Raw genomic sequence first — 57,671 nt, forward strand, 5'->3', positions numbered from 1 at the left:
AACGCCTACAAGCTGACGCTCGCCGAGCGGACCCTGTCCGCGGCGCTCAACCAAGCGAGGGCCTGAAGCCATGAAGTTCGACCAGCCCGCCGGCCAAAACCCGATCGACCAGCTCAAGGTCGTCGGAAAGCCGACCGACCGCATCGATGGCAAGTACAAGACCACCGGCACCGCGCCCTACGCCTACGAGCGCCACGACGTCGTGCCGAACCAGGCCTACGGCTACGTGCTCGGGTCCAGCATCGCCAAGGGCCGCATCCGCGCCATCGACACGGCGGCCGCCAAGGCGGCGCCCAGGGTCGTGGGCGTCGTGACGACCCTGGAGCATCCCCGGCTGGAGCGGGGCATGATGAACGCCGCCTACCTGTTCGGCGGCGACGAGATCCAGCACTACCACCAGGCCGTCGCGGTCGTCGTCGCCGAGACGTTCGAGCAGGCCCGCGCCGCGGCGTTTCTCGTGACGGTCGACTACGCGCCCGAGGCCGGCAAGTTCGATCTCGCGGCCGAGGCGAAGGGCGCGCCGCCCGTGCCCGGCGACAGCAGCGAGGGCAGCGGCGGCGACGGCGAGGAACGCGTCGGCGATTTCGAGGGGGCGTTCGCGCAGGCGCCGGTGACGCTCGACGAGCGCTACACCACAGCCGACGAGAGCCACGCGATGATGGAGCCGCACGCGACCATCGCCGCCTGGGACGGCGACAAGGTCACGCTCTGGACCTCGAACCAGATGATCGGCTGGGGCCATGGCAGCCTCGCCAAGATCCTCGGCGTGCCGAAGGAGAACGTCCGCCTCGATTCACCCTTCGTCGGCGGCGGCTTCGGCGGCAAGCTGTTCGTGCGGGCCGACGCGGTGCTCGCAGCCCTCGCCGCCAAGGCGTTCCAGCGCCCGGTGAAGGTGGCGCTGACCCGCCCGCTCATCGCCAACAACACCACGCATCGCCCGGCCACGATCCAGCGCGTGCGCATCGGCGCGACCAAGGACGGCACGATCACCGCCATCGCCCACGAGAGCACGTCGGGCAACCTGCCCGACGGCGATCCCGAGACGGCGGTGAGCCAGACCAAGCTGCTCTACGCCGGTGCCAATCGGCTCACCGCGATGAAGCTCGCTCATCTCGACCTGCCAGAGGGCAACGCCATGCGGGCGCCGGGCGAGGCGCCCGGCCTGATGGTCCTGGAGGTCGCCATGGACGAGATGGCGGAGAAGCTCGGGATCGACCCTGTGGAATTCCGCATCCGCAACGACACCCAGGTCGACCCGCAGGACCCGAAGCGCCCGTTCTCCCACCGCGACCTCGTCGGCTGCCTCAAGCTGGGGGCCGAAACCTTCGGCTGGTCCAAGCGCAATGCACGGCCGGGCCAGGTGCGGGACGGGCAGTGGCTCGTCGGCGTCGGCATGGCCGCGGCGTTCCGCAACAACATGGTCCTGAAGTCGGGCGCGCGGGTCAGGCTGGACGGAGCCGGCACCGTCACGGTCGAGACCGACATGACCGACATCGGCACCGGCAGCTATACCATCATCGCGCAGACCGCCGCCGAGATGATGGGCGTGACCCTCGACAAGGTGGCGGTCAGGCTCGGTGATTCCGCCTTCCCGGTCTCGTCGGGATCGGGCGGTCAGTTCGGCGGAAACTCGTCGACGGCCGGCGTCTACGCGGCCTGCGTCAAGCTTCGCGAGGCGGTGGCGCAGCGTCTCGGCATCAACTCCGACGACGCGGTCTTCGCCGACGGGCAGGTGCGGGCCGGCAACCGTGCGGTTCCGCTCGGCGAGGCCGCGAGCCGGGGCGAGCTGACGGCCGAGGATACCATCGAGTTCGGCGACCTCTCCAAGAAGCAGCAGCAATCGACCTTCGGCGCCCATTTCGTCGAGGTCGGGGTCGATGCCGACACGGCGGAGATCCGGGTCCGGCGCATGCTCGCAGTGTGCGCGGCGGGGCGCATCCTCAACCCGAAATCGGCCCGCAGCCAGGTCATCGGCGGCATGACGATGGGCACCGGCTCGGCGCTGATGGAGGAACTGGCGGTCGACACCAAGCGCGGCTTCTTCGCCAACCACGACCTCGCCGGCTACGAGGTGCCGGTGCACGCCGACATCCCGCATCAGGAGGTGATCTTCCTCGACGAGGTCGATCCGATGTCCTCGCCGATGAAGGCCAAGGGCGTCGGCGAGCTCGGGATCTGCGGCGTGGGCGCCGCGGTGGCGAATGCCGTCTACAACGCCACCGGCATCCGCGTGCGGGACTATCCGCTCACCCTGGACAAGTTCCTCGACCGCATGCCCGAGGCGGCCTGACGCGCGATCGCGCCATGCTCGACACTGGATACACCCCGGCGGCCTCCGCCGGGGTTCGGGGAATCGGTCGCATCCAAGCCGGCGCGCCGCCGCGCTAGCTCGACGGCATGGATCGCAGCTTTCCCATGACCCGTGCCGCCGGGCTCGACCGCCTGTCGGCCTTCCTCGCGGACGCCGCCGTCGACTATGCCGGTGCCCGCAACACCGACCGCGGACCGGACGCGCGGCCGACCACGTCGGTGCTCTCGCCCTACCTTCGGCGCCGCCTGATCACGGAAGCCGAGGTGGTGGCCGCCGCCCAGGCCGCGTTCGGCGACGGCGGCACCGAGAAGTTCGTCTCCGAGGTCTTCTGGCGGACCTATTTCAAGGGCCATCTCGAGACCCACCCGACCGCCTGGACCGACGCCCTCGCGCTGGCCACGGCGGATCGGGCGCGGCTCGCCGCGGAGCCCGGCCTGCGCCGGACCTACGAGGCCGCGGTCGCGGGCCGGACCGGCATCGACGGTTTCGACGACTGGGCGCGGGACCTCGTCGAGACCGGCTGGCTGCACAATCACGCCCGGATGTGGTTCGCCTCGATCTGGATCTTCACCCTGCGCCTGCCCTGGGCGCTGGGTGCGGATTTCTTCATGCGCCATCTCGTCGACGGCGATCCGGCGAGCAACACGCTGTCCTGGCGCTGGGTGGCGGGGCTGCACACCCGGGGCAAGCACTACGTCGCGCGCGCCGAGAACATCCGGCGCTACACCGAGAACCGCTTCGATCCCGAAGGGCTCGACGAGTACCCGGACGCCCTCGACGAGGCGATGCCACCGCGCGAGGTCCCTCTGCCGGCTGCCGCCATGCCGCCGACCGGCGACGTCGCGCTGCTGCTGCATCTCGACGACCTGCACCCGGAGAGCCTTCCGCTCGGGGAGGCGCGCATCGTGCGGATCGGTGGCATGCTCGCTCATGCCGAGGGGGCGTCCGAGCGCGTCCGGTCGGCGGATCACGCCGCGATGCAGGATGCGCTGGACCGGGCGGCCGCTCATTTCGGCTGCGAGGCGGCACCGGCCGACGCCGGCTGGTCGGCCGGGCTACCCGTCGTCACGGCCTGGGCGCCCGTCGGCCCGTCGGCGGCGATGCTGCCCAAGGCGGTCGTGCGCGTGCGGCGCCCCTGGGACGAGGCGGCGTGGCCGCTCTCCAATCGCGGATATTCCCGGCTGCGCTCCGCGATCCCGCGCCTGACCGCGGCGTGACGGTCCGGCGCCCTCATGCAGGCCCGGCCTGGCTGGTGCCGCGACGACCCAGCCTGCACCGAAGCCGGCATTTCCCCGCATCGGCTCTGGCCCGGACCCCGGCTTTCAGCGTAGCCGGAACGCCATGTTCCATCTGATCTTCAGCCTGCCCTGCCTGTACGTCGTGACCCGGGTGCTCTGGCCGCTGCCGGGCCCGCCTGCCGCGAAGGCCGGGATCGCCGTGCTGCTGCTCGTCGCCTCCCAGTATCACCTGTGGTGCCGCCTCTCGTCCGGCTCGGTGTTCGCGCCCGAGTTTCCGCAGTGGCTGGTGGTTCTGTTCAACTGGGCCTTCGGCGCCATCCTGCTGCTGGCGGTGATGCAGCTCGCGCTCGACGTGATCGCGCTGGTCTCGCTGCCCCTGGGCGGCTGGGCGATTCCGGCCGGATGGCGCTACGCGGCCGCGACGGCGGCGATGCTCTTGTCGGCGCTCGGCGTCCAGCAGGCCGTGCGCGTGCCGGCGCTCAAGGACGTCGACATCGCGATCGAGAACCTGCCGGACGCCTTCGAGGGCTACACGATCCTGCAGCTCACCGACCTGCACATCAGCCGGCTCTTCCCGGCATCCTGGACCCGGGAGGTCGTCGCGCGGTCCAACCGGCTCGGCGTGGACCTCATCGTCATCACCGGCGACCTGATCGACGGCGCCCCGGCTTCGCGGCGCGCCGACGTCGAGCCCCTGGGCCGGCTCGGTGCACCGGACGGCGTCTGGTTCGTGCCCGGCAACCACGAATACTTCTTCGACTACCCCGCTTGAATGCGGCGGTACTCGGAACTCGGCCTGACGGCGCTCGCGAACCGGCATACGGTGCTGAGGCGGGGCGACGCCGCCCTGGTGCTCGCCGGCGTGACCGATCGGTCTGCGCCGCATACGGGACACCCCGGTCCGGACCTCGACGCCGCGCTCGCAGGGGCACCGCGGGACGCACCCGTCCTCCTGCTCGATCATCAGCCGAAGGGGGCGCGGGCGGCGGCCGCGCACGGCGTCGCGCTGCAGCTGTCGGGACATACCCATGGCGGGACGATGCGCGGGTTCGACCGCCTGTTCGCCCGCGCCAACGACGGTTTCGTCTCGGGCCGCTACCGGGTCGGCGGCATGACGCTCTACGTCAACAACGGCACGGCGTTGTGGCCGGGCTTCGCCCTCAGGCTCGGCCGACCTTCCGAGCTGACGCGCATCACGCTGCGCCGCGCCGACGCGTCCATCGATCCCGCTCGGCTCCTGGCGCCGGGATAGGCGAACGTCGGATCACCCCCATCGACGATCATCCTCGGGATGCACCCAGCAGCCGGCTTGGATCGTCGCCCGATCACGCGGCCGATCTATCGGCCGGCCGTCGAGTCCTCTCTGAGCGCTCGTCTGGATAGAGTAGAGATTACTTACGACCTACCGAACGCCCCGAGACTCGGCGATGTCGAACCCGGGTCGAACCACAGTCGTCGTTCCCGGACGCTCGAACGGGCTCCACCGTTCACTCAGCATTTACTACGGAACCGGGATTATGCAACCGATGGTTGCAGATCGGGTTGCATCGAAAACCTGGAGGTTTTCATGTCCGCATCCCCCCTTTCCGTGCTCGGCTCGTCCACCCGCTCGCTCGAATGGCTCGCCGGCCCCGGCGCGTTGCTGTCCTCGACCGCCCTGTCGACGGGCCAGCTCGGAAGCCTCGGCCCGATCGCCTCGTTGATCGAGGGCGCGGTCGACGGCGGCTCGACGGAGACCGGAGCCTCGCTGCTTCCCGACGCGATCGAGGCCACCGCCAACCAGGTCGTCCTCCAGACGCACGCCCAGATCGAGGAGGTCGGCCACGAGGTCGCTCCGGCGAACGGACCGCTCCACGGGCTGACCAACCTCGGCGAGACCCTCGGGCTCGGCCATCTCGGGGAGACCGGAAACCTTCTGACCGATCTCGGCGGCGTCGCCGCGAACCCGACCGGCACCGAGGCGGTCGATCCGCTGCTGACGGATGCCGGCGGCGTCGCCGCTGCCGCCGGAACGCTGGCGGAGACGGTCGGCGCGGTGCCGGCATCCGGCAACGGCCTCGTCGGCAGCGGCAGCATCCTCGGCCCCGCGACCAGCATCCTGAACCAGGCCGTCCTCGACGTGCACGCCACGCTCGAGACCGTCGGCCACCAGATCCCGGTTCTCAATGGGCCGATCCACGCCGTCACCGGCCTCGGCGAAACCCTCGGGCTCGGCCATCTCGACACCGCGGGCAACCTGCTGACCGACGTCACCACCCTGCCCGGTTCCCTCCTCGGCGGCGGCGGCCTCCAATCCGCGACGCCGGTCCTCGGCGATCTCGGCCACGTTCTCGGGTCGGTCGATACGCTGGTCGGCTCGCTGACCGGTGCGGCGAGCGCCGGCGGCCTGCTGTCCGGGGACGGGCTGCTCGCGCCGGTAACGAACCTCGCCAACGGCGCGGTCCTCAACATTCACGCGACGCTGGAGAACATCGGCCACGAGATCCCGCTCCTGAACGATGCGCTGCACGGCCTGACCAACCTCGGCGAGACGATCGGCCTCGGCCATCTCGGCGAGAGCGGAAACCTCGTGACCGACGTCGTGGCCCTGCCCGGCAATCTCCTCGGCGGCGAGGGTCTGGCGGCGCTGTTGCCGATCCTCGGCGATGTCGGCGCGGTGACGAACGCGGCCGGAGGTCTTCTCGGAGGCGTCACCGGTCTCGTGGGCGGACTGGGCGGACTGGGCGGCCTGACCGGCGGCGGCACGAGCGCCACGGGCACGCTTCTCGGCGCCGGCGCTCCGCTGCAGCCGGTGGGCGACCTCGCCAACGGGGTCATCGACGGCATCCATGCCGGCCTCGAGCAGATCGGCCACGACGTGCCGATCCTCAACGACACGCTGCATTCGGTGATCGGGCTCGGAAATACCGTCGGGCTGGGCGAGCTCGGCGACACCAGCAACCTTCTGACGGACACGGTCAACCTACCGGGCGCGATCCTGAGCGGAAACGCACCGGCGGCGATCGGGCAGATCGTCGGCGATGTCGGGCACGTGGTCGACGCCGCGGGCGGTGTCGTCGGCTCCGCCACCGGGATCCTCGGCGGCCTCGATGGTCTCGGTGCCGGAGGGATCGCGACCGGCACGCCCGTCGACGGGCTCCTGACTCCCGTCACGTCGGTCGTCGGCGGGCTGACCGGCGGCGCCGGCACGAGCGCCACGGGTGCGCTCCTCGGCGCCGGCGCTCCGCTGCAGCCGGTGGGCGACCTCGCCAACGGGGTCATCGACGGCATCCATGCCGGCCTCGAGCAGATCGGCCACGACGTGCCGGTCCTGAACGATCCCATCCATTCGGTGATCGGGCTCGGCAACACCGTCGGGCTGGGCGAGCTGGGCGACACCAGCAACCTGCTGACGGACGTCGCCAACCTGCCGGGTGCCGTTCTGACCGGCAGCGGACCGGCGGCGGTCGGGCAGGTCGCGGGCGATCTCGGGCACGTCGCGGACGCCGCGAACGGCGTCCTCGGCTCCGTGACGGGGGCCCTCGGCGGTGTCGGCGGGGCCGGCGCGGGCACGCCGCTCGACGGCGTTCTCTCGCCGGTGACCGGCATCCTGGGCAGCGCCGGCGGCGCATCCAATCCCGTCGGCGGCCTCCTCGGCGGTCTCACCAGCGGTGCGGCGGACGATGCCGGGACCCATCCCCTGATCGACGTGGCGGCCGGCCCGGCGACGCCGACGCCGGCGGCGAATCTCGCGGTGCTGACCCCGAGCGCGGACCCGGCCCACACCGTCCAGGCGAGCGCGATCGCGGTGCCAGCCGATCAGCCCGGCCTGCTCCATGCCGGCCTGCTCTCGGGCGACGGCATCGTCTTCCCGCAGGCCGGCGGCGGGGGCGGAGATGCGCTCGTCGGCCACCTCCTCGACGTCGCCCCCACGGCGACCGCAGCGGCGGATGCGGGGGCCTCGCACGGGCTGCCCCTCGATCTCGGGATCGCGGCGATCGATCTCGGCGGCCACGTCGACGCCGCGCATGTCGACCCGACGCCGCACACCGCGACGACCGGGATCCACCTCCTCGGCCTCTGACCCATCCGAGCCCTCGCCGCCCGACGCGGCGGGGGCTTCCTCTTCCGCCGACTTGCCCTGCCGAATCGTCTCTGCCTGATCCTGCAAGCCGGGGAACCGTCTCGTGATCGACGAACGTGTGCTGCGTATCGCCAAGCGCCGGGAGTTCTGGGCTGCCGCCAGAGCCGGGCGCGCCTCGCTGGCGACCGTGATGATCGTCAGCGGCCTCATCAACCTGCTGATGCTGACCGCGCCGATCTTCATGCTGCAGGTCTACGACCGGGTGCTGCCGAGCCGCAGCATCGCGACGCTGGTCGGGCTGGCCGGCATCGCGCTGATGCTGTTCCTGATCCAGAGCGTGCTGGAGGTGTTCCGCGCCCGGATCCTGTCGCGGTTCGGGCGCCTCGTCGACGAGCGCCTCGGCGCGCGGATCTTCCGGACCCTGCTGGTTCGCGGGTCGGAGACGCCGCGGGGCGACGACGGCCCGCAGGCGCTGCGCGACCTCGACACGGTGCGCGGCTTCCTGTCGAGCATGGCGTTCACCGCCTTCTTCGACCTGCCGTGGGTGCCGCTCTACATCGCGGTCTGCTTCCTGTTCCATCCCTGGCTCGGCACCGCGATCGCCGGCGGCGCGGTGGTCCTGTGCCTGCTGACGATCCTGACCGACTGGGCCTCGGCCGGCCCAACCCGCGAGGGCGTCCGGGTGGCCGGCGAGCAACGCGCCTTCACCGACATGGCGCACCGCACGGCGCCGCTGCTCTCGGCGCTCGGCATGCGCGCGCGGATCGCGACGCTGTGGCAGGCCCGGGCGCGCCGGAACCTCGACGTGGCGACCGACGGCAACGACCTCGCCATCGGCTTCGGCGCGACGGCGCGCCTGATGCGCACCGTGCTGCAATCGGGCATCCTCGGCCTCGGCGCCTACCTCGTGGTGCGCGAGGAAGCGACCGCCGGCGTGATGCTGGCCGCGACCATCCTCTCGGCCCGGGCGCTGGCGCCGGTCGATCTCGCCATCGCGAACTGGAAGTCGTTCTCGGCGTCGCGCCAGGCCTGGACCCGGATCGTCGCCTTCCTGCCGCCGCGGGAGCCGGCCGCCCTCACGCCGCTGCCGGCGCCGCGGGAGAGCGTGCGCGTCACCGCCCTGTCGATCGCCGTGCCGGGGACCGACACGCTGGTGCTGCACGACGTCAACGTGGCGCTCGCCCCCGGAAGCGCGCTCGGCGTGATCGGCCCGAGCGGATCGGGCAAGTCCACCTTCGCCCGCGCGCTCGCCGGCCTGGCGCGGCCGAGCCGCGGCGTGATCCGCCTCGACGGCGCCGCCATCGACCAGTGGGACCCCGACGCCCTCGGCCGTTCGATCGGCTACCTGCCGCAGGACATCGAGATGTTCGACGGCACCATCGCCGAGAACATCACCCGGTTCGATCCCGAGCCGGACCCGGAGGCGCTGCTCTCGGCCGCGAAGGCGGCCGGCGTCCACGAGGTCGTGCTGCGCCTGCCCGGCGGCTACGATGCCCGCGTCGGCGCCGGCGGCCTCGGCCTCTCGAGCGGCCAGCGCCAGCGGATCGCCCTGGCGCGCGCGCTCTACGGCGACCCGTTCCTCGTCGTCCTCGACGAGCCGAACTCCAACCTCGACGTCGAGGGCGACCGCGCCCTGTCGGCCGCCGTCCAGGCGGTACGCGCCCGCGGCGGCATCGCCGTGGTGATCGCCCACCGCCCGAGCGCGCTGACCGCGGTCGACCGCATCCTCGTCCTCGGCGACGGCCGCGTGCAGCTGCACGGGCCCCGCGACGACGTCCTGGCGCAGCTGAGCGCGCTCACCCGGCAGACACCGACGAGGGTCGCATGACGAAGGCCGACACGCCGAACCGGCCCGAGCCGGATCCGACGCGCGACACCCGGCGCTCCCTGCGCCGGCACATCGCCGGCGTCGCCACGATCATCGCGGTCGCGACCGGCGCCGGCGCCTGGACCGCGGCGACGGAGCTGTCCGGCGCGATCATAGCCACGGGCTCGCTCGTGGTGGAGAGCAACATCAAGAAGGTGCAGCACCCGACCGGCGGCGTGGTCGCCGAGCTGCCGATCGAGGAGGGCGCGCGCGTCCAGGCCGGCGACCTGCTGATCCGCCTCGACGCCACGACGGCGCGGGCCACCTACGACAGCGTCACCAAGAGCCTGTGGGAGATCGCCGCCCGCAACGCACGCCTGGAAGCCGAGCGCGACGGCCGCGACGAGGTCGCGTTCCCCAAGGGCCTCGCCGAAGCCGGACCCGAGGTCGCCCGCATCGTCGAGGGCGAGCGCAAGCTGTTCCACTTCCGCCGCGACGCCCGCGAGGGGCAGAAGGCGCAGCTGCGCGAGCGGATCGGGCAGCTCAAGGAGGAGATCAAGGGGCTCGTCGAGCAGTCGGTCGCCAAGGAGCAGGAGACCGCGATCATCGGGCGCGAGTACGAGGGCGTCGAAGGCCTCTGGAAGAAGAACCTCATCCAGCTGACGCGCCTGACCAGCCTCGAGCGCGACATCTCCCGGCTGAAGGGCGAGCGCGGCGTGCTGGTCGCCAACATCGCGCAGACCAAGGGCAAGGTCTCCGAGACCGAGCTTCAGATCATCCAGCTCGAGCAGAACCTGCGCAGCGACGTCGCCAAGGAGCTGGCGGAGAACCGCGCCAAGGCCGCGACCCTGACCGAGCAGAAGATCACCGCCCTCGACCAATTGCAGCGCATCGACATCCGCTCGCCGCAGACCGGCTACGTGCACGAACTGTCGGTCCACACCCGCGGCGGCGTGATCGCGCCGGGCGAGCCGATCATGCTGATCGTTCCGACGGCCGATTCCCTGGTGGTTGAGGTGCGCGTCGCCCCCCAGGACATCGACCGGCTCCAGACCGGCCAGGCCGCGGGCCTGCGCTTCCCGAGCTTCGACCAGCGCACCACGCCGGAGCTGAACGGACGCGTGACCCGGATCGCCGCCGACGTGAGCGAGGACAAGCGTACCGGCAGCTTCTACTATCTCGTGCGCCTCGGGGTGACGAAGGACGAGCTCGGCCGGCTGGACGGCGCCAAGCTGATGCCCGGCATGCCGGTGGAAGCTTTCATCCGCACCGCAGACCGCACCGTGCTCTCCTACCTGACCAAGCCCCTCGTCGATCAGGCACGCCGCGCGTTCCGCGAGAAGTAGGCGACCGATTCCCCCGTCGCGAACGGCAGGCTCGCCGATGCGGCCTGCCGCCGCCCGGTCGATCACGCCTGGGTCGCGGTGCCGACCCGGTCGAGGTCCGCCAGCGCGTCGTCCGGCAGGTGGTGCGCGGCGGCGGCGAGGTTCTCGCGCAGGTGCGCCAGCGACGCGGTCCCCGGGATCAGCAGGATGTTGGGCGACCGGCGCAGCAGCCAAGCGAGCGCCACCTGCAGCGGCGTGGCATCGAGCCGTTCGGCCACCGCGGACAGGCCCGCGGATTGCAGCGGGCTGAAACCGCCGAGCGGGAAGAACGGCACGTAGGCTATGCCGTCCCGTGCCAGCGCGTCGACGAGCGCGTCGTCGCCGCGATGGGCGAGGTTGTAGTGGTTCTGCACGCACGCGATCTCGCAGATCCGGCGTCCCTCGGCGACCTGGGTCGGCGTCACGTTGGACAGGCCGATGTGCTGGATCAGCCCTTGCTGCTGGAGCTCGGCGAGCGCCGTCAACGGCGCCTCGATCGACCCTTCGGCCGGCCCGTGCCCGTCGCCGAGCATGGCCCGGAAGTTCACCACCGCCAGCCGGTCGAGCCCGAGATGGCGCAGGTTGTCGTGGACGGCCGCCGCGAGGTCGGCGTCGGACGCGGCCGGGTTCCACGACGCATCGGAACCGCGCCGCGCGCCCACCTTGGTGACGATCGTGAGGTCGTGCGGATACGGGCCGAGCGCGTCCCGGATCAGCTGGTTGGTGACGTGGGGTCCGTAGAAGTCGCTGGTGTCGATGTGGTCGACGCCGCTCGCGACCGCCTCGCGCAGCACGGCGAGCGCCGCGTCGCGATCCTTGGGCGGTCCGAAGACGCCCGGCCCGGCGAGTTGCATCGCGCCGTACCCGAGACGCTTCACGGAACGGTGGCCGATCCGAAACGTGCCGGCCTGATCGATGAGGGACATGGTGCTTCTCCTGTGACCCGACGTAACTGGACGTTGCGACCGTGCGCGAGAATGGGGCACAATCCGCACAAGCTGTGCGGATGGGCGAACGATGAAGGCCGATCTCGGAGATCTCGACGCGTTCCTCGTCGTCGCGCGCGGGCAGGGTTTTCGCGAGGGCGCACGCATGAGCGGCGCCAGCGCATCGAGCCTGAGCGAGGCGGTTCGGCGGCTCGAGGACAGGCTCGGCGTCCGCCTCCTCAACCGCACGACCCGCAGCGTGGTGCCGACGGAAGCCGGGGAACGGCTGCTGGAGCGGCTCGGCCCGGCCTTCGCAGAGGTCGAGGCGGCGCTCGACGTGGTGAACGGCTTCCGCGACCGGCCGGCCGGGACGCTGCGGCTCAACGTGCCGGTCAGCGCCGCGCGCCTCGTGCTGCCCGCGATCGTTCCGGGTTTCCTCGCCGCCTATCCCGAGATCCGTCTCGAGGTCCTGGCCGAGGACGGCTTCGTCGACGTGCTCGCCGCCGGATGCGACGCGGGCATCCGCTACGACGAGCGCCTGGAGCAGGACATGATCGCGGTTCCGATCGGGCCGCGCGTGCAGCGCTTCGCGACCGCTGCGGCGCCGGCCTACCTCGCGCGTCACGGCCGGCCCGAGCATCCGCGCGACCTCCTCGGCCATGCCTGCCTGCGCGGCCGCTTCCCGAGCGGGGTCGAGATGGCCTGGGAGTTCGAGCGCGACGGCGAGACCGTGAAGGTCGATCCGGCAGGGCCGCTGCTCGTGCGCGTCGGGGCCGCGACCGACCTCGCCGTCGAGGCGGCGATCGCGGGGACCGGCGTCATCACCCTGTTCGAGGACTGGTTGAGGCCGCACTTGGCCAGCGGGGCATTGGAACCGGTCCTCGAAGCGTGGTGGCCGCGCTTCTCGGGGCCCTACCTGTACTATCCGGGCCGGCGACTCGTGCCGGCCCCGCTGCGCGCCTTCGTCGACTTCATCCGGCACCCGAAGACCGCTTGATCGCGGGCGCGGCCGCGCGGTGAGCGGAAGGGGCGCAGGGCGCGCCGGCACGACGCGAGCGCACCCTGCCGAGCACCCGAGGGCCGCCGCCGATCGAGCCTGGGGACCGCCTGTCCCGCCGGAGCGTGGCCGCTTGCGTGCGAGCCGGGCGGCTGCGTATACCAGATACAAGCCGCGCCCTCGTCCGGCGCAAAAACAAGAACCGAACGCTCAGGGATGAAACCATGTCGCGCAGAATATTGATCCTGGGGGCGTCATACGGCTCGCTGCTTTCGACGAAGCTGCTGATGGCCGGGCATGATGTGACCTTGGTCTGCCGTCGGAAAACCGCGGACCTGATCAACAGCCAGGGCACCGAAGTCCGCATCAAGCTGCGCGACGAGGCCACGCACCGGTCGTTTCATTCCCGTGACCTGCCGGGCAAGGTCGACGCGATGCCGCCCGAGGACGTCGACGTCTCGCGCTACGATCTCGTCGGCCTAGCGATGCAGGAGCCGCAGTACAACAACCACACGATCCGTGTGCTGATGATCAAGATCGCCGCGGCCAAGCTGCCGTGCCTGTCGATCATGAACATGCCGCCGCTGCCGTATCTCGATCGGATCCCGGCGCTCGCGAAGATGGACCTGCGCGAGGCCTACACGAATGCCGGCGTCTGGGACCGCTTCGAGCCGGGCCTGATGTCGTTGTGCTCGCCCGATCCGCAGGCGTTCCGCCCGCCCGACGAGGGCGCCAACGTCCTGCATGTCGGGTTGCCGACGAACTTCAAGGCGGCGACCTTCGCCGATCCCGCGCACAACGCGCTGCTCCGCGAGCTCGAGGCGGACATCGACGCGGTGCGCGTCGAGGGCCAGGACGTTCCGGTCAAGCTCAAGGTGTTCGACTCGCTGTTCGTGCCCCTGGCGAAGTGGTCGATGCTGCTCACCGGCAACTACCGCTGCATCACGCCCCAGGCGCCGCGCTCGATCCGCGACGCGGTGCACGGCGACCTCCCCCTGTCCCGCACGATCTACGAGCACGTCGACGCGGTGGCCCGACGGCTCGGTGCCGACCCGAGCGATCAGGTCCCGTTCGAGAAGTACGCCAAGGCGGCCGAGGGCCTGCTGAAGCCTTCGTCGGCCGCCCGGGCGGTCGAGAGCGGCGCGCCCTACATCGAGCGTGTCGACCTGCTGCTGAAGCTGATCTCGCACCAGCTCGACATGCCCGATGCCGAGATCGACCGAACGGTCGAGATCGTGGACCGGAAGCTCGACGAGCGCATCATCCCGGGCTGAGCGGCCCGGTCCGGCCCGTCTCACCGAAGACGCGGCCGGACCTCGCTCGCCCGTCGGGATAACGTACCTCCTCGACGCGATCCGACGGCTTGTGGAGCCCCCCCGCGACGCCGAGCCCGGACGCGGCTCGGGGCGCGTGCTTCAGGCTTGGCCCGTTGCCGGAGCGTCCGGGCGCGATCAGGATCGCAGCACGGGGTCCGCCGGTCGGATCGATCGGATCACGGGAGCGGCGCGGACCATGTCGGAGGGATCGCCGACCCCGTTCATCCTGAACCGCCTCGACCTCAAGACGCTGCGGCTGTTCGCGGCGATCTGCGAGGAGGGCACGCTCAACGGCGCGGCGCGCCGGGCCGCGATCGCCCCCTCCGCCGTGAGCAAGCGGCTCGCCGAGCTGGAGCGCGCGCTCTGCTGCGAGCTGCTCATCCGCGAGCCACGGGGCATGCGGCCGACGCCCGCCGGGGAGACGCTGCTGCACCACACCCGCCGGATGCTGGGGTCCGCCGAGCAGATCGCGCTGGAGCTCGCGGAGCACGCCAGCGGGCTCCGCGGCTTCGTCCGCGTGCTCGCGAACCTCTCGGCGATCGTGCAGTTCCTGCCCGAAGACCTGCAGGCGTTCCTGGCGGCGCAGGCCCGCATCGGGATCGACCTGGAAGAGCGGCCGAGCGGCGGCGTGGTGGCCGGCGTGGAGGAAGGAGCGGCCGATCTCGGCATCTGCGCCGGCAGCACCGATCCGCGCTCCCTCGTCGCCCACCCCTATCGGAGCGACCGCCTCGTGCTCGTCGTGCCCGCCGGCCACCCGCTCGCCGGCCGCGACGCGCTCGCGTTCGCCGACACCCTCGACCACGACCATGTCGGCATGCACCGCGAGAGCTCGATCTACGGCACGCTCCGCGACGAGGCCCGACGCCTCGGGCGGCCGCTGCGCCTGCGCGTCCACGTGCCGAGCTTCGACGCGATCTGCCGCATGGCGCAGGCCGGGATGGGGCTCGGCGTGGTGCCCGAGCGAGTGCACGCCCTGCTCGGCCCGCAGATGAACGTCGCCGCTGTGCCGCTCACCGACCCGTGGGCGCGGCGGACCCTGAGCCTCGTCGTCCGCCCGGGCACGCAATCGCCGGCGGCGGCCGTCCTGTTCGATCACCTGCGCCGGGCAGGCGGGGATTGAGAGGGGCACCTGCGTTCGCCTTCGGAGAACGCGGGGTGATGCATCGCGTTTGGACAGCGTGCACCCGATCCAATACCGATCGACCCAAAGACAATGGAGGGAACGGCCATGCCAGGCACCGGCGAAGCATCGCCCAAGGGTCCGCTCGACGGGATCCGGGTCCTCGAGCTCGGCCAGCTGATCGCGGCACCGTTCGCCACCAAGATCCTGGCCGAGTTCGGCGCCGAGGTGATCAAGGTCGAGTCGCCGGGGGACGGCGATCCCCTGCGCAAGTGGCGCAAGCTGCACGAGGGAACCTCGCTCTGGTGGTACCTGCAGTCTCGCAACAAGAAGTCGATCGCGATCAACCTGAAGGCGCCCGATGGGCTCGCGGTGGTCAAGGACCTCGTGCGGAGCGCCGACGTGGTGGTCGAGAACTTCCGGCCCGGCGGCCTGGAGAAGCTCGGCCTCGGCTGGGACGTGCTCTCGGAGCTGAACCCCAAGCTCGTGATGGTGCGCATCTCAGGCTACGGCCAGACCGGGCCTTATCGCGACCGGCCGGGCTTCGGCGCGATCGGCGAGTCGATGGGCGGCATCCGCTTCACCACCGGCAGCCCGGACAGCCCGCCCGCCCGCGTCGGCGTCAGCATCGGCGACACCCTGGCCTCGCTCCACGGGGTGATCGGCGCGCTGATGGCGCTGCTCCACGTCAAGACCGCCGGCGGCCAGGGCCAGGTCATCGACGTCTCCCTCGTAGAGAGCGTGTTCAACGTGATGGAGAGCCTGGTCCCGGAATACGACCTGCTCGGCGAGGTCCGCACCCGCACCGGCGGGGCGCTGCCCGGCATAACGCCCTCGAACACCTACCCGACGAAGGACGACGGCTTCGTCGTCATCGCCGGCAACTCGGACCCGATCTACCGCCGCCTGATGACCGTCGTCGGCCGGCCCGACCTCGCCGACGACCCGGCGCTGCGCAGCAACGACGGCCGCTCGCGGGTGGCCGGCATGATCGACGGCGTGATCGCGGACTGGACCCGGGCGCACACCGTGGACGAAGCGCTCGCAGCGCTCGCGGCGGCCGACGTGCCGGCGGGACGGATCTACTCGGTGGCCGACATCGTCGCCGACCCGCACTACCGCGCCCGCGACATGATCCTCGACGCGGAGCTGCCCGGCGGCACCCGGGTGAAGATGCCCGGCATCGTGCCCAAGCTGTCCGGCACCCCCGGGGCGGTGCGCTGGCAGGGACCGGCGCTCGGCGCCCACACCGATTCCGTGCTCGCCGACCTCGGCCGCGACGCCGAGACCATTGAGCGCCTGCGCCGCGAGGGAGCCGTGCAATGACCGAAACCGCCATGCTGATCCAGGAGGTCGCCACCCGCGACGGGTTCCAGATCGAGCCGCGCTACGTCGAGACCGCCGAGAAGATCCGGCTGATCGACGCGCTCTCGGCCGCTGGCTTCTCGCGGATCGAGGTCTCGTCCTTCGTCTCGCCGAAGGCCGTGCCGGCACTGCGCGACGCGGCCGAGGTCTTCGCCGGGATCGCCCGGCGGCCCGGCACCGTCTACGTCGCCCTGGTGCCCAACCCGAAAGGCGCCGAGCGGGCGCTCGCGGCCGGCGTCTGCGAGGTCAACCTCGTCGCCTCGGTGAGCGAGACCCACAACCGCGCCAACATGGGCATGAGCCCGGAGGCCTCGATCGAGGGGTTCGGCCGGATCATGGAGACAGTGAAGGGTACACCCGTGTCGACGAACGCCACGGTGGCCACCGCCTTCGGCTGCCCCTTCGAGGGCGACCAGCCGGCCGACAAGGTGATGGCGCAGGTCGAGCGATACCTCGCGCTCGGCATCGCCGGCGTGACGCTCGCCGACACCACCGGCATGGCCAACCCGCGCCAGGTGGAGCGCCTGGTCGCCCGCGCGCTGGCGATCGTGCCGGCCGAGCGGCTGACCCTGCACTTCCACAACACCCGCGGGCTCGGGCTCGCCAACGTGCTCGCGGCCTACGGCGCCGGCGCGCGCCGGTTCGATGCGGCGCTCGGGGGCTTGGGCGGCTGCCCGTTCGCGCCGGGCGCCACGGGCAACATCTGCACCGAGGACCTCGTCAGCATGGCCCACGAGATGGGGATCGAGACCGGCCTCGACCTCGAGGCCCTGCTCGGCCTCTCCCGCGACCTGCCGCGCCTCGTCGGCCACGACGTGCCGGGCCAGGTCGCCAAGGCCGGGCGCCCCTGCGATCTACACCCGGTTCCCCGGGCGGCGTGAGCCGCCGACCGAACCGATCCGCGTCGGAAGCCTCTCGGAGAAGGCGGCTCCGCCGTGCTCGCGCGCATCCTGCCCGACGGTCGTCCGCGACCGGCCGGCGGGGGCGCCCGCCGCCCCGTTCCAGGAGGAAACCATGACCGCCGCCACGACCGGCCCGCTCGCGGGTCTCGACGTCATCACCGAGAGCAGCGTGGTCCGCAAGGCCGCTTGGCGGCTGATGCCGCTGATCATGGTCTGCTACATGTTCGCGTTCTTCGACCGGATCAACATCAGCTTCGCCAAGTTCCAGCTCCAGAGCGACCTCGGCTTCAGCAACGTCGCCTACGGGCTCGGGGCGAGCATGTTCGTCGTCGGCTACGTGATCTTCGAGGTCCCCTCGAACCTGTTGCTGTACAAGGTCGGCGCGCGGCGCTGGATCGCCCGGATCATGATCTCCTGGGGCATCGCCACCGCCCTGATGGTCTTCATCAGCACCGAGTGGCACTTCTACCTGCTGCGCTTCATCATCGGCGCGATGGAGGCCGGCTTCGCACCGGGCATCCTGTATTACTTGACGCTGTGGTTCCCGGCCTCGTTCCGCGGCCGCGTGACCTCGTTCATGTTCGTCGCCTCGGCCTTCTCCGGCATCTTCGGGGCGCCGGTGGCGGGGCTGATCCTCGGCGGCCTCAACGGCACGGCGGGGCTCGCCGGCTGGCAATGGCTGTTCCTGGCCGGCGGCCTGCCCTGCCTGGTGCTGGGCGTGCTGGTGTTCCTGCGTCTCGACGATCGGATCGCCGACGCGCGCTGGCTGACGCAGCCGGAGAAGGACCTGCTCGCCTCGAAGATCGCCCACCACAACCGCGACATCGGCGACCACTCGCTCTGGGGCGCGATCAGGCAGCCGGGCTTCCTCCTCATCGCCCTGGTCTACTTCCTGCTGCAGGTCGGCTCGTACGGCCTGAACTTCTGGGGGCCGGACCTGATCAAGACCGCCACCGGCGGCACCGCGGCCTCCGTCGGCTTCCTCACCGCGATCCCCTACATCTGCGGCGCGATCAGCATGGTCGTGATCGGGCGCCTGTCCGACGCCTCCGGCGACCGGCCGAAATTCGTCGCCGGCCTCGCGGTGGCGGCGGCGATCGGCTTCTTCGCCGCCGGGCTGTTCGACAAGCAGATCGTGCCGCTGATGATCGCCCTGGCGCTGGTCGGCGCCGGCATCGTCGCCTCGATCCCGACCTTCTGGACGCTGCCGGCCAAGCTCGTCACCGGCGTCGGGGCCGCCGGCGGCATCGCGCTCATCAACACGCTCGGCCAGTTCGGCGGCATCGTCAGCCCCGTGGCGGTCGGCTGGGTGAAGGACCTGACCGGCTCGACGACGCCCGCCCTCTACGGCATCGGCATCCTCTGCCTGGTCGCGGCCGGCCTGCTGATCTTCGCATCGCCCGCCAGCCTGCGCCGCAACGACCGCAATCCCTGATCCGGCCAGTCCTCGGCGGTCCCACACCCGCCGAGATCTCGCCCTGCGAGGGAGCCCGGGCGATCACGCCGATGTCGAGCCGCATCGGGTCGCGCAGCGTCACGTGCGGCGCTCAGGCGATGCGCAGGTTGCGGATCGGCCGCTCGGGTGCCAGCGCCAGGGCGGCCTTGGCGATGCCGCGGGCATCGAGGCCGTAGTGCCGGTAGAGATCGGCGACGGTGCCGGTCTGGCCGAAGCGCTCGACGCCGAGCGCCCGGGTGCGGTGACCCTGCACGGCACCGAGCCAGCCGAGCGTCGCCGGGTGGCCGTCGATCACCGTGACGAGCCCGCAATGCGGCGGCAGGCCGGCGAGCAGGGCCTCGACGTGGCTCCGCGCCGTCCGGTCGCCGCCCTCGCGGGCGCGCTGCGCCGCCGTCCAGCCGGCATGGAGCCGATCGGCGGAGGTGACGGCGAGCAGGCCGATGTCGCGCCGGTCCTCGGCCATCAGGCCCACCGCCTCGATCGCCTCGGGCGCGACGGCGCCGGTATAGGCGACCACGATCTCCGCGTTCGGGCCGGGCTCGCGCAGCCAATAGCCGCCGGCGACGATCGCGTCGGACAGGGCCGGCGTCATCGTGCGCTGCAGCTGCGCGATGCTGCGGGTCGAGAGCCGGAAGTAGACCGAGCCGCCCTCCGGCCCCTCGAGCTGCACATGGTCGAGGGCGTGCGCCATCAGCACCGACAGCTCGTCGACGAACGCCGGCTCGAAGCTCGACAACCCGTCCTGCGCCATCCCGATCAGCGGCGTGCCGATCGACTGGTGGGCGCCCCCTTCCGGCGCCAAGGTCACGCCCGACGGCGTCGCCGCGAGGATGAAGCGGGCATCCTGGTAGCAGGCGTAGTTCAGGGCATCCAGGCCGCGGCTGATGAACGGATCGTAGAGCGTGCCGATCGGGATCAGCCGCTCGCCGAACAGCTTGTGCGACAGGCCCAGGCCCGAGAGCAGCAGGAACAGGTTCATCTCGGCGATGCCGAGCTCGATGTGCTGGCCCTTGGCCGAGAAGTCCCAGGTGAAGGTCGAGGGGATGCGCTCCGCCTTGAACAGGTCGCGCAGTTCCTCCCGGGCGAACAGGCCCCGCCGGTTCACCCAGCCGCCGAGGTTCGTCGAGACGGTGACGTCGGGCGAGGTGGTGACGATGCGCTCCGCGATCGGCGCGTCGGATCGCGCCAGCTCGTTGAGGATCAGCCCGAATCCCGCTTGCGTCGACTGCGTCGGCTGGCGCGGGCGTGGGAAGCCCGCCGGCACCGGCAGCCGCGGCGCCGTGCGCAGCCGCGGCCCCTCGGCGAAGAACGGCGCCGCGTCGATGAAGCGGCGCAGCTCGGCGTCCGGCAGCGCCAGCCCCTCGAACGGCTCCCATTCGCGCCCCTCGCGCACGCCCATGCTCTCGCGGAGCAGCGCGATCTGGGCCGGGGTGAGCAGCCCGGAATGGTTGTCCTTGTGGCCGGCGAGCGGCAGCCCGAAGCCCTTGACCGTGTAGGCGATGAACACGGTCGGGCGATCGTTGTCGGCCGCCTCGAAGGCCCGGATCAGGTTGGTGAGGTCGTGGCCGCCGAGGTTGCCCATCAGCGCGGCCAGGGCGGCGTCCGAACGGCGGTCGATCAGCGCCAGCGCGTCGGCGTCGTCGGCGAGGTCCGCCTCGAGGCGGCGGCGCCAGGCCGCGCCGCCCTGGAAGGTCAGGGCCGCGTAGAGCTGGTTCGGCGCGGTGTCGATCCAGGCGCGCAGCCGCGCCCCGCCCGGCTCGCGGAAGGCCGCGTCCATCAGAGACCCGTATTTCAGGACGACGACGTCCCAGCCGAACGAGCGGAAGATCTCCTCGAAGCGCGTGTACAGACCCTCGCGGATCACCGCGTCGAGGCTCTGGCGGTTGTAGTCGATGATCCACCAGGTCCGGCGCAGGCCGTGCTTCCAGCCCTCCATCAGGGCCTCGAAGATGTTGCCCTCGTCCATCTCGGCATCGCCGACCAGCGCCACCATCCGGCCTTCCGGCCGGTCGAGGCCCCAGCCGTGGGCGCGGACGTAGTCGCGCACCAGCGACCCGAACAGCGTCTGCGCGACGCCGAGGCCGACGGAGCCGGTCGAGAAGTCGACGTCGTCGGTGTCCTTGGTCCGCGACGGGTAGGATTGCGCGCCGCCGAAGCCGCGGAAGGTCTCCAGCTTCGCGCGGGTCTGGTTGCCGGCGAGATACTGGATCGCGTGGAAGATCGGGCTGGCATGGGGTTTGACCGCGACGCGGTCCTCCGGACGCAGCACCGCGAAGTAGAGCGCCGTCAGGATCGTCGCGAGGGAGGCCGACGAGGCCTGGTGGCCGCCGACCTTCATACCGTCCGGGTTCGGGCGGAGGTGATTGGCGTTGTGGATCATCCAGGTGGAGAGCCACAGGGCCTTGCGCTCCAGTTCGGTCAGGCAGGGCAGGCGCGGGTCGCTGTGCATCGGTTCGGCCTCTCGGAGATGGCCTGAGAATGCCACCACGAACGCGGCAGGAATTGCCAATCTCGGCGTGCCGAGCGCAAATCTTGGCAGGATCCGCTAATCCAGCGGATCTTGGAGGTTCGTTCATGCAGGATCGACGAATCGATGCGATCGACCGGAAGATCCTGGCCGAGCTGCAGCGCGACGGGCGCGTGACGATCCAGGATCTCGCCGGCCGGGTCGGCCTTTCGGCCTCCCCGTGCCTGCGCCGCATCCGGATGCTGGAGGAGGCCGGCATCCTCAAGGGTTACGTGGCACTGGTCGATCAGGCCAAGGTCGGCCTGCCGATCAGCGTGTTCGCCTCGGTGAAGCTCGAGCGCCAGCGCGAGGAGGAACTCGACCGCTTCGCCGAGGCCGTGGCGCGCTGGCCGGAGGTGGTGGAGTGCTACCTGATGACCGGGCGGCACGACTATCTGGTGCGCGTCGTCGTCCCAGATCTCGCCGCCTACGAGCGCTTCCTGAAGGACAAGCTCACCCGCCTCGACGGGGTCGGATCCATCGAGTCGAGCTTCGCCCTGGGCCAGGTGAAGTACACCAACGTGCTTCCGGTCTGACCGCGCGCGGCCGGCGTGGAAGCGAAGGGCTCGGTCGCCGGACCGTCGTCCATCGGACCGGCTTCCCAATGGATCGACCGGGCGGCCTTGCGCCGGGGCGGTTCGGAAGGCCTGTTGCGACCGCCATGGTCCGACAGAACGTCATTACCAATCCATCCAGCGGCGCCCGCCCGTGCCGGATGTGGGGGGCTGAAGCAATCGTCACCCCGTCGGGCAGCGCCGCGGGCGGCGTGGTGCCGTCGCCCTCGACAGGATCGGCTCGGCCGAAGCGACGGAGGGCAACCGCATCGCCCGGATCCGGCAATCTCGGTATTCGAGCAGAATCGGGACCCGTCGAATGCGGACTTCTTCGCGCGAAACGACACCATCGAGGCCTTTCAAGCCGCGCGGACGACATCTTGCGAGACACCGGCGATCTTCGCGGTTTCCCGATGGACGTATTCGCTTGGGCCGAAACGGATACATCATCGGCGCCAACCCTAATCCTTTTGCGCGTGCGAACGCGTTCGGCGATGCCCCGTCCCTCCGTGGTCGCGCTGAGGAACGGTCGGCGGAAGACCCCTGAGCCGTGGCCGCGCGCGATGGCCCGCGACGGCGCGTGACAGTGCCAAGGAACCTGCCGGTAAATTTTTCCAATATTCCGCAGCTGTATACGGCCGATAATTGATTGAATTCGCAGCAACTCGATCGCTCTGCTGTCACCCCGACATCTCTCCAAACCATGAAGCCTGATATTCGGCCGCGAGCAATTTTGGGCTAGTCAATAATATAGGCGTTCGGTGAATTGAATAGAAAAAATACTGCCGCCATGCTTCTCGCGTCGGGGATCAGTTCTCCCGAACGGCGATCAAGGCGAATTCAGTAATTCTGAGGTCTCACCATGACAGTGCGAGCGCTGGAAACCATCGCAGCGAACTATCTGCCCCTCACGAAGCCGGATGCGCCGCGCCTGAGCGATCACGTCAGCGAGCTCCAAGAGATCGAGAGATCCTGTTGGTTGAGCAATTATGGGCCGACCAATACGCGACTCGAAGCGGCGATGATCGAGAACGTCTTCGGCGGCGTCGGTTCGTGCCTCACCGTCTGCAATGCGACGAGCGGTTTGATGCTGGCGTTGAAGCTGGCCGCCGAACGGTCCGGGCCGACCGCGCGCTACGTCATCATGCCGGCCTTCACGTTCGCGGCGACGGCCCATGCGGCGCTGTGGGCAGGCCTCACGCCGCTGCTGATCGACGTCGATCCGTCGGATTGGTGCGCCTGCCGGATCGCCGAGGACGAGGCCTTGAGGGCCCATGCCGGAGAGGTCGTCGCGATCATGCCGTATGCGACCTTCGGGGCGTGCATCGATCTCGCGCGCTACGATCGCCTGGCGCAGGAACACGATGTTTCGATCGTGATCGACGCCGCCGCCTCGCTCGGATGCCTCGACCAGCTCGGTCGAGCCTTCGGCACCGGCTCCCCGCACATGATCGTCTATTCGATGCACGGCACCAAGCCGTTCGGCGTCGGCGAGGGCGGACTGATCTACAGCACCGATGCCGAGACGATCGCGCTCCTGCGGAGCATGGCGAATTTCGGCTTCGACAGCGAGCGCTCGGCCGTGCTGCCGGGGATGAACGCCAAGATGTCGGAGGTCGCCGCGCTCGGCGCCCTCGTCCGCCTCGGCGATTTCGAGGAACGCGCTCGGCACAGGCAGATCCTCACCGCCGCGTATCGCGAGGCGTTGCGCGACTTCTCGATGCAGCAGGCGCCGGGCGAGCGCATCGTCTATCAGTTCATGCCCGTGCTGCTCCCGGTCGGATCGGCCGCGAGCAGGGACGCGATCCGTGCGGACATGGCACGGATGGGCGTCGGCACGGGGAGTTACTTCAGCCCCCATGTCGGGCAGCAGCCCTACTTTCAGCAGCGGTGCGTCTTCGGCGCGCTTCCCGTGGCCGATGCGCTCAGCGCGCACGTCGTCTCACTCCCGCTCTCGGATTTCCTCACCGTCGCGGATGTCGGCCGGATCTGCGAGGCGTTTCGCACGGCCTGCGGCGCCCAGGCTCGGGAGCAGGTGGCGTGATGGCCCGGCGTGCGCCGAAGGCGCCGTTCCGCACCACCATCGTCGGCGGCGGCCCGGCCGCGCTCGCGCCCCTCGTCGCGGCCTCGCGAGACGGGCGCCTCGACGAGATCCTCGCCGGCGGCGTCGCCGTCATCGAGGCCGGGCCGATCCTCGGAGCCGGACGCCTGGGGCGCTACGCGATCTGGTCCGACAGCACGGCCGAAACCTTCCTCACGGCGGTCACCGATCACGCCGACCCGCGGCTCGGCCAGCTGGTCGACCATCCCCTGTGCCGGGAGTTGCGGGGCTACGGAAAGGGATCGATCCCGCTGGAGAAGGCCGGGGCCCTGATGGTCCTGATCGGCGAGGTCCTCCACAAGGCGATCCTGGATGCCGGAGGGCTGGTCCTCGTCGATCACGAGGCGACGAGCGCCCACCGCGACGCGGACGGGCTGTGGCACACGAAAACCTGCAGCAGGACGATGGGCACGACCTTCGAGGTCGTGTCGGACACGCTGCTCCTCGCCACCGGCGGCGCACAGGATCCGGCGCGGTTGCTTGAGGAGCCGGTCGCGGGCCGGCCGCTCCTGCCGACATTCGCCGGCAAGATCCTGCAATCCGACGATGTCCTGCGACAGGGCGGCACGGAGCGCCTCGCTCGCTTCCTGCTGGGCCGCACCGAGCCGCGCATCGCGATCGTCGGCGGCAGCACGAGCGCGGTCGCAACGGCGGTGCTGCTCCTGAGAACCCTGCCCGAGGAGACGAAGCGGCCCGGCAGCATCCAGATCCTGCATCGGCGCCCGCTGCGGATCTTCTATCCGTCCTCCGAGGCGGCTCTGGCCGACGGCTATACGGAGTTCGAGCCTTGCGACATCTGCCCGGTGAGCGGCTTCGTCTTCCGGTTCGCCGGATTCCGGACCGAATCCCGTGACCTGATCATGAACGTCAGACGCATCGGCGGGCGGCCGGGGGACCCGCGTGTCGTTCCGATGCTCATCGACGGCGCGGATCCGGCCCCCGCGCATCGCCTTCTCGAGGAGGCCGACGTCATCGTCGCGGCGCTGGGCTATCGACCGAGACTGCTGCCCCTGTTCGATTCGAGCGGTGCACCGATCCGCCTGACGGGAAACACGTCCCCCCGTCCCGCTGTGGATGGTGCCTGTCGGGTTCTCGACGCGAAGGGCCGGCCGGTCGCCGGCGTGTTCGGGATCGGTCTCGCCGCCGGCTTCAGGCCGGCCGGTGCCCTCGGTGGCGAACCGAGCTTCGTCGGTCAGGCAAACGGGCTGTGGCTCTGGCAGACGGCCGTCGGCTCGATGCTGCTGGACAATCTGCTGACCGCCGCGCGCGAAGACGTCGCGCCCCCATCGCCGTTCGCGCTCGACCTTCACGTGCTGGAGCAGGCGGCGGGGATCGGTGCGGCGCCCGACCTGAGACCGGCCGCCGCGGCGCGGTGAGGCCTGGATCGCTTCGGGCACGTCCCGGCGGAGCTTCGGATGTTTCGGATCGTGATCGCGTCCCCGGCGGGGCGCCGTCGAGCAGGAGGAGTGGGTCGCCATGAAGGGCATCGTCCTCGCCGGAGGGTCCGGGACCCGGCTTCACCCGGCGACGCTGGCCATCAACAAGCAGCTGCTCCCGATCTACGACAAGCCGATGATCTACTATCCGATCTCGGTGCTGATGCTGGCGGGCATCCGCGAGATCCTGATCATCTCCGCGCCCGAGCACCTCGGCAGCTATCAGCAGCTGCTCGGCACCGGCGAGCAGTTCGGCCTGCGCTTCTCCTATGCGGTGCAGCCCAAGCCCGAGGGGCTGGCCCAGGCCTTCATCATCGGGCGCGACTTCGTCGGAACCGACCCGGTCGCCCTGGTGCTGGGCGACAACCTGTTCTTCGGGGCCGGCCTCAAGAACCTGCTCGTCCGCGCGGCGATGCGCGAGCGCGGGGCGACCGTCTTCGCCTATCACGTCGACGGCCCCGAAGCCTACGGCGTCGTCACCCTGGACGGTCGCGGCCGGCCGCAAAAGCTCGTCGAGAAGCCGATCCGGCCCGAGAGCCACTGGGCCGTGACCGGGCTCTATCTCTACGACAACCGGGTGCTCGACATCGCAGCGGCGACGAGGCCTTCGGCCCGGGGCGAGCTGGAGATCACCAGCGTGAACCAGGCCTACCTGGAACGCGGCGACCTGCACGTGGAGCTGCTGCGGCGCGGCTATGCCTGGCTCGACACCGGCACGCACGACAGCCTTCTCGAAGCCGGCGAGTTCGTGCGGACGCTGCAACGGCGGCAGGGGCTTCAGGTCGCCTGCCTCGAGGAGATCGCCTATCGGCAGCGTTTCATCAGCCACGAGCAACTCGTCGCCCGCGGCGAGCTCTTCGCGAAGACGCCGTACGGCCAGAACCTGCTCCGCTTGGCGCGCGACAAGCAGCCGGCCAAGCCGATCCATCTCATGGTGAAGGCCCCGGGCCAGATCCTCCCGCGCGAACCGGCGCCCCATCACCGCGACATCCGCGTCGCGTGAGCAGCATCGCGCGCATGGAGCCGCGCGCGCGATCGCCGATGCCGTTCTTCAGCAAGCCCTGCAGATCGGATCGGTCTCATCGTCATCGAGACTGCCGAAACCCTTCCGATCCGGATCGAGTCGCCATGACCTACCACGTGTCTCCGAGCGTGCTGTCCCTGACGAAGCACGGCGATCGCAAGAGCCCGGTCCGCCCGGTGATCCTGTGCGGCGGCTCCGGCACGCGGCTGTGGCCGGCCTCGCGCGAGAGCATGCCGAAGCAGTTCTCGCGGCTGGTGAACCCGGATACCTCGACGTTCCAGGCCGCCGCGTTGCGCGTGGCCGATACGCCGGTCTTCGGCCGGCCGATCGTCCTGACCTACGCGGATGCCCGGTTCATCGTCGCCGAGCAGCTGGCACAATGCGGCGTCGCCGCCGACATCCTGCTCGAGCCGGAACGACGGGACTCGGCGGCGGCCGTCGCGGTCGCGGCCGTGCACGCGGCCCGCACGGACCCGCAGGCGGTCGTGCTCATCCTCGCCGCCGACCACGTCATCGGCGACACCGAGGGCTTCCGGCAGGCCGTGGCCGAAGCCGCCGAAGGCGCGCGACGGGGCATGATCATGACGCTCGGCATCGAGCCGACGCGCCCGGCGCGCGATTACGGCTACATCCGGCCCGGTGCGGGCCTGGAGGAGCTTCCCGGCCTGCACACCGTCGAGCGCTTCGTCGAGAAGCCGGACCTGGCCGGTGCCGAGCGTCTGATCGCGGAAGGCGCGCTCTGGAATTCCGGATACTTCCTGTTCCGGGCCGACACCATGATCGCCGAGCTCGAGGCGCACGTGCCCGAGGTGATCGGCGCCGCCCGGGCGGCCGTGGACGCGGCCACCACCGATCTCGACTTCGTCCGCCTCGACGCCGCCGCCTTCGCCGAGGCTCCGAAGATCTCGATCGACTACGCGGTGATGGAGCGCACGACGCGCGCCGGCGTGCTGCCGGTGTCGTTCCCGTGGTCGGACGTCGGCACCTGGGACGCGGTCTGGCAGGTGCTCGACCGCGATGAGCAGGGCAACGCCGTGCGGGGCCGGGTCGAGCTCGTCGCCACCTCGAACAGCCTGGTGCACAGCGAGGGCGAGGGGCTGACCACGGTGGTCGGCCTCGACGACGTGGTGGTGGTGGCCACCCCCGACGCGGTGCTGGTCGCCTCGAAGGCGCAGTCGGGCCGGGTCAAGGAACTGGTCGCCGGCCTGCGCAAGAAGGCCCACCCGGAGGCCGACGCGCACCGGCGGATGTACCGGCCCTGGGGCTGGTACCAGCGCATCGACATCGGCGAGCGCTTCCAGGTCAAGCGCATCATGGTGAAGGTCGGCGGGCGCCTGTCGCTGCAGAAGCATTTCCACCGCGCCGAGCACTGGGTGGTCGTCAAGGGCACGGCCGAGGTCACGCTGAACGAGCAGATCATCCTCGTGCATGAGAACGAAGGGGTCTACCTGCCGATCGGCGCGCTGCACCGCCTGACCAACCCCGGCAAGATCCCGCTCGAGCTGATCGAGGTCCAGGTCGGCTCCTATACCGGCGAGGACGACATCATCCGCGTCGAGGATGTCTACGGGCGGTAGCGTTATCGCCGGGCGTCTCGGCTGCGTGACGCCGCCAGCGGAGCGGCGACGACCGCACCACGCTCGCGATCAGGCTGCGAGACCGTGCCACCCCTTCCGACCGCCCGTGTGGAACCACGCCGCATCACAGGCAACGAGCACGGTCTTCTCCCCAAAAGAGCTACACGCTATTTGCCTACTGGAGCGATCGGCTTGTTCCAAATAGACCAATACACGCCCTGTCGTCCGACGATATTTAAGGACATCATTCTTTCACTTGTCGTCTTCGACGCCGTCGACGCGGCGTTGGCCTGGGTAACCTCACGAGAGGAGTCGGTACGATGCGCGTCGCCGTCATTGGATCAGGATATGTCGGTCTCGTCTCGGGCGCATGTTTCGCGGATTTCGGACACACCGTCGTCTGCGTCGATCGCGACGCCGACAAGATCTCCGCTCTGAGACGTGCCGTCCTGCCGATCTACGAGCCGCATCTGGACGGCATGGTCGCCAGCAATCTCGCGGACGAGCGCCTGAGCTTCTCGACGGATCTCGCGACGGCGGTGGCATCGGCCGAGGTAATCTTCATCGCGGTCGGAACGCCGGCGCGCGCCAGGGACGGCCAAGCCGATCTGAGTTTCGTCTTCGATGCCGTCCGGGAAGTCGCCGTGGCGCTGAGCGGCTACGCCGTCATCGTGGTGAAGTCGACCGTGCCGGTCGGGACCGGCGACGAGGTCGAGCGCATCGTCCGGGAGCTGCGGCCGCAGCTCGATTTCGCCGTCGTCTCGAATCCGGAGTTCCTGCGGGAGGGGGCGGCGATCAACGATTTCAAGCGGCCGGACCGTATCGTCGTCGGCGCCGAAGACGAGCGCGCGCGGGCGGTGATGGAGGAGCTGTACCGGCCGCTGTTCCTCAACAAGGCTCCGATCCTGTTCATGGGCCGGCGCAGCTCGGAGATGACGAAGTACGCGGCCAATGCCTTCCTCGCCACGAAGATCGCCTTCATCAACGAGGTCGCGGACCTCTGCGAGCAGGCCGGCGCGGATGTCCAGGACGTCGCGCACGGCATCGGCCTCGACAAGAGGATCGGCGCCAAGTTCCTGCATGCCGGGCCCGGCTTCGGCGGCTCCTGCTTCCCGAAGGACACCCAGGCGATGATCGCCATGGCGCAGGCGCACGGGGCGCCCATGCGCATCGTCGAGACCGCGGCCGCCTCGAACGATCATCGCAAGCGCATCATCGCCCGAAAGGTCATCGCGGCCTGCGGCGGCGTGCGCGGGCGGACGATCGCGATCCTGGGGCTGACCTTCAAGCCGAATACCGACGACATGCGCGAATCGCCGGCGATCTCGATCATCACGGCGCTGCAGGATGCCGGCGCGCGGATCCGTGCCTACGATCCCGAAGGAATGGATCAGGCCCGCGCGATGATCGCCAACGTCTCGTACTGCCTCGACGCGTACGATTGCGTGGTCGATGCGGATGCCGTCGTGATCGTCACCGAATGGGACGTGTTCCGTGCGCTCGATCTCGATCGCCTCCGCGGCGCGATGGCCCGGCCCATCCTCGTCGACCTGCGGAACGTTTACGGGCCCGAGCGGGTCGAGAAGGCGGGCTTCCGCTACGTCGGCGTCGGGAAGGGCGATGCCGACGCCGGCAAGCCGAATCGCGTGATCCCGCTGGCGCTTGCGGGGTGACGGCACGGCCCCGGTCGCGCGTCACGCGACCGGGGCGTCTCACGTCCGGTCGTTCCTCGTCGTGACCGAGCGGGCAACCATCCCTTCCGCTGTTCCGGCGCCCCGAGACGATCCCGATCGTTCTTCCGAAATAACGGACCGAAGGCTGTGCGAACGGCGCAGCTGCGCGGCCGTCAGTGCGATGGCCCGCTCGCGTTCTCGTCCGGAGCCGCTGCGCTGCGCACCATCGTCATGGCCTCGTTCCGTCGCCGCAGCTCGGTCGGCGACAGGCCGGTCCAGCGCCGAAACGCGACGACGACCGCGCTCGCCTCGCGATAACCCAGCAGCCACGCGATCTCCGTGATCGGCAAACCCTTGATCCGGATGTAGTAGTTGGCGAGCTCGGACCGCAGCTCGTCCAGGACCCCGCTGAAGGTCTTGCCCTCCTCGCGAAGCCGGCGCGACAGGGTGCGGGTGCTCATCCCGAGGTCGCGCCCGATGTCGGCCATGGTCGCCGTCCGGTTCGAGAGCCGCGGCGCCATCGCCTTCTTGACGTCGGACCAGAGGAACTTCGGCTCCGCCTGCGCCGCCTCGGCCGCATGCTCGAACTGACGGACGAGCGACCCGTGGAGGTAGGGGTCGAAGCTCGGCAGGCGCGCATTCGCGATGTCGACCGCGAATGCGATCCGGTTCTCCGATGCGCCGAAGTGGACCGGTGCGGCGAACGAGGTCTCGGTGTCTTCGGCGGTCTCGGGATGGACGTGGACGAAGCTCACGCCGAGCGGCGTCGCCGGCGTGAACGACGTCACCAGTCGATAGAGCGAGAGCATCAGGAATTCCGAAAGATGCCGGCTGGGGGCCAAGCCGACGTCGAGGGGGCGCACGGCCACCGTGAGGGCGACGTCGGATTGGCGATACGAGGCGTCGAGCCCGGCATCCTGCGTGCGCACGTAGCGCTCGAAGCAGCTCAGCGCCTCGCCGACCGTTTCCGACGACGCCATCAGGTAGAAGAACAGGCCCAACCGGCGCAGCTCGTAATCCTGGGCGATGTGCAGGCCGAGCGACCGGTCCTGGAGCACGTCGGCCGCGGTATCGAGAAAGACGCCCTGCTTCTCGGCCGCGTCGCCGCGCACCGGCATATCCGCATCCGCGCCGACGAGGCCGGCCTGACGAAGCAGCGGATCGGGCTCCAACCCGGCCAGGACGAGCCGTTCGACCGCGAGCGCGACGGCCGTGCCGCTCAGGGACGGATCTTGTGGCAGCGCTGCGCCGAGGTCCGTCATGCGACCGCTTCACGGATCGGGTTCAGGAGGGGAACGAGAGCGGATCCGGCCGCCGAAAAGTTCGTGGCCGGGATCGCTCGAGATCGCCGAGGCGCGACGTCGCAAATATCTGGCGCGAAAAGACAAGACAGCGAGTCCATGGCGGGCGTATCCAATGGTCAAGCCGGCTACATCGAGCGTCCGCGCAATCGCGAACGCAATACGGTTTCTCTCAGTATTGAGAGAAACTTAGACGTCGCTCGGCCTGCACGTCAACGAGAACCCTCAGCTGATCGGGAGCGCAATGGTGGCGTCACAGACCTTTGGGATTACTTCAACCAGCATGCCTGCAGGCGCCATCGTGGTGCCGGTCGGCGTGGACATCCAATCCGTCGTCGACTCCGCGCCCGCGGGATCGACCTTCTGGATCGAGGCCGGCGAGCATCGCATGCAGTCGGTCACGCCCAAGGACAACGACCACTTCATCGGTCAGGAAGGTGCGATTCTCAACGGTTCGCACCAGATCACGGATTTCACCAAGGAAGGCGCGAATTGGGTCGCGAGCGACCAGACCCAGGAGGGCATGCGTCTTTCGACCGACAAGGGCATTCCCGGTGCCGAGCGTGCGGGCTATCCCGAGACGTTCTTCATCGACGACAAACCGCTCTCGCCCGTCGATTCGCTCAGCAAGGTCGCGCCGGGCAAGTTCTACTTCGACTACGCCGCCAACAAGATCTACTTCCAGGACGATCCCGCCGGCCACAAGGTCGAGGCCGGCGTGAGCCCGTTCGCCTTCGCGGGCGGAGCCAAGGGCGTGACCGTCGAGAACCTGGTCATCGAGAAGTACGACCCGCCGGTGCAGCACGCGGCCGTGGGATGGGACCCGTCGGCCCAGGGATGGGTGGTCCAAAACAACGAGATCCGGCTGAACTACGCCCTCGGTGCCTACGTTGGAACGGACGGCAAGATCGTCGGCAACAACATCCACGACAACGGCCAGATGGGTCTTGGCGCGAATGGCACCGACATTCTCGTCCAAGGCAACGAGATCGGCCACAACGGATATTTCGCCGGCATCGATCCCGGCTTCGAGGGCGGCGGCAGCAAGTTCGCCCAGACGACCAACCTTCAGGTCTTGGGCAATTATGCCCACGACAACAACGGCTACGGCCTCTGGACCGATATCGACAACATCCACACGCTCTACGATGGCAACACCGTCGTCAACAATCTCGCCGGCGGCATCAGCCACGAGATCAGCTACGACGCCACGATCCGCAACAACGTCGTGACGGGGAACGGCAGCCCGACGGCGCCCTGGCTGTGGGACGGTCAGATCCAAATCCAGAACTCGAAGAACGTCGAGGTCTACGGCAACCATGTCGACGCGACGACCGGCGGCAACGGAATCACCTTGATTCAGCAGGACCGCGGATCGGGCGCGTACGGCCCGCACACGACCACCGGCAACGCGGTCCGTGACAACGTGATCGTCGACGGCACGCCGGGCGCCGGCGTCTCCGGCTCGGTCGCCGACTTCGACGAGGCCGGATTGCGCAACGGCGGAAACAGCTTCGCCAACAACGCGTACCACTACGCCGACCCCTCGGGGCAGCACTTCTCCTGGGTGAACACCGGCTACGATTTCAGCGGCTTCCAAACGACCGCCGGCGAGGATGCCGGTGCGACGATCTCGACGCAGATCCCGGTGGCGCAGACCGTGCCCGTCGGGTTCACGCCCGCCCCCGAGACGCCGGCACCAAGCGAGCCGGGATCCCAGACGCCTCCCGTCGCGGCCGACCCCGCCCTGCCCGCGACCACCACCCCGGCGGCACCGGAGCATGCGGGATCCGCCGATCCGGCCTCGACGCCCGTCGTCTCCACCCCCGTCGCGACGGAGCCAGCGTCGCCGGCGACCGCGCAGCCGGCGGCTCCCGAGCAGACGGGCTCCACGGCTCCGGCGCCCGTGACCGCGCAGCCCGTCGCGGGGACCGGCGATGGGACGCCCCCCGTCCCGGCGGCCCCGGACGAAACATCCGCGACGGGGAGTGCGCCGCACACCGACCCGCACGACCCCGGTCGTGGCTTGGCGCACTGCCACGGGGGCACGGAGGCACAGGGCGGCGGCGCGACGCCGACGAGCCCCGTCTCGGCATCGAGCGACGCGCACCCGTCCTGGGCCGATCTGCTGGCCGACCATGGCGTCGACCCGTCCGTCGCCAGCGCCATCTCGGCTCGCCTGGACGGCCATGTCGATTGGCAGGCCGTGGCCGGCAACGCGCTGCAGCACTACGCCGGACTGGCCGAGCAGCACTGGGCGAATCACGCCGGGGCCGAGACCGCGACGCCGATCGACCACTTCTACCACGCCTCTGCGGGCGGCCATTGGGGCTGACGCCGTCGAGACGAACACGACGGGGGGCCGGTCATCGGATCGGCCCTCCCCGGCGACGCGCGCTGCATTTCCAGCGACCAAACGCCTGACCGCCCTCTCGCTCCGCTCGGGCAGAGGGGCACGGCGACGGGCGGCGCACAGCGCACCCGGCATCAAGGTCGCTCCGATCCGCGGGGCGATGGCGGCTGGCGCCGCCGGTCCCGCATACCCGAAATCCTCCTCCATCGACTGCAAGGACGGTGATGTGGTGTTCGTGAAACCGCAGCCTGCACATCCCCGCGCGGCGTCCCGGCTGCCGGCCGGGGGCTCCGAGATCGCCTCCGCGATCGTCGTCGCCCGCCGCGCCCTGGTCGGGCTCGCCGTGATCAGCGGCCTCGTGAACATCCTGTGCCTGACAGGATCGTTCTTCATGCTCGAGGTCTACGATCGGGTGATTCCGAGCCGCAGCATCGCGACGCTGGTGGGTCTGTGCCTGCTGGCGCTGACCCTGTTCGTGTTCCAGGGGGCCTTGGAGGTGTTGCGCGCGCGTGCGCTGGTTCGCGTCGGCGCCATGCTGGACGAGTCGCTCGGCGTCCGCGTCTTCGAGACCACCATCCGGGCTCCGCTGGTCGGGCGCATGCTCGACGACGGGCTGCTGCCGGTGCGCGATCTAGATTCCCTGCGCAGCTTCCTCAGCGGCCCGGCGCCGGGGGCATTGTTCGACCTCCCCTGGATGCCGCTCTACCTCCTGATCTGCTTCCTGTTCCATCCGCTGATCGGCCTCGCCGCCCTGTCGGGAGCCGGCGTGCTGGTGGCCCTGACCATCGTCACGGACCGCCTGACCCGGCGGCCGATGCAACGGGCGACGGAACACGCGGCCAGCCGCGGCAGCCTGGCCCAAGCCGGGCAGCGCAACGCCGAAGTGCTCGCCGCCATGGGCATGCGCGACACCTTCATCCGTCGCTGGTCCGGCGCCAACCGCCGCTTCCTCGATGGGCAGCAGGTCGTCGCCGACATCGCCACCGGCCTCGGCTCCGCATCCAAGGTCTTCCGGCTCGCGCTCCAATCCGGCGTCCTGGCGCTCGGCGCCTGCCTCGTCATCTCGGGCGAAGCCTCCTCGGGCATCATCATCGCGAGCTCGATCCTGGTTTCGCGGGCGCTGGCGCCGGCGGAACTGGCGATCGCGAATTGGCGCAGCTTCGTCGCGGCCCGGCAGAGCTGGCGCCGGCTCGACGTGCTCCTGACCGCTTTGCCCGCGATGCCGACGCCGCTGCAGCTGCCGGCGCCGCACCGGACCTTGAGCCTGCAGGCCGTCAGCGTCGCGCCCCCTCAGATCCAGCGGCTGGTCCTGTCCGACATCAGCCTCGACCTGGAGGCGGGCACCTCGCTCGGCATCGTCGGGCCGAGCGCGTCCGGCAAGTCCTCGCTGGTGAGGGCGATCGTCGGCGTCTGGTCGCCGGTCAGGGGCAGCGTCCGCATCGATGGCGCCTCCCTCGACCAGTGGTCGAATTCGGCGCTCGGGCGCCACATCGGCTACCTGCCGCAGGAGGTCGAGCTCTTCGAGGGGACCATCGCCGAGAACATCGCCCGGTTCGACCCGAACGCGTCGGCGGACGCCGTGATCGAAGCGGCGCAGGCCGCCGGCTTCCACGACACCATCGTGCAGATGCCGGGCGGCTACGACGGCCCGATCGGCGAGCGCGGCGTCCGCCTGTCGGCGGGCCAGCGTCAGAGGGTCGGCCTGGCGCGGGCGCTCTACGGCAACCCGTTCCTCGTCGTGCTCGATGAGCCCAATGCCAATCTCGACGTGGCCGGCGAGACCGCGCTCGCGGCTGCATTGCACGGGGTTCGCGCGCGCGGCGGCATCTCGATCGTCGTCGCGCACCGTCCCAACGTGCTGGCGACCGTCGATCTCATTCTCGCTCTCGCGGACGGGCGCATCGCCGAGTTCGGTCCACGCGACGAGGTTCTCGGCCGGCTCCTTCGCCCGACCGCCGTCCCGACGACCGCTCCGCCGGCGAAGGTGCCCGCCCGGACCGACGCGCCGAGGCCGGCCTTCGCCGCCGCACAGCAACGGTTCCGCGCATGATTCGGACTGTCCCAGGCCTAGCCCGCTCGCTCGAGCCGCGCCTTGGCCTCGCGCTGTCCCGTGCGCGCGCCGGCATCGGGCCGGCGGCCGGACGCCTGCGCGCCCTGGCCGAGGTTTTCGTCCCGGCGCCGGGCGCCCATGGAAGCCCGAGCTACGATTCGCTGCTGCGTCAGCTGCGAGCCGCCGCGATCCTGTCCGGGATCCTCGTGTTCGGCATCGGTGGTTGGGCCTGCCTGACGTCGTTCTCGGGCGCGGTGATCGCGCCCGGGCAGGTCGTCGTCGAATCGGAGCTGAAGAAGGTCCAGCACCCGGTGGGCGGGGTCGTCGGCGCATTGAACGTCCGCGAGGGCGATCGCGTGCGATCCGGGCAGGTGCTGGTGCGGCTCGACGACACCCAGATCCGGGCCAACCTCGACATCGTCGTCAAGTCGCTCGACGAGACGACGGCGCGCCGTGCGCGCGACGAGGCGGAACAGCGTGGCGCCGACGCGCTGACCTTCCCGGCCGAGTTCCTCGAGCGCGCGAAGACCGACCCGACGGTGGCGAACCTGATCGCCGGAGAAACCGCCTTCTTCACCATCCGGCGCGCGACCCGCGGCGGCCAGAAAGCACAGCTCAACGAGCGGGTCGCCCAGCTCAACCACGAGATCACCGGCCTGAACGACCAGTCGCGGGCGAAGGAGGGTGAGATCGCGCTGATCCAGAACGAGCTTCAGGGATTGCGCGAGCTTCGTCAGAAGAACCTGATCCCCGTCTCGCGGGTGACGGCGCTGGAGCGCGAGGCGACCCGCCTCGACGGCGAGCGCGGCCAGCTCCTGGCGGCGATCGCGCAGGCGAAGGGCAAGATCAGCGAGACGGAGCTGCAGATCCTCCAGATCGACCAGGACATGCGCGCCGAGGTCGCAAAGGAACTCGCCGATATCCGTGCCAAGACCTCCGAGTACGTGGAAAAGCGTGTCGTCGCCGAGGACGCGCTGCGTCACATCGATCTGCGCGCGCCGCAGGACGGCATCGTCCACCAGATGAGCGTGCACACCATCGGCGGCCTCGTCACGCCGAGCGAGCCGGCGATGCTGATCGTGCCGCAAGCCGACGCGCTCGCCGTCGACGTGAAGATCCGCCCGGAGGACATCGACCACATCCATGTCGGACAGCAGACCGTGCTCCGATTCACCGCCTTCGATCAGCGCACCACCCCCGAGATCAACGGCGTCGTCGACCGACTCTCGCCCGATGTGACGAAGGACGCCAAGTCGGGCATGAACGTCTACACCGCCCGGATCGCGATCGGCGAAGAGGAGAGCAGGCGGCTCGGGAAGGCGAAGCTGCGCCCGGGCATGCCGGTCGAGAGCTTCATCAAGACGACGGAGCGCACCGTCATCTCCTTCCTGACGAAACCGCTCGCGGATCAGGTCGCCAAGGCTTGGCGCGAGAACTGAGCGCGCCCGGCCTAGGCTACGCGGATAGACCCATCGGCGGGCAGAAGAATCGGCGCGACCTGGCCGTGGCTGCCATTCGCCGCCCCTTCGAGATCGGAGGGCTCGCAGTCGGCGAGATGGTTGAGGGCCCAGATGGCGGCCTGGGTCCTGTTCTGAACGTGGGTCTTGCGGAGAATGGCCTTGACGTGAACCTTGACCGTGGCTTCGGCGATGTCGAGGTTTTGTGCGATGATTTTGTTGGACTCGCCCTGGACGAGGCATCGGAGAATGGCGAGTTCCCGAGAAGACAGATTGCAGTAGCGCGGCGCCTGCTCCGGCTTGCCGGGCTGATCGCCGTCCGGAAGAGGCGCATGTGCGGGCGTCGCCTCTCGACACTCGCCGGAACAGGCCGCGGACAGGGCGGCCGCGGGAAGCACGCGCTCTCCCAGCATCACCAGCTCGAGCGATCTGACGAAGGCGTCGGCGCCGATCGACCGCAACAGGACGCCGTCGGCGCCGGATTTCAGCAGGTCGACGCTCGCATCCGAATGATCGCCCTGGATCAGGCACACGATACGGCAATCCGGATACCGGGCCTTCAGCGCGCCGATGGTCGCGGTCGAGGGCGCGTCCACTCCCTCCATCGCCAGGATGGCCAGGCGCGGCGCCTTGTGCCCGGTCGAGGATGCCAGCAGAGCGGTGAGCGTGTCGGTCTTGGCGACGACCTGCAATCGCGTTCGAGCCAGGATGTGTTCCATCCCCTCTCGAAACAGGCTGTTCGGCTCGACCAGGGCCGTCTCGACGATCTCGTCCGTCCGACGGCGATTCACCGGCCGCGGCACGGAGGACCGCGCGCTTTTACGCTTCTCTACAGCCATGAGAGCCTGCCTAAGACAGTTTTGACATGTGGCCGTCGAATATAATCAAATCGGTCCTCTTCCATATGTCTCAAAAGGCCAGCTTGGTCCTCCCAAAGTACTATGCGCCCTGCAGCGCAGGCGGCGGCATCCGGATGCCGACGTCGATCCGCGTGCGATCTCGAGCACGTCCTGTGCCGAGCGTTTCGATCCTTCGAATCGAGGAAGCCCATAACCGTTGTCGAAACACTAGTTGGGGCGCCTTGGTCGACCATCATAAGTTACATTCCCGCCGCAAACGTTGTGCCAGATGCTCAGCCCTCGCTCTTCGGGGGATGCAAAAACTGCGACAACTGTTTTCTCATCCGCGATGTAGAGCCCTAATCGGATCGCGGCGGCTCCATTTTAGAATTGACTTATCCTCCAGGATTTCCATTCTCTTGCTTTATAGATGCCCAGTCTTTCAAATTCGCGAGGCGATGATGTCCGAAGGGCTACGACTCAGCCGAATCAGAGCGCCAGCAGCTGCGTCGGCGCAGCGCAGGCTCAAGATCACCGACCAGCATCCAAGCCGGTCGATAGCGACGCTGATCATCGGACCGTCAGGATTTTACAGCGAAGGACTGCGCAGCATTCTCGAAGATCATCAATATCGGAACATCATTCAATTACCACATCTCGATTGCTCGAATCATCTGCAGGATACCAGCCCGAAGCTTATCATCTTCACGGATGCAGCGCACGGCACCGAGCTGGCGGAGATCTTTTCGGCGTTGCGGTCCAGAAATTCGGCGGCGCGTATCGTCGTGCTCGTGGATGAGAACGATCCCGATCGCTATGCGGACGCGATGAGCATCCCGGCGCACGCCTTCCTGAGCGCCGGCATCAGCCCTTCCGCGTTGATCACGGCACTGGATGTCGTCTTCGGCGACGGCGGCGTCCTGTCGATCAACTTCGCCAAGTACTTGGCGTCGCGTCGCACGCCGTACGAGCCCAAGCCCCTGAAGGCGGCGCCGACGGAACAGCGCCTGTTCCTGTCCGGCAGGGAAGCGGACATTCTCAGATGCCTCACGGACGGCATCTCCAACAAGCACATCGCCCGCCAGTTCGGCATCGCGGAGTCGACGGTGAAGATTCACGTGAAGAGCATTCTGCGCAAGATCAACGTGCAGAACCGGACCCAGGCGGCGATCTGGGCCCTGGGCCACGCTTCCCGCCCCGAACAGGCCGAACGGGTCGGTGCCAAGCCCGACCCGTCGCTCGCCGACGCTCACTGAGGGAGAAAGGCGCCCGCTTCAGCGGGCACCCGACCCGGCGATCATCGCCGGCACCGTGGCGAGCAGGATGTAGAAGTCGAGCCAGATCGACCAGTTGCGGATGTAGAACGTGTCCTGGCTCTGCTGCACGGCCAGGTCGCCATCACTGCGCGACGACACCTGCCAGAGCCCCGTGAGGCCCGGCGGGACGCTGCGCCGCAAAGCCTGGAAGCGGCGATCGAAACCGTCGGTGTGGTACGAAGGAAACGGCCGCGGCCCGACGAGGCTGAGCTCGCCCCGTATGACGTTCCAGAATTGCGGCAGCTCGTCGAGGCTCGCCCGCCGAATGAACTGGCCGATCCAGGGCAGGATCCTCGGATCGTGCCTCAGCTTGAAGAACCGCAGCCACTCGCTCTCGGCCTGCGGGTCGGCAGCGAGATGGTCCTTCAGTCGCTGCTCGGCATCGACGTACATGCTGCGAAGCTTGAGCACGCCGATCGGCCTGCCGTTTCGTCCGACCCGCTGCTGCACGTAGAAGGCGGGCCCCGGATCGGCCCTCTTGATCAGCAGCGCGAGGAGAGCGACGACCGGTGCGATCAGAACGATGAGCGGCCAGGTCAGGACGAGATCCGCCAAGCGCTTCAGGCCGAGATTGCGCGGCCTGTAGAGATCCCGGCGGATCTCGAACCCGAAGGTGCTGCCGAGCAGCCTGGTCTGCATCCACAGGCTCTGAAGATCCTGCGATTGCTGGGCCACGACGACCCGCGGGAACGGCAGCGGGCCGGTCTCCGCCATGTCGCTCGCCGCGAAATCGGCGGAGGAGCAGAAGATCGCGACCTCGACGGACGATCGGTCCTGCACCTCCTCGATCGCGCCCAGGATCGGCAGGAGGGCGACGGCCTGCCCGGCCTGCGTCGCGTCGGTTCTCCGGGCGCTATCGACGAGGAAGCCGATCGGGTTAAAGCCGAGCTCCGGCTGCGCCAGCAAGGTCGTTGCCAAGCCGGTGGCGCACGCGTCGGTGCCGACGATCACGGTCCGCGCCCCCCAAACCCCCTTCCGGATCAGGAAGCCTCGGACGGCGACCTCCGCGTAGAAGCCGAGGGTGACTAGGAGCAGCGTCGTCACGGTCAGGCTCATCGCGGACCCTGCGGTGAGGCCGTATCCGCTCAGGAAGACCAGGGAACTCAGAGCCAGCGCGAGCACGCTGTAGGTCCGCAGGCGAAGGCGCTCGGCAGGGCTCGGGCCGTACCCGCCGTAGAGCCCCGACAGGGCGAAGATCGCGCAGGCGAGGATCGGGAGAACGATCACGTCCGAGATGCCGGCGGCATCGGCGAAGATGCTCTGCCGTGTCAGAAGCATGCCGCCGGCCACGGCCATGGCCGCCGCCGCGGCGTCCGCGGACACGAGAGCGAGCGCCACGCCGAGGCAGCGCGCCAGCGCGTCGGTCCTGCGCAGAGGTCGGCCGCTTCCCCGCAGCGTGACGAGGGGCGAGGCGGCGGCGGATTTGAGGTCGGACGTCGGGAGTGTCGTGGCCATTGAGCGCGATCTCGGTCTCGGAGAGGGGATCGACGGCAGCGCGACGAACCGGGCGGCTCGCCCGGTCCAGGGCGCATGCCGATGCGGCGTGGCCGCGTGGGCATCGGGATCGATGCCCACGCGCGTTCCTCGCTACTCGGCGGCGACCGCCGGGATCGGGGCCTGCAGGCTGCTCTGAGCTTCGAGCTCGCCGGAGATCCAGCGGTAGGTCGGGACGAGCCCCTCCGCGAGGAGGATGCGAGGCTCCCAGCCGAGGACCTCCCGGAGCAGGCTGTTGTCGCTGTTGCGGCCGCGGACGCCCTGCGGGCGCGACGTGTCGTGACGCTTGGACAGCCGCTTCCCGGCGATCGACGAGACGAGATCGACGAGCCCGTCGACCGAGATCAGCTCGTCGGTTCCGAGATTGAGGGGCTTGTCGTAACCGGATCCCATGATCCGGTAGATGCCCTCGACACAATCGTCGACATGCATGAACGACCGGGTCTGGAGGCCGTCGCCCCAGATTTCGATCTCACCGCCGTCCTGGCTGAGCGCCACCTTGCGGCAGATCGCGGCCGGCGCCTTCTCGCGTCCGCCGTCATAGGTGCCGAGCGGTCCGTAGACGTTGTGGAAGCGGACAACGCGCGTCGCGAAACCATAGTCCTCGGTGAAATATTGGCACATCTTCTCCATGTACAGCTTCTCAAGCCCGTAGCCCTCCTCGGGATCGGCAGGAAACGCGTCGGCTTCCTTCAGCGGGGTCACATCGGGCTGAAGCTGCAGGTACTGCGGGTAGATGCAGGCCGACGACGAGAAGAGGAATCTTTCGACGCCGAAGTCACGAGCGGCGTCGATCATGCCGACGTTGATCTTGGTGTTGTTCAGCGTGATGCCCGCGTGGGACGAGGTGATGTAGCCGATGCCGCCCATGTCGGCGGCGAGGTGGTAGACGTCGTGGATGCCCTTGACCGCGGCTCGGCAGGCGTCGGGATCCCGCAAGTCGCGGACCTCGAATTCGTCGGCTTGCGACGTTTCGTATTCGGGCATCTTGATGTCGACGCCGCGAACCCAATAGCCCTTCGCTTTCAAGAATGTAACCAGATGGTGCCCGATGAATCCTCCGGCCCCGGTCACAAGCACACGTCGGCTCGACATTGTCTTTTCTCCCAGCGAATGCAACGCCGAAGAGTATGTTTAACGATACGTTAATATCCATCTCTAACAGGTATTACTCCCTCTCGCCGTCCTGGATTGCTGGTACGGCAAGCGAAGATGCGCACCGCGTTGCTTGGCTTGCTATGGACGGTTTCCATGATTCATCGGGTCAGCGCGTCGCCGGACGACACCCGCGTGCGGCGACATCATCGCAGCATGGCTGCGGGCATGGTTCGGAAGTCCGAGGTGGACCAGGGCGCAGTAGCCAGGAGGGCTAGTACGAAGCGAACGCTTCTTGCTGCTTGGACGCTGCGATACAGTATCGGCAGGGAGTGTCGATCGCTCCCGTCGCGTGTCGCCGCTGCTCCGTCCGTGCTCGAGCTCGCAGCATGAACGGACGCGTTCCTGCCTGTCGATCATCCTCGTCGTTCGAAGACATCACGACGCCGACCTCGGTTCGAGCCGCCCCGGACCTCGGTCGCGGGGGTCCTGACGCGGCATCGTGCCAGACCGTTCGACGGAGACGTCGAGCCGACAGGACGCCGGTCACCGCGTCCCGCACGGGTTCCAGCCATGCCGCCAGCATCCGATCCGTCCGCCTCCGCCGTCGGCGATCCCCCAGCGCTTCGCACCGGGCTTTCGAGGCAGACATGGCGATCGAGGATCGAGACGACCTGGATCAAAGCGCGCTCGACCGGTGCCGGATATCCTCTGATCGATCAGGCGATCGTCAGCTTGGGGACCTTCGTCCTCAACATCATGCTCGCGCGCCATCTTCCACCATCGGAGTATGGGCACGTTTCGATCCTGTTCGGCGTGCTGTTCCTGTTGCAGGTCGTCAACACGACGCTGGTCTTCTATCCGATGACAGTCAGATGCAGCGTCGCGCTCCCGGACAAGAGCAGGGCGCTGATCCATACGAGCTTGTTGATCCTCGTACCGCTCAGCATCCCGCTCTGCATCGGCCTCGCGGTCGTGAACCTCGCCAACGGACGTGCGGACCTGGCCCTGGCCGCCATCGCCTACTTCCTGTGCTGGCAGTTCCAGGAGTATTGCCGCCGCGCCCTGTTCGCCGAATTGCGGTTTCGAGACGCCATCCTCGGTGACGCGATCAGCTACCTCGGCCAAACCTCGGTGGTCGTATCGCTGTTCTGGTACGTCGAATCCCTGTCCATGTCCGCGATCTTCTGGGTGATGGCGCTAACGTCGGCCGTCGCGGCTTGCGTTCAGGCGCGCCAAGCGCGGTTGACCATGCCGAATGCAGCGGGGCTCGCCGGGACCTGGCAGGATTTCTGGCACATCGGGCGGTATTCGCTCACCAGCAACGTGCTCGGCATCACGCGCTTTCAGATCTTGAGCTGGACGCTCGCCCTCGCCTACGGTGCCGGCTCGACGGCGTCGTATCAGGCGGCGCTCAACGTCCTGAACGTCGCAAACCCGGTCCTGTTCGCGCTGCTCAACCTGATCCCGCAACTCGCGGCGCGGGCGCACCTGTCCGGGAGATCCAGCGCCTGGAACGCGGCACGCAACTGCGCCCTCCTGGGTGCGCCCGTCATCTTCGCCTTGTACTGCAGCGCACTGATCGAGCCGCGGCTCATCCTGTCGGCGTTCTACGGTGCCGGCTCACCCTATCTCGACCTCACCGGCCCTGTGAGGGTGCTCGTCCTCGCGTTCATGGCGGGTTACGCGACCGAGGCGGTGTGCTCGTTCCTGCACGGGATCGATGCCCCGCGAACCGCTGTCGTGATCAACGGCATCGGCGTGGCGATATCGATCGTCGTCGGCCTCCCGCTGATCATCCTCTACGGCGTGATGGGTGCGGCCGCGGCGACGCTGATCTCGGCAATCGCGCGCCTGGTCGCCAGCCACATGATCCTGAAGAGGATGCTCGTCGAGGACCGTGTCGGACAGGTCATCTGACGAGACACGGGCCCCTGCCGAAGCCGGCCGAGCCGCCCCATGGGCGGTCGCGAGCTTGACGCTTGCCGCGACCGGCACCGTGTCCGGCGCTCCTTGGCAACCCCGCCGCTCGCCGACGCGGTGTTGCATTGGTGCCGGCGGGGGACGCCCTTCCCGGCGGGACGCCTTCTCTCGTCCGCAGGCACCGCAGCAAGCGAGGATCGGCGCTTCCTATCCGTCGGCAAGGGTCAGACGGGGAGACGCTTCAGCTCAACGCCGTCCTCGTCGCGGATCACCAGCTCCCAGGTCTCGCTGGAAGGCGGCATCTCACCGCTCGCCCGCATCTCCTCGATCCCAGCCTCCGCCTGCTCGATCGCCTGATCGAGGCTGTCGGCTTCCACGCCGGCTTCGTCCCGGATCGCGATGTGGCTGCTCTCAAGATCGAAGCGAAAGCGTTGCGGCAAACCGACCTCCCGAGTTTCAAATTTTTTGGCCCCAGGCTCGTTACCGAGTCGTAAACAGCCGACTTTGCCGCGTTGCGCATCAGGACGGCTTAACCATGTCGCCATCCGCATTTGCACAAGAGCGCATCCGACAGCGGCCTACGTATTTTGATGAAATTTTTGCCCGCAAGTTGGCGTATCTATTGTTGCCTGCGCCGAACGGCTTAGGCCGTAGTCGTCGCGACCTGTCTCCATATGAGGACGTGAAAATCGTGCCCACTGAAGCCACACCGCAGGATGGGCCTCGGTCAGAGGCCGACGACATCAGATGCAGACAGGTTCGAGAGCACGTTCGGGCCGTGCTTCGCAGGCTCGTTGAGTATCGCATTCGAACGGACCCGACCAAATAGGGAGAGACGGCTTCCGCGCGCGCCGGAGGCATGAATTCTGATTTGCCGAACGCGATGAGCTAGACAGATGACCACTCTGGTACGACGCGCAATACTTACCGCAGAACGCGGAAGCGATGGAGTTGGGCTTTGGGAGTACCGCTCGACCGGATCGACGGGCTTTCCCGGGCCGATCGAGAAGACCGGCCATGGCTCGCGGACCGGGGTACTCTGCCGAGGCGACGCGTCGACCTCGTCCGCGACGCAGGCGGGAAAGCACGGGTGGCCCTCACCGGGACGTGGGCGCCCGGCGCGACTCAGCGCGATCGGAAGGGGCTTCACATCGCCGATCGCGAGCGTGATCCGCTCGCGAACTCCTCCGGTCCCGACGTGACCCGGCAAACCTGAAGCGAGATCGCGCCCGGCGTGACAGTCGCGGTGACGCTCGACATCCCTCCCCGCCTCGAGCTTCGGCCTTTCGCATAGAGCGACCGCATGGCTCGAGCCCGAACAGCGGAACGCCGGAGGACGGCTCACACCGCGCTGTCCTGCACGCGCGAGGAGGTCGGTTTCCGTGATGGGGCAATGGCGGAAGCGTCGCCACACCGTCCGTCCGCATGCGTCGCCGAGCCACCCTTCGCCTTCACCCGAGCTCATCCTCCGACCAGCCGAACCAAGCGGCTCCGTGCCATCCGCTCGCCCCGCCTTCGCCGCGCGACCAAGAATGAGTTTTCAGCTTCCGAGTCTGTCGGGAACATCGATCGCGAAGACGGAACCGCTGATTTGCCGATGCAACCCACGTCGAACATCCATGGGCGCCGAGCGTTGACGAGAAAATCTCAGGCGAAGGACCATCCACGATGGATGCAAGCAACATGAGACGCGCCCTATCGATCCTTTGCCTGACGCCGCTGTTCGGATCCGCGGTGAGCGCACAGCCGATTGATCAGCCTGTCGCGCGGCCCGCCCCGATCTACGCCTCGGCAGGCTGGCCGGAGCCGGGCATCATCGACCTGCGACCGCTGCAGCGTCCGTGCTGGAACGGCAGCCGATGGTACGGTCCCTACGGCTACATCTGCTATCGGACACGGACGACACGGCAGGGATTCCCTGTCGATGTCGCCCGAAACGGATACTGACGTTTCGGGCCGGAATCGGTTCCGGCCGCCCTCGTCTTCCTCGAGAGCGTGGTCGGTGGCCTCACCAACCGAACGGCGGGGGGGTCGGCCCGCGATAGGCTTGCGCCGGAAGGTCCGTCGACAGGGCGTCGCGTCGACTGGGGGGCGGTTGCGTCGCCGGGGCGCTCGAGGATGGCCGTGCCGGCCCAGGATCGGTGAGGTAGCGCGGCTGATCGAGCGCCTCGGATCCGGCAGCGCCCGGCCTCGGCACCACCGGGCGACCGGAATCGACAGCATAGTCCGCGGTGCGCCGATCCGGCGGGATGCTCACGAGGGTCCGGCTGCCATTGACGGTGACGAGCGGGCGGGCGACCGCGGGCGGCGTCATCGTGGCGACGGGGTCCGGCGTGCTGGAAACCTGCATCTTCTCCGGCGCCCGTGCTGGGCGTGCGCGTCGCGGCGCCCGGGCGATCCGTTCGGGAAGAGCCGCGCCCAGGCGCAGGCGGGACAAGTCGCGGATCAGGGATTCGGACGAGCCGCGGCTGCAATGATGGACCCTGAGCGACGCGGAGATGCGGCCCGGCATCTCCGACGTGTCGCCCAATCCGATGCCGTGCAGATCCTCGATCCACTGCCACGCGAACGCGCAGCGCCCGTTCAGCGCCACGCCCACCGGGCCATAGGCGTTGCGCGCCGGCTCACGCGACACGCGGTACGGCCCGTCGGGCAGCTGGGCGAGTTCGGCGGCGATTCCGAGCCGCGTCGGCTTGGCCATGCCGGAAATGCCCGAGCCGGCGGTCCCCAAGCTCAGGTCGGCCCGGCTGCTGCCATCGCGGCCGAAGACGATCTTCTGATGCAGGGCGCCACGGCGGCGGGACTCGTCGACGAGAACGGCCGACCCGGCATCGGGGAGCGACACGAGCGGCACGCGCTGGGGCGATCCTTCGCCGGAGGCGTAGGCCGTCGCCACGAACGCGACCCGCCCGCGCGCCTCCTGCGCGGTGTTGCAGGCCGCCAGAAGACCGGTCAACAGCAGGATGCTGCCGGAGCGGCGCAGAGGCCGGCCGACACCGGGGAATGAGAACGGGATCATCGGTCCAGTCCCGTGCTGCGCGAATCGGTGCGAGATCTGTCGGACGCGGTGTCGAAGGGACCGAACCGATCGCCGTCGTGCGCCTCGGCGGTGCGGGATGGGTCCCCCTGCGTCAGGTTCGGGGCATCCGCATGGGCCAGCGTGCCGGCGGGCGGCAGCGGCAGCGCAGCCTGCGATGTCGGACGGTCCATGCCGTTCCAGGCCGGCAGCAGGGTGAAGCCGTAGCGTTCGTAGGGCATCGCCGGGACACCGGGCACGCGACGAGCAATCAAAGGTTGTAGCGCCTTGGCGTCGCGCAGAAAGTCCGCTTCGCGGCCACGTTCGGACGGCTCGGGGAAGCGGAACGGATTCTCGGCGGCGACCGGCAAAGGAAACTCGCCGCGCCGCACGGGCAACGCCCGGCCGAGGACCGCCGCCGGGACCGGCTTGGGGACGCGAACCTGAGCGGCGGCGGCTGCCCGCGCGGCCGGCGGGTCGCGGACGGGGTCGCAGGGTCCCGATGCCTGGGCGTCGGGCGCCGGCAAGACCAGATCCACCACCGTCGGGAACAGGCCATCGTAGCGGTTCACCACCTCGAGGAACTCGCGGGTCTTCTTCAGGCGGCTCAGGGTGAGCGCGTAGCCCAGAACGGCGGCTTCCTGGGGCTTCCATGCGCTCGCACGCTGGAACCAGTCCGCGGCGGCCTCGAACTGGCAGGCGTTGTAGGCGTACCAGCCCAACGCCTGCGCACCCTCGCCGGAGGTCGTCATCAGAACGAGCTTGGCGAAGCGGTCGAGGCGCGCGGGATCGACGGCCGCGACCGGTGGCCGTGTCAGCCGGCGTCCCATCATGTCGAGGTAGAGCGCCGCGTTGGTCACGGACGGGCCACGCCACGCATAGGCGACTTCCTCGGCTTCGCGCTCCTGCCCCAGCTCGCGAAGCGAGAGGGCGAGGCCGGTCGCGATCCGCGCATCGCCCCCGCGGGCGATGGCGGCCTTGAACCAGTCGAGCGCCTCGCGGAACTGGCGGCGGTGATAGGCATACCATCCGAGCAGGCTGAGCTCGGCGGGGTCCGCCGCCTTGCGCACGGCGTCGCTCAGCGCAGCGAGGTCCGCCGGTTCGATCTTCCCGGCCGGCTCCTCGTGCAGCACGGCCGCGATCCGTGCCCGCGTGACGTCGGGGCGAATCGCCTGGAACTCGCTGCTCCCGTCGGCGGCGGAATGGCCCATGGCGAGCAGCGGCTCGACCTGTGCCATCGGCAGGTTGGCCATCGCCTTCTGGATGGTGGCGAGCCGCAGGGCGGTGTCGGTTTGACCGGTCAGGATGGTGCGGTAGGCGTTGACGGCCTGGGCTGTGTAGCCGGTGCGCGCGTAGGCCTCGGCGACGGTCCAGGCGATGTCGATGTCGAGGTTGCGCAGCGTGTCCGGTGCGGCGTCGACGCGGGCGCGGATCCGGTCCCAATCACCCTTCGCCTCAGCGGCCTTGACCTCGCTGCGCAGGGTCCCGCGGTTGAGCTTGCGCGCGAGGTCGTCCGAGGGACGCCATTCGGGATCGGCCGCCTGCCGCGCGGCGATCGCCGCGCGCACCTCGTTGACCCGTCCCGCGGTGAAGAGGTCCCAGAGCGGAGCCTCCTCCGGGGGGCTCGGCTTCAGCGTGTCGAGGTCGGTCGGCACGGTCCAGTTGGGATAGCGCCGCCGCAGGCGGGCGATCTCGGTCTGCACCCGCTCGTTCTGGCGCTGCGCGGCGTAGTAGCGAAGCCCACTCTCGTCGACGATCTCCGACGACGGTGCGCTGGTCGCGCCGAGGATCACTGGCGCGCGCCGGTCGTCGCGCAGGACGGTGCTCGCCGCGTCCGGCGCGCCCTGTGCCCGCGCCTGGGTCGCCGTTCCCGCCACATCGAGGCTCAGGCCCGCCAGCAGCGACAGGGCTGCGCCGCCTCGTCTCAACGCCCGAGACATGAGCGATACCTCGTGTTGGCGGCGGCGAGCGCCAGGAGATGGAGGGTGGCGGGATAGTAGTTCTCGGAGACGGCCGGCTCGGCGAAGCTCGGCGGCAGCGCGGCACCGGTCCCGGCGCAGGCGGCCAGGGCGGCTACGGCCGCGTAGCCGGGCTCCTGAAGCTGGCCCACCGTCTGGTCGCTGTTGATGTCGAGGATCGGCATGCCCGCGGAACCGGATGCGGACCAGAGCTTCACGAAGGGTTCGTAGGCCTTTCGATCTTCGTATCCCGCCATCGCGAGATAGAGCGGCACACGGACCGCGTTGTAGGAGAAGGTCGCCGGAAAGCCCTCCGCCGGCTTCGGCACGCCGCCGCGCATCGCGATCCATTCGGTCGGCAGCCTCGACGTGCCGAAGCGGGCGCGCGTCATCAGGTCGAGCCCGACGGTATTCAGGCGTCCCCAATCGAACTCCGGTGCGAGCGCGGCGAGCCGCGGAAAGGCCGGGAACACCCAGTACGACAGGTTCACGACCGGGCCGTCCGCCCGGTCCTCGGCCGAGAAGCCTGCGATGGCCGGCAGGAGCAGGGGCCCGCCTTCCGCCTTGAACAGGACGGTGCGCCGCGCGACGTCGACGGCGATGCGGCGGCCCGCGAGGCGGTACCCCTCGTCCGACCAAGCCTCAGCGGCTTCGGCCAGGGCCCAGGCGACGAGGATGTCGCCATCGGTGGCATCGTTGACGTCGGCCACGCCCGGCCGCTTGTCCGGCTCCCAGCGCCAGGCGAGCAACGCGTCGGGACGGACCATCAGGTTGGCTCGGGTCCAGCCCCAGATGCGCTGGAAGGCGTCGCGGTCTCCGGCCGCGACGGCCAGCAGCATGCCGTAGCCCTGGCCCTCGCTGTGGCTGATGCGGCCGTTGCCGGTATCGACCACGCGGCCCTCGGGCGTGACGAAGCGGCTCCGGTAGCTGCGCCAGGCACCGATATCGCCGATCGCGTTGAACATCGTCGGCGGTCCAGCCGGGCGGGACGATGCCTCACCGACGCCGTCCGGCGGCGCGGGCGCCTGCGCCGCCGCCGGCAGCGCGAGGAGAGGAACCAGGAGAAGGGCGGCGAGGCGCCGGCGCAAGGGGCTCATCGGTCGGACTCCCGGTCGTCCCCGTCGGCGTCCCGCCGCGCGTCGGGGATCGGCTGGCTCCTGCGGCCGACTCCGCGGAGCATCGCCTGCGTGCTGAGGCCGAGAAGGACGGCCGCCGCGAGCAGGGTGAGGACGAAGGTGTTGGGATTGGTCGAGAACCACCCCGCCAGCACGAGGCGCGTGTTCTCGAAGGTCCGCGGAACGGTCTCCACGATCTGGCCCTGGCGCGCGGCGAAGGTGGTCAGGGCGCCGTCGTTGGCGTCGAGGGCGGCGACGCGTCCCTCGAGCTGGTTCCACACGACGGGAGCGCTCAGGCAGATGGCGGATGCTTGAAGGGCGGCACCGTTGGGTGCGGTGAAGACGGTGATCGCCGTGTCAGGATCGTGGCCCGCCATGCCCTGGCCGACGACGAGGGATGCTCCGATGCCGATCGTCACCGGATCCTCGCGCACCTGATCCGTGAGCCACCCCGTCGCCGCGGCCATGGTCTCGGTTGCCGCGCTGCCGAGCCTGCCCGTCGCGTTCGACAGCATGTCGCCGACGGAGTCGCGGTTGCGCACCGCGGTGCTCCAGGACGAGACGAGATCGCGGGTCTCGCCGTCGCTGTCCGCGTCCCGGGCGCGGCGCGGCATCACGAGAGCGGTCCGCGAGGCGGACGCCGGCAGGGCGCAGGCCGGCGGCACGTCGTTGCGGAGACGGTCGAGGCTGAGGCCCGGGGTCGCATCGGGCTGGGCGGGCGCTGGCAGCGCCGTCGCCCGCGTCTCCCAGATCCGCCGGATCTGCTCGGGGTCGAGCCCGACCGCGCGCAGCACCTCCGGATCGAGGGCGCGGGCTGGCGCCACGACCACCGTCGGCGCCCTGCGCAGAAGCGCGTTCTCGTTTCCGATCTCGAAGTCGATGGGGCGACCTGCGGCGAGCGCGAGACGGACCGCGATGGTGGCGGCGGCCGACATCGATTCGCGGTCCGGCGTCGGCACCACCAGCCGCGGCCGTTGCGCGGTCCGAAGGTAGGGCAATCCACCGCTGGCGGTCGCCGCGAGTTCCGGCAGGCGCAGCGCGCGTGCGAGGGGGGGAAGCGTCAACGTCGTGTCGTTGAGGAACAGGAAGCGCTTCGCCTCGACCCCGCTGTCCTCGCAGGTCCGGTCGGCCCGCGACGGCAGCCGCGCCGTGATCTCGATACGGTTCCGGCCGGGTCGCCAGCGGCCGAGCGGCAGCGGCATCGCCAAGCTGCGGAAGACCTCGCCCTCGGCGCGGGGGAGCGTGTCGCTCGCGACGTTGCGCCCGTTGACGTCGACGATGACCTGCGCGCCGGTCTCGAGGCCGGCCGCATAGCCGCCCGCCATCGACAGGATGGCCTTGCCGTAGTCGGCCGGGATGAAGTCGACGGGGAGGGTCACGTCGAAGCCCGTCCGGAACAATCGCCCGGAGAACTCGCGATTCTGCACGCCGAAGCGGGACAGGGGCACCGTGGTGCCGCCGCCGAGCTCCAAGCCGCGGGCGAGCGCGAGCTGGCGCAGGCCCTGCGGGCTGCCTTCGGCGACGCGCGAGGCGGAGGCGGTGAGCACCCCACCGGCGGATTCGATCTCGGCGGCTCCGCTGCCGGGCACGATCAGGGTCGCGGCCCGCTCCGCGTTGGCCGGGAGGAAGACGAGAGCCTGCCCCGTCGCGGCCTGGGCCGCATCGATACCGGGCAGATCCCGCAATTCGTCGGCCGAGCCGATGACCAGGTTGAGGCCCGCAGGCCCCTGGAGCGGTGCCCCGAACTCGACGGAGACGTGGGCGTAGCGGCCCGCGAGCGCGACGCGCTGCACCAGGGCGATGATCTTCTCGAAGGTCGAGAACCCCGGCTTGCTCCGGAGCACCACGCGCAGCGGCACGAGGCCGCGCGCATCCGGTGCCACAGCGGGCAGGTCGCGCAGGGACCGCACGGTTTCGACGCCCGCCGGCATCACGAGACCGGTCCAGGACGGGTCGATTTGGGTCCACAACTCGTAGGTTGCGGCCAGCGAGCAATCCACACGGTGACGCTGGACCGCCGAGATCGCGATCGCATTGTACCCGGCCTTGAGCACGCCCGCGGGGATGTCGAACTCGATCACCTTGACGGCACCGGGCGCCTTGATCGGCGTACGGCCGAGGACGACGTCGTTGACCGCCGCGGTCAGGAACGAGGCTTCCGGGACCACCGAGATGGCGGCGAGGTAGCCGACGCGAAGCCGCAGCCGCTCGCGTGCCTGCTCGGCCGTGACGTAGACCGGCCATTGCAAGGCGTCCTCCTCGCCGCTGAGCCGCAGGCTCTCGCCGGTCGCGGGAAGCGGGCGCTGGGGCAGTGATACGGCGGCCTGCGACACGGGGACCGGCGTCCCGGCCTCCGGGCCGTCCGGCGACGGGCCCTCGGCCCGGCGCGGGGGGCGTGCCGCCTCGTCCGCTCCGGGAATCGTCAGGGCGTGCGGAGCCCCGCGACCGAGGAAGCTCTGCGCCCCGGCGCAGGGGGCCAGGAGCAGGCCGGTCGCCAGCACCATCGCGGCCCGGAGGCAGCGGAGCGAACGGACGGCGATCGCACGGGCGGGGGGGAGATCAATCTGAGCCATGTCTCAGCCGGCGCTTGGGTGGGGCGAGTCCGAATTGCGCCGGCGGTCGCGGACGAGAGCGGCGTTCTCAGCGTCCAGCATCATCTGGAGCCAGCCCGGCGTCGCATCCTCGACCTTCGGCACCGGCTTCGGGCTCCGGACGGTGATCTCCGACGATCCGACGTTGGCGGCCGGCTCCGCGCGGGCGCCGTCGACGAGCCGGCGATGCATCGTCACCGTGCGGGGAAGCGGCACCTCGACCTGGGGCGCTGCGGCGGGGACCGGTGCCGGGTTGCCCTTGAGCAGGTACGCTGCCGCGCGCACCGGGCCGACGACTCCCCACCAGACGAACTGCAGGATCCCGGCGAGCAGGTTCTTGTGACCGCGCCGGCGCTGCTGGAACCGGGCCATCGCGTCCGCGTCGCCGTACATGAGGTCGGCGAGGACGAAGTACGCCTCGGGCGGCAGGGTCTCGAAGTCGAGCCGCCACACGGATTCCTCGCCGGCCGCCGTCATCGCCGTGAGCCGCACCGGGATCGCAGCCCGGACGGCCTCCGCGGACAGCCCGGCGCGCGGCGGAACCGAAAGCAGGCCGGCGTTGGTGTCGGTGCTCCGCTGCATCGGAACCACGGCATCCATGCGGACTTGGCAGCCGGCGCTCGAGATGCGCTCGACGGCCACGTCGACCGCCATTCCGTTGAGGGTGAGGACGGCGCGGCGGTCGACGGCCAGCGACGGGCTGGTCTCGGTCTGGCGCCGCTCGGCCGCAACGCCCAGAGCGGCACCGGCGGTGATCAGGTTGAAGCCGTTCCACAGGCCGACGACGAGCATCAGGTTGGTGACGCCCGGCTCGAACAGGTAGCGATAGCTCGCCACGCAACAGCCCGTCAGCAGGACCGCGAACACCAGGAAGAAGGGCAGCGCCAGGGGGGAGAGCTGGTCGCGGTCCAGCGTCACGTTCTTGGCCGTCACCTTGAACTGGGGCCTGCGCGGCGACAGGATCACCGCCGCCGTCGCCCGGATCAGGAACAGGCCCTGGACGTATTCGTACAGCTCCGACACGAACGGCCAGCGCACGCGGCCATAGAGATAGTTCTGCATCATCAAATTGACGAGGATGTAAGTCGCCGTATAGGCCACCGCCTCATCCACGTTCGCGATGACGATCTTCATATCGAGGAAGATGTACAGCAGCGGCGCGATCATGAAGATCAGGCGCGGAATCGGGAAGAACCAGAACGTCATGCTCGACAGGTAGCACAGGCGCTGGATCGGCTTGAGGCCGCGCTTGAACATCGGGTTCTTCAGAAGCATGATCTGGAGCATGCCCTGGCACCAGCGCGATCGCTGGCCGATGAAGTCCGAGAGCGTCGCCGGCTGAAGCCCGGCGATCAGCGTCTTGTCGACGTAGACGCTGGTCCAACCGCGCGAATGGAGCTCGAAGGCGGTCTCGCAATCCTCGGTGATGGTCACGCCCGAGAAGCCGCCGGCCTCCTCCAGGGCGGTCCGGCGAAGAAGCGCGGCCGAGCCGCAGAAGAACGAGCCGTTCCACTTGTCGAGGCCGCGCTGGCCGATCGCGTAGAACATCTCGTTCTCCGACGGCATGCGATCGAAGGTGGCGAGGTTCCGTTCCACCGGGTCGGGATTGAGGAAGGCGTGCGGCGTCTGCACGAGGAACAGCTTCGGATCCTCGGCGAAGTGGCCGACGGTGTCGCGCAGGAAGGAGCGGAACGGCACGTGGTCGGCATCGAGCACCACCACGACCTCGCCGCCGGAATTCTGGAGACCGTTGTTGAGGTTGCCCGCTTTCGCGTGCAGGTTGCGCCTCCGGGTCAGGTAGGAGACGCCGAGCTCCGCACAGAGCGTCTGCAGGTCCGCCCTGCGCGTGCGCGCCTCCTGCGCGGCCGCCAGATCGGAATCGGTGCATTTCTGATCGGTCCCGCCGTCGTCCAGAAGCCAGACCGTGAGCTTGCCGGCCGGGTAATCGAGGGAGCGGGCCGCCGCCAGCGTCGTGGCGAGGATGTGCCGGTCCTCGTTGTAGCTCGGCACGAAGATGTCGACGGTCGGCAGGTCCGCATCGTCATCCGCCGGCACGAGGGCGCGCGTCAGCGGATCGGCGTTCACGATCAGGCTGACCATGAGGATGTAGAAGCAATAGACCTCGGCCAGCGCCAGCGTCACGCCCGCGGCGAAGCCGAAGGGGTCGGTCGTTGGCGGCAGCGTGCTCGACAGGCGCCAGTAGAGGTAGCGCAGCACGATGAGGCTGCCGACCGCCAGGAACACCGAACGCCCGACCTGCCCCCGCGCGAACAGCCAGAGGAGGATCATCAGACCGATCGCGCCGAGGCTCATCTCCAGCTGGATCGAGGTTCCGACCGGCTGTGCCAGCAGAAGCAGCACCACGGCAGCACTCACAAGCCAGACTGCACGCACGAGGACGGATGTCACGGGCTCGATCCCTCGAATCAAAGAATGTCGAGCATCGCGGGAGTCTCGGATGCAGGCACGGTTACTGCCGGATTGCGGCGCTCAACGGTTGTCTTTCGGCCGGAGGTTCATCAGAAGGCTGCTCGACCTTCGACGCTGGTGTAATAACCACCCTTTTGGATCCGATCATATGCGTAGCCGGCGCCAACGGAGAACTTCATTGGCCCGATGGTGAATCCGGTAAGATGAGCGCCCAATCGCCACTGGTTGAAGAACGCATCACCCAGCAGCGTCGCCTCCGGGCCGACGAAGACACCATCGGCCACGGCAAAACCCGCCCGCATGCGGACATAGTAGGCGCTGAACAGCGTCGAATAAGAGGCGTTGGCGGCGAACAGAGTGTTCGCCGTCGGATTGAGATAGAGATCGGCGGCGACCTTCGCGCCGATGCCGGTTCCGAGCACGGGATTGTTCGGATCGATGACGGACAGCGAATTGCTGCGGATGTTCACGCCGACGTAACCGGCGAGCGCGGCCTGCTGCCAGATCCATTCATAGCCCAGCATGGCGGTGCCCTCCTCCTGCTCGCCGCGCACGGTGCGGCCGGTGGAGGACGGATAGGAATACGTACCGGCCACGCCCTGCAGCCGGATGCGCGGACCGCTCTCGTTGAGCGGGGTCACTGGCGCGATCGTCGCGGTGACGACACCGAACGCCGAGCTGTTCGAGGTCACGGTGGCTGCGGAGTCGATCGCGACGATGTAGTCGTCCTGCACGGATTCCCGTTCCGCGCCGGTGTACCAGTCGGCCGCCGCGACGACGTTGGGCGTAGCCAGCGTCGCAATTGCTCCGAAGACACAGAGACCAGCGCGAATCTTCGTCATGATGTCGTCCGAGGGTGCAGGCGGATCATCGCGGCGCGCCGATGTCCCGCGGCACAAAGAGCTTCATAAGGATTAAAGGATGGTTAACGCCCAATATCTGGGACCTCTAAATGTGCTTAGATTATTCAACCATTGGTTGTAGTGGCGATATATTGCTCAGATCTGCAGTCTAAATTTGCTGACTTTGTAGGCTTTCTGCGCGGATCGCGGTGCTGAATTGAGGCCGTGCTGGCCGATAGAATGTCTCAGGCGATCAGGTGCAGCGTTTCAGACGGAAAGCTGTCGGGAAGTCAATCTTCGAGCTGGAACACGCACAGGTAAGACCTGCCCGGAGATCCGGAGCCAAGAGGTGGCGACACCGGTCGCAATCGACTCCGTGACATCGGTGCGCTCGTCGGCGGTGACGACGCCGATAAAAGGTCGGACGCCGATCCGGACGGGCTCACGATCCAAAGCTCCGCCGGCAATACGCTATGTCGCCCCCCCCTGATCGACGAGAGAGGGACGATGTTTCCTTCCGGCTGGTCCGCGACAGGATGCGCGTCGCGAATCTGCGCCGGCCGGGCAGGACGCCCTGTGGCCTTTTTCCTACACTTAGGAAATCCCGTGCAACACGGCGCTTCGACGCGGCGAAGGGAACCTCACGCCGAAGCGGAGATCAAGACCCTCCACGCGCTCGATCAATGAACGGGCGTGAAAAGGATCGATCGCCTTCATTCGGCGCGATAGATCGACGTCGTCAGGAACCGAAGACCGTGCAGCCCCCCGCAACGCGGAGCTGTGTTCCGGTCGAGAGACGGACAACTCCAGATCAGCGCAAGCGATCGGGACGTCGACTTCGAGCGAACCGGCGTCCCCGTGCCCGGTCAGGCATCACGCAGCATCGGCGCGGCGCGACGGCTTGGTCGCGCCGGCGAGGGCATCGACGAGATCCTGCGAGCTGAACGGCTTGCGCAGTGTTTGGACCGCAGCGTTGCCCCGGAGAGGGATCGCGTCGGGTGCCATCAGCACGATGGCCGTCGCCGGATGCGTGCGCGACACGACGTCGGCCAGAAAGACCCCGTCCACCGCCGGCATCGCATGCGCGCACAGCAGGACGGCGTAGGCGCGGGACTCGACGAGAGCCTCGCTCGCCTCCTCCGTTGACGCCACGGGCGTCACCGCATAGCCGCGACCGATCAGGCTCTCGGCCGTCGAGGCGCGAAGGACGGCATCGGGCTCGACGAGCAGGACTTGTTCCGCCTCACGGGCGGGATCGGATGGCACAAGGCTCTCCCGTGCGATCGGGAACGTCAGGGTGATGGTGATGCCCGCGTTCGCAGTCGCGACGCCGATGGCCCCACCGATCGCGTCCATCTGGCCCCGGACCGCGGCGACGCCACGATCGGCCCGGAAGCCGTCCGGGGCCGAGAATCGGGCCCGCAGGCCGATCTGGGCGTCGCCGTGATCAGACGCCTCCTCGACCGAAAGCTTCACGATCGCATCGGTCGGGAGGGAGGCGCGTGCATCGCTGGCGACGTTGAGCAGGGCGACTTCCAATTCGCGAATGCCGCATGCGAGCTTTGGCAGGGTGCCCGCCCACGGCGTCAGCACGAGCCCGGGCAAGATCGCCGCGCGGATGAAGTCGACGGTCTCGGTCACGACGCGCGCGGCGTCGCCGTTCTGCACGACCGGGCTGTCGGGTTGGACGAGCGCCAACATGCGCTTCAAGAGTGCGGAACCACGGGCGACATCGCGCCGTGCGGTCTCCATCGCGTTGTCATCCGCGAAGGCGGCATCGTTTTCGATGTTGCGCAGGTCGGCCCAGATCGCGTCGAGGGCGCCGCCGATGTCGTGCGCGATCCCCGCGACAATCGCCTGTGCCGGAAAGGCGGCCGGCGGTTCACCGACCTCCGCCAGCACGGCCCCCGGCGCGACGGATCCGGTGGACGGCGCGGGAAGGGCGACCTGGGCGATCTCACGCGTCAAGGCGTGGAGACGGACCGGTTGCCCGTTGAGCGCGACGGCGGTGAGGCGCAGGACCAGGCGGCGGCCAGCGCTGTCTTCGGGACCGGCGAGAGAACGAATGACCGCCTCTCGGATGGAGCCGGGCTCCTCGCATACGGCGCGCATCGTGTTCTTGAGCAGCGCGCGGTCGTCGACCTCGATCCGCGCG

35 protein-coding genes and 2 pseudogenes (1 of these 37 running past the window's edge) are annotated in these 57,671 nt (G+C 69.2%); 23 read left to right on the forward strand and 14 right to left on the reverse strand.

The annotated features are described in order from the left end of the window. The first annotated feature begins 70 nt into the window (after positions 1–70). The 6 genes and pseudogenes from paoC to MKK64_RS26530 all read left to right on the forward strand — a co-directional run bounded on the left by paoC (position 71) and on the right by MKK64_RS26530 (position 10,765). Positions 71–2,290 (forward strand): aldehyde oxidoreductase molybdenum-binding subunit PaoC, encoded by a 2,220-nt coding sequence (gene paoC / locus MKK64_RS26505; RefSeq protein ID WP_243938664.1) that lies wholly within the window; start codon positions 71–73, stop codon positions 2,288–2,290. 125 nt (positions 2,291–2,415) lie between these two features. Then, positions 2,416–3,528: an FAD-binding domain-containing protein gene (locus tag MKK64_RS26510; RefSeq protein ID WP_243938666.1), complete on the forward strand. Its 1,113-nt coding sequence runs from the start codon at positions 2,416–2,418 to the stop codon at positions 3,526–3,528. Positions 3,529–3,652: 124 nt separating this feature from the next. Beyond that, positions 3,653–4,801, forward strand: a pseudogene (locus MKK64_RS26515) (metallophosphoesterase). Between the two features lie 315 nt (positions 4,802–5,116). Next, entirely contained in the window at positions 5,117–7,612 is a 2,496-nt protein-coding gene (locus MKK64_RS26520) for a hypothetical protein (RefSeq protein WP_243938668.1), read from the forward strand. Between the two features lie 103 nt (positions 7,613–7,715). Then, positions 7,716–9,440, forward strand: coding sequence for a type I secretion system permease/ATPase (locus MKK64_RS26525; RefSeq protein WP_243938670.1), 1,725 nt, complete (start codon positions 7,716–7,718; stop codon positions 9,438–9,440). After that, positions 9,437–10,765: an HlyD family type I secretion periplasmic adaptor subunit gene (locus MKK64_RS26530; RefSeq protein WP_147840765.1), complete on the forward strand. Its 1,329-nt coding sequence runs from the start codon at positions 9,437–9,439 to the stop codon at positions 10,763–10,765. The genes MKK64_RS26525 and MKK64_RS26530 overlap by 4 nt, the downstream gene beginning before the upstream one ends. 62 nt (positions 10,766–10,827) lie before the next feature. Here the strand turns inward: MKK64_RS26530 and MKK64_RS26535 are convergent, their stop codons facing one another. After that, the gene (locus MKK64_RS26535) at positions 10,828–11,709 is read right to left on the reverse strand and encodes an aldo/keto reductase family oxidoreductase (protein WP_147840766.1); all 882 of its coding nucleotides are present in this window, start codon (positions 11,707–11,709) and stop codon (positions 10,828–10,830) included. 91 nt (positions 11,710–11,800) lie between these two features. Here MKK64_RS26535 and MKK64_RS26540 point away from each other — a divergent pair, with 91 nt between their 5' ends. From MKK64_RS26540 to MKK64_RS26565, 6 genes are all read left to right on the forward strand, one after another. Beyond that, entirely contained in the window at positions 11,801–12,706 is a 906-nt protein-coding gene (locus tag MKK64_RS26540; protein ID WP_147726135.1) for a LysR family transcriptional regulator, read from the forward strand. 224 nt (positions 12,707–12,930) lie between these two features. Then, positions 12,931–13,980 carry a ketopantoate reductase family protein gene (locus MKK64_RS26545; RefSeq protein ID WP_147726134.1) on the forward strand — a complete coding sequence of 350 codons (1,050 nt, stop codon included), beginning with the start codon at positions 12,931–12,933 and terminating at the stop codon, positions 13,978–13,980. Between the two features lie 238 nt (positions 13,981–14,218). Then, positions 14,219–15,142 carry a LysR family transcriptional regulator gene (locus MKK64_RS26550; protein WP_243938672.1) on the forward strand — a complete coding sequence of 308 codons (924 nt, stop codon included), beginning with the start codon at positions 14,219–14,221 and terminating at the stop codon, positions 15,140–15,142. A 108-nt stretch (positions 15,143–15,250) separates the two neighbouring features. Then, a complete protein-coding gene (locus MKK64_RS26555; protein WP_147840769.1) occupies positions 15,251–16,468 on the forward strand; it encodes a CaiB/BaiF CoA-transferase family protein in 1,218 nt (405 codons plus the stop codon). Continuing rightward, on the forward strand, positions 16,465–17,388 hold the full coding sequence (locus MKK64_RS26560; protein ID WP_243938674.1) for a hydroxymethylglutaryl-CoA lyase: 924 nt from the start codon (positions 16,465–16,467) through the stop codon (positions 17,386–17,388). Before MKK64_RS26555 ends, MKK64_RS26560 begins: the two co-directional genes overlap by 4 nt. 133 nt (positions 17,389–17,521) lie before the next feature. Further along, on the forward strand, positions 17,522–18,844 hold the full coding sequence (locus tag MKK64_RS26565; RefSeq protein ID WP_147726130.1) for an MFS transporter: 1,323 nt from the start codon (positions 17,522–17,524) through the stop codon (positions 18,842–18,844). Positions 18,845–18,956: 112 nt separating this feature from the next. On the opposite strand, the gene MKK64_RS26570 is transcribed toward MKK64_RS26565, so the two are convergent. Then, the gene (locus MKK64_RS26570; RefSeq protein WP_243938676.1) at positions 18,957–21,314 is read right to left on the reverse strand and encodes a transketolase; all 2,358 of its coding nucleotides are present in this window, start codon (positions 21,312–21,314) and stop codon (positions 18,957–18,959) included. A 125-nt stretch (positions 21,315–21,439) separates the two neighbouring features. Between MKK64_RS26570 and MKK64_RS26575 the strand changes: the two genes are divergently transcribed. The 6 genes and pseudogenes from MKK64_RS26575 (at position 21,440) to MKK64_RS26600 (ending at position 29,736) form a co-directional block, all read left to right on the forward strand. Further along, a complete protein-coding gene (locus MKK64_RS26575; protein WP_147858470.1) occupies positions 21,440–21,907 on the forward strand; it encodes an Lrp/AsnC family transcriptional regulator in 468 nt (155 codons plus the stop codon). Positions 21,908–22,787: 880 nt separating this feature from the next. Next, positions 22,788–23,969, forward strand: coding sequence for a DegT/DnrJ/EryC1/StrS family aminotransferase (locus MKK64_RS26580; RefSeq protein ID WP_243938678.1), 1,182 nt, complete (start codon positions 22,788–22,790; stop codon positions 23,967–23,969). 329 nt (positions 23,970–24,298) lie between these two features. Next, positions 24,299–25,402 carry an aminotransferase DegT gene (locus tag MKK64_RS26585; protein WP_147862886.1) on the forward strand — a complete coding sequence of 368 codons (1,104 nt, stop codon included), beginning with the start codon at positions 24,299–24,301 and terminating at the stop codon, positions 25,400–25,402. A gap of 100 nt (positions 25,403–25,502) precedes the next feature. Beyond that, positions 25,503–26,366 (forward strand): annotated as a pseudogene (gene rfbA / locus MKK64_RS26590) (glucose-1-phosphate thymidylyltransferase RfbA); the annotation flags it as partial. Between the two features lie 224 nt (positions 26,367–26,590). Next, positions 26,591–28,063 carry a mannose-1-phosphate guanylyltransferase/mannose-6-phosphate isomerase gene (locus tag MKK64_RS26595; protein WP_243938682.1) on the forward strand — a complete coding sequence of 491 codons (1,473 nt, stop codon included), beginning with the start codon at positions 26,591–26,593 and terminating at the stop codon, positions 28,061–28,063. Between the two features lie 320 nt (positions 28,064–28,383). Continuing rightward, entirely contained in the window at positions 28,384–29,736 is a 1,353-nt protein-coding gene (locus MKK64_RS26600) for a UDP-glucose dehydrogenase family protein (protein ID WP_243938684.1), read from the forward strand. A 173-nt stretch (positions 29,737–29,909) separates the two neighbouring features. Here MKK64_RS26600 and MKK64_RS26605 read toward each other — a convergent pair whose 3' ends face one another. Beyond that, entirely contained in the window at positions 29,910–30,998 is a 1,089-nt protein-coding gene (locus MKK64_RS26605; RefSeq protein ID WP_243938687.1) for an AraC family transcriptional regulator, read from the reverse strand. Positions 30,999–31,320: 322 nt separating this feature from the next. Here MKK64_RS26605 and MKK64_RS26610 point away from each other — a divergent pair, with 322 nt between their 5' ends. The 3 genes from MKK64_RS26610 to MKK64_RS26620 all read left to right on the forward strand — a co-directional run bounded on the left by MKK64_RS26610 (position 31,321) and on the right by MKK64_RS26620 (position 36,879). After that, the gene (locus MKK64_RS26610) at positions 31,321–33,372 is read left to right on the forward strand and encodes a right-handed parallel beta-helix repeat-containing protein (RefSeq protein ID WP_243938689.1); all 2,052 of its coding nucleotides are present in this window, start codon (positions 31,321–31,323) and stop codon (positions 33,370–33,372) included. Between the two features lie 253 nt (positions 33,373–33,625). Next, on the forward strand, positions 33,626–35,440 hold the full coding sequence (locus MKK64_RS26615) for a type I secretion system permease/ATPase (RefSeq protein ID WP_243938741.1): 1,815 nt from the start codon (positions 33,626–33,628) through the stop codon (positions 35,438–35,440). Continuing rightward, complete coding sequence (locus MKK64_RS26620; protein WP_243938691.1) at positions 35,437–36,879, forward strand: HlyD family type I secretion periplasmic adaptor subunit; 1,443 nt, start codon at positions 35,437–35,439, stop codon at positions 36,877–36,879. Before MKK64_RS26615 ends, MKK64_RS26620 begins: the two co-directional genes overlap by 4 nt. A gap of 11 nt (positions 36,880–36,890) precedes the next feature. Here MKK64_RS26620 and MKK64_RS26625 read toward each other — a convergent pair whose 3' ends face one another. Beyond that, positions 36,891–37,736, reverse strand: coding sequence for a LuxR C-terminal-related transcriptional regulator (locus MKK64_RS26625; protein WP_243938693.1), 846 nt, complete (start codon positions 37,734–37,736; stop codon positions 36,891–36,893). A 458-nt stretch (positions 37,737–38,194) separates the two neighbouring features. Here MKK64_RS26625 and MKK64_RS26630 point away from each other — a divergent pair, with 458 nt between their 5' ends. Next, positions 38,195–38,992 carry a response regulator transcription factor gene (locus MKK64_RS26630; RefSeq protein WP_243938695.1) on the forward strand — a complete coding sequence of 266 codons (798 nt, stop codon included), beginning with the start codon at positions 38,195–38,197 and terminating at the stop codon, positions 38,990–38,992. A gap of 18 nt (positions 38,993–39,010) precedes the next feature. On the opposite strand, the gene MKK64_RS26635 is transcribed toward MKK64_RS26630, so the two are convergent. Beyond that, positions 39,011–40,507 carry an exopolysaccharide biosynthesis polyprenyl glycosylphosphotransferase gene (locus MKK64_RS26635; RefSeq protein WP_243938696.1) on the reverse strand — a complete coding sequence of 499 codons (1,497 nt, stop codon included), beginning with the start codon at positions 40,505–40,507 and terminating at the stop codon, positions 39,011–39,013. A 132-nt stretch (positions 40,508–40,639) separates the two neighbouring features. Beyond that, positions 40,640–41,641, reverse strand: coding sequence for an NAD-dependent epimerase/dehydratase family protein (locus tag MKK64_RS26640; RefSeq protein ID WP_147858481.1), 1,002 nt, complete (start codon positions 41,639–41,641; stop codon positions 40,640–40,642). A gap of 573 nt (positions 41,642–42,214) precedes the next feature. Between MKK64_RS26640 and MKK64_RS26645 the strand changes: the two genes are divergently transcribed. Further along, positions 42,215–43,561 carry a lipopolysaccharide biosynthesis protein gene (locus tag MKK64_RS26645; RefSeq protein WP_243938698.1) on the forward strand — a complete coding sequence of 449 codons (1,347 nt, stop codon included), beginning with the start codon at positions 42,215–42,217 and terminating at the stop codon, positions 43,559–43,561. 227 nt (positions 43,562–43,788) lie between these two features. On the opposite strand, the gene MKK64_RS26650 is transcribed toward MKK64_RS26645, so the two are convergent. The 8 genes from MKK64_RS26650 to MKK64_RS26685 form a co-directional block, all read right to left on the reverse strand. Continuing rightward, positions 43,789–44,115 (reverse strand): DUF6894 family protein, encoded by a 327-nt coding sequence (locus tag MKK64_RS26650; protein WP_243938700.1) that lies wholly within the window; start codon positions 44,113–44,115, stop codon positions 43,789–43,791. Between the two features lie 1,457 nt (positions 44,116–45,572). Continuing rightward, positions 45,573–46,460, reverse strand: coding sequence for a cellulose biosynthesis protein BcsN (gene bcsN / locus MKK64_RS26655; protein ID WP_243938702.1), 888 nt, complete (start codon positions 46,458–46,460; stop codon positions 45,573–45,575). 119 nt (positions 46,461–46,579) lie between these two features. Further along, on the reverse strand, positions 46,580–48,520 hold the full coding sequence (locus MKK64_RS26660) for a hypothetical protein (protein WP_147840787.1): 1,941 nt from the start codon (positions 48,518–48,520) through the stop codon (positions 46,580–46,582). Beyond that, on the reverse strand, positions 48,505–49,635 hold the full coding sequence (locus MKK64_RS26665) for a glycosyl hydrolase family 8 (protein ID WP_243938704.1): 1,131 nt from the start codon (positions 49,633–49,635) through the stop codon (positions 48,505–48,507). Before MKK64_RS26665 ends, MKK64_RS26660 begins: the two co-directional genes overlap by 16 nt. Next, entirely contained in the window at positions 49,632–52,226 is a 2,595-nt protein-coding gene (locus tag MKK64_RS26670; RefSeq protein WP_243938706.1) for a cellulose biosynthesis cyclic di-GMP-binding regulatory protein BcsB, read from the reverse strand. The genes MKK64_RS26665 and MKK64_RS26670 overlap by 4 nt, the downstream gene beginning before the upstream one ends. A 3-nt stretch (positions 52,227–52,229) precedes the next feature. Beyond that, on the reverse strand, positions 52,230–54,653 hold the full coding sequence (gene bcsA / locus MKK64_RS26675) for a UDP-forming cellulose synthase catalytic subunit (RefSeq protein ID WP_243938708.1): 2,424 nt from the start codon (positions 54,651–54,653) through the stop codon (positions 52,230–52,232). 110 nt (positions 54,654–54,763) lie between these two features. Further along, positions 54,764–55,516: a cellulose biosynthesis protein BcsS gene (bcsS, locus tag MKK64_RS26680; RefSeq protein WP_147725596.1), complete on the reverse strand. Its 753-nt coding sequence runs from the start codon at positions 55,514–55,516 to the stop codon at positions 54,764–54,766. Positions 55,517–56,389: 873 nt separating this feature from the next. Beyond that, positions 56,390–57,671, reverse strand: partial view of a response regulator gene (locus MKK64_RS26685; protein WP_243938710.1) — the 3' portion only. It continues 1,166 nt past the right edge of the window; 1,282 of the gene's 2,448 nt are visible here — the last part of the coding sequence; its start codon lies off the right edge, out of view; it ends in the stop codon at positions 56,390–56,392.

Origin of the sequence: Methylobacterium sp. E-025 (assembly GCF_022829705.1) — a bacterium.
Taxonomy (GTDB): domain Bacteria; phylum Pseudomonadota; class Alphaproteobacteria; order Rhizobiales; family Beijerinckiaceae; genus Methylobacterium.

What these genes read in the sequence shown, in the direction of transcription:
- MKK64_RS26635 (WP_243938696.1), bottom strand. Translation starts at nt 40,507, where the DNA reads ATGGCCACGACACTCCCGACGTCCGACCTCAAATCCGCCGCCGCCTCG.
- paoC (WP_243938664.1), top strand. Translation starts at nt 71, where the DNA reads ATGAAGTTCGACCAGCCCGCCGGCCAAAACCCGATCGACCAGCTCAAG.
- MKK64_RS26510 (WP_243938666.1), top strand. Translation starts at nt 2,416, where the DNA reads ATGACCCGTGCCGCCGGGCTCGACCGCCTGTCGGCCTTCCTCGCGGAC.
- MKK64_RS26625 (WP_243938693.1), bottom strand. Translation starts at nt 37,736, where the DNA reads ATGGCTGTAGAGAAGCGTAAAAGCGCGCGGTCCTCCGTGCCGCGGCCG.
- MKK64_RS26570 (WP_243938676.1), bottom strand. Translation starts at nt 21,314, where the DNA reads ATGCACAGCGACCCGCGCCTGCCCTGCCTGACCGAACTGGAGCGCAAG.
- MKK64_RS26650 (WP_243938700.1), bottom strand. Translation starts at nt 44,115, where the DNA reads ATGCGGATGGCGACATGGTTAAGCCGTCCTGATGCGCAACGCGGCAAA.
- MKK64_RS26560 (WP_243938674.1), top strand. Translation starts at nt 16,465, where the DNA reads ATGACCGAAACCGCCATGCTGATCCAGGAGGTCGCCACCCGCGACGGG.
- MKK64_RS26530 (WP_147840765.1), top strand. Translation starts at nt 9,437, where the DNA reads ATGACGAAGGCCGACACGCCGAACCGGCCCGAGCCGGATCCGACGCGC.
- MKK64_RS26630 (WP_243938695.1), top strand. Translation starts at nt 38,195, where the DNA reads ATGATGTCCGAAGGGCTACGACTCAGCCGAATCAGAGCGCCAGCAGCT.
- MKK64_RS26640 (WP_147858481.1), bottom strand. Translation starts at nt 41,641, where the DNA reads ATGTCGAGCCGACGTGTGCTTGTGACCGGGGCCGGAGGATTCATCGGG.
- MKK64_RS26520 (WP_243938668.1), top strand. Translation starts at nt 5,117, where the DNA reads ATGTCCGCATCCCCCCTTTCCGTGCTCGGCTCGTCCACCCGCTCGCTC.
- MKK64_RS26555 (WP_147840769.1), top strand. Translation starts at nt 15,251, where the DNA reads ATGCCAGGCACCGGCGAAGCATCGCCCAAGGGTCCGCTCGACGGGATC.
- MKK64_RS26665 (WP_243938704.1), bottom strand. Translation starts at nt 49,635, where the DNA reads ATGAGCCCCTTGCGCCGGCGCCTCGCCGCCCTTCTCCTGGTTCCTCTC.
- MKK64_RS26620 (WP_243938691.1), top strand. Translation starts at nt 35,437, where the DNA reads ATGATTCGGACTGTCCCAGGCCTAGCCCGCTCGCTCGAGCCGCGCCTT.
- MKK64_RS26535 (WP_147840766.1), bottom strand. Translation starts at nt 11,709, where the DNA reads ATGTCCCTCATCGATCAGGCCGGCACGTTTCGGATCGGCCACCGTTCC.
- MKK64_RS26605 (WP_243938687.1), bottom strand. Translation starts at nt 30,998, where the DNA reads ATGACGGACCTCGGCGCAGCGCTGCCACAAGATCCGTCCCTGAGCGGC.
- MKK64_RS26660 (WP_147840787.1), bottom strand. Translation starts at nt 48,520, where the DNA reads ATGTCTCGGGCGTTGAGACGAGGCGGCGCAGCCCTGTCGCTGCTGGCG.
- MKK64_RS26540 (WP_147726135.1), top strand. Translation starts at nt 11,801, where the DNA reads ATGAAGGCCGATCTCGGAGATCTCGACGCGTTCCTCGTCGTCGCGCGC.
- MKK64_RS26610 (WP_243938689.1), top strand. Translation starts at nt 31,321, where the DNA reads ATGCCTGCAGGCGCCATCGTGGTGCCGGTCGGCGTGGACATCCAATCC.
- MKK64_RS26585 (WP_147862886.1), top strand. Translation starts at nt 24,299, where the DNA reads ATGGTCCTGATCGGCGAGGTCCTCCACAAGGCGATCCTGGATGCCGGA.
- MKK64_RS26580 (WP_243938678.1), top strand. Translation starts at nt 22,788, where the DNA reads ATGACAGTGCGAGCGCTGGAAACCATCGCAGCGAACTATCTGCCCCTC.
- MKK64_RS26670 (WP_243938706.1), bottom strand. Translation starts at nt 52,226, where the DNA reads ATGGCTCAGATTGATCTCCCCCCCGCCCGTGCGATCGCCGTCCGTTCG.
- MKK64_RS26550 (WP_243938672.1), top strand. Translation starts at nt 14,219, where the DNA reads ATGTCGGAGGGATCGCCGACCCCGTTCATCCTGAACCGCCTCGACCTC.
- MKK64_RS26595 (WP_243938682.1), top strand. Translation starts at nt 26,591, where the DNA reads ATGACCTACCACGTGTCTCCGAGCGTGCTGTCCCTGACGAAGCACGGC.
- MKK64_RS26600 (WP_243938684.1), top strand. Translation starts at nt 28,384, where the DNA reads ATGCGCGTCGCCGTCATTGGATCAGGATATGTCGGTCTCGTCTCGGGC.
- MKK64_RS26575 (WP_147858470.1), top strand. Translation starts at nt 21,440, where the DNA reads ATGCAGGATCGACGAATCGATGCGATCGACCGGAAGATCCTGGCCGAG.
- MKK64_RS26645 (WP_243938698.1), top strand. Translation starts at nt 42,215, where the DNA reads ATGCCGCCAGCATCCGATCCGTCCGCCTCCGCCGTCGGCGATCCCCCA.
- bcsS (WP_147725596.1), bottom strand. Translation starts at nt 55,516, where the DNA reads ATGACGAAGATTCGCGCTGGTCTCTGTGTCTTCGGAGCAATTGCGACG.
- MKK64_RS26545 (WP_147726134.1), top strand. Translation starts at nt 12,931, where the DNA reads ATGTCGCGCAGAATATTGATCCTGGGGGCGTCATACGGCTCGCTGCTT.
- MKK64_RS26565 (WP_147726130.1), top strand. Translation starts at nt 17,522, where the DNA reads ATGACCGCCGCCACGACCGGCCCGCTCGCGGGTCTCGACGTCATCACC.